The sequence below is a fragment of the Brevibacillus sp. IT-7CA2 genome, assembly GCF_949767855.1.
Classification (GTDB): Bacteria; Bacillota; Bacilli; order Brevibacillales; family Brevibacillaceae; genus Brevibacillus.
In genome coordinates, this window is the sequence record NZ_CATKQT010000003.1 from 115,344 (window position 1) to 162,263 (window position 46,920).

Consider the following 46,920-nt stretch of genomic DNA (forward strand, 5'->3'; position numbering starts at 1 on the left):
AACTGTACTTTCGACTGTAGTGTCGGCTCAGTCTCATAAGCAAACTTGTCTGAGTACAGCCCCACCCCTTGTCCAGCTTCGGCCTCGGACAAGCCGACGACCGCGAACAAATCGCCGGCAGCTACTTGTTCAACCGAGTGTGATTTCCTACCATTAAACAGTAAGATTTGTGTAATCTTCTCTTCGTATCGAAGTCCACCGCTTTCATAGCTAAGCAGCTCCCGTACCTTCAGCTTGCCGCTTAGCGCTTTGACGAACGTTAGCCTCAACCCGTTTGCTGCGTGTCGAATTTTATAAATGCGCCCCCCGAACGGAGCCGTCTCGTCATAAGACGCAGACGTCAACAAGGACAGTTGATTCAGGAACTCTACCACGCCATCATCCTGTAGTGCCGAGCCGTAGGTACAAGGGAAAAGATGCCCTTCTCGTATCATTTCCTGCAAGGCATCCAGCCAGAATTCTTGATCGTCCCTTTCCTCTAAAAATGCTTCCAGCAGTGAGTCGTTCCGCTCTGTCATCATTTCTCGTAGCGCTCCACTGACAATACCGTTGGCGAAGTTGTCTCTGATGCAACAAACATCCCTGGTCAACTGACTACGTATCTCGTCTTCCGTCCTGCTGGCATCCGCGCCTATTCGATCTGTTTTATTGATGAAGAAAAATGTCGGTATCCGATGTTTGCGCAACAACTGCCAGACTGTCTCGGTATGACCCTGAACCCCTTCTACCGCACTGACAATCACGATAGCGTAATCCATTACCCCGATCGCCCGCTCCATCTCGGAAGAAAAATCGACGTGTCCAGGCGTGTCGATCAAATAATAAACGTCGCCCTTATGGTGCATAACCGCCTGATCGGCGAACACGGTAATGCCTCTTTTCCTCTCGATATCGTGGCTGTCCAAAAAGGCATCTTGATGATCCACCCGGCCCCGCGACCGGATACTGTTCGTATGGTATAGCAACTGTTCGGCGAAAGTAGTCTTGCCCGCATCGACATGGGCAAACAAGCCGATCGTTAGACGCTTCATGTTATCCCTCTTCCATAGCTACTCGACTGCAATTTCTTTTTTCATTAAAACATAAAAATTGAGAAGAAGAATAGGCTTGCCAGGTTGAACCATGCGTGCGTTCACCTCTGTTTGATTGAATGTCAAGTTAACGTCAAGCTGTTGTTGTTTTTCGAAAAGTGCCTGTAAATTCATTCCTCATCCCTCCAAAATGCTATATCTGCAATCATTTTTGCTGGTCGTCGTTCGTGCTTCTGATCGATCATTTTGCCGCAGTTCATTGCACGACGGACAGAAATCGAATCCACCGATCATTCTTCCGCTTTCGTTCTTCGCGCTAGTACATCAAACGATTCATCATCGCCGTATTGGTTGTAACGTTTGGGGGTGGTCAATTATGTCGGATCCTAGGTGCAACAGATGCGAAAATGAGTGGGCACAATGTTTAACGAATTGCTCACTGTCAGGTGGGTCCAAGGAGTGCTATGACATGTGCAATGATGTCTGGTCGACCGTATGTGGCTATATTTGTAATCCTGAACCGCCTGATCACGATGATAACCATCCCTGAAGTTTAGGACCGGATGAGCTATTCCGGTCCTTTCTCATTACCCAATTTGTTAAACTACTGACTTTTCAAGACCTTATAAACTATTGCCAATACATCACGACTGGTGTCCTTCCTATCGTTGTTTATTTTCGCCCATTTTTGACACTTGCGAACACTCGTCCAGTCGAAAGGTAAATTTTGTTAATACCTTATCTTAGATCGTTATAAAGGAGGAAATACCCCATGAAAAAAAAGAAGTCTAATTCTAAGAAATTCAAGAAAGTAAAAGGTCAATTGGTGCGATATCAACCAGATGAATCATATGGGCAATATCAATCACGTGCTAGACGTTGTTTCCCCTGTTGCTGGGAGGATGGCTGCGGTTATTGTTGCCCCCCTCCCATATATGTGTGACCATCCTCTAAATAGGCGATCCTTGTTAAAACAAAATGCCCAAGTATAGTCTCAACATTAATATTGGACTTCATGGACACTCCTTAATTAATCAAGGAGTGTCTTTTTATTTTCCTATTAATCAAAACAAGTGTTGTGTTAACTAACTTCGGAGCATATTCCCGAAGCATGGTCCATGGTAAAATATCTCAAATGGTAGACTAAATGATTATGAGTGGGAATACTCTATTAAGCTGTTCACAAAGGAAGTAAAAAAGATTGTAGTTGATGGTTCTTTATTCCATTGTGTTATTGACCAAACACCTAGCCGCGATAGCATTAAATTCACAATCTATCCAGCAGGAACCAAAACAGCATATGTTTTAATCTCATTTTCCTGGTCTGTAAATTGGAAAACCAACCTTTGTAAGCCGAGTGCGTGTGCCAGCCTAATAAAATTTGCCCAGCAAAATGGTGGGATTTCACAAAAGAGAAGAACGTAATTACGCTAGAAAATGGAGATTTCCTCGTGGAAAAATTAGGCTTAGATGCATAATATTCAAAAGCGTTTTCCTCTCTAATCTGATGCTACTCTTTCTACAATTACCGATGTGTTAAATCAGGTGCTATTGATACCCTTTCTTTTCGTTTTGCCCATCGTAATAATGGATAATAATACTCTCATTACACCCTCCGTACTCTCTATAAATACTATTAAAATTTCTTGGTTATTCTGAATTTTGAATAACGCTTTCTTGTAAATTGCCGTATCAATTAGCACATTTTCATTTCCTAAAGGCTCGTATCAGTTGCCAAGCTTCCCCCAATTGCATGTTCTATACCATGCAGAGAGAAGCGAGGTGATTAATATGACTGACGTAGTAGTGATCCTATTCAGACGAATCAGAGTGAATGGCGTACGGAGGCGAATTATTCGCGACGTTAGCATCATTGGAAGTGCCGCACCATGCAACCAATTTTTAATGATTGGTAGACGTGTGGGTCCAGCTGCACGTTGTCTTTTGAATAACGGGTTCCAACGTGTGTTATCAAGGGATAATGTTTTGGTGTTTATCCGAGTAAGATAAATGAGTCCGTATGAAAACGTTGGATTATCAAGGACTTCCATTCGTTTGTCAGAAAAAGGACCCACCCTGTTAGAATCAGGGTAGGTCCTTTTATAGTTAAGAGTTGCTTTTACTTGTCGCGCTCTCCCTACTTGGGTCTCTGTGTAGCTACACTCATTTGCATCCCATGTCAAACGGTCATGTTTTTACTTCAGAGCTTCGTCAAACACAGACTCTATTTGATCAACCTCTTTCGACACCGCGAATAAAACAAACTGCCCTTTCGTCTTCAAAACATGCTTTTCGATGAGAAAATACTCCTCTGGGCGATAGTCTTTCAATTTGATTGACTGTGCCTCGATCCGTTGTTGTATGTTCACTTTTACATTTTCGGTATCGCTCGCATCTTTGACTTTGATAACAGCCAGTTCATCCGCTTTCACATTGGAGGAAGCCGTGTATAGGATGAAATCCTCCACTTTTCCTGCCTCGATCTGATACAACTTTTGCAGTTTCTCCAGATCCCCTTGCTTCATATCCTGAAAACTTACCGTTTGTTGAATTCTTTCTCCCACTTCTGCAGCCGAAAGTTCTTCGGAAGTCACGCCGTCATTGGAGCATCCGGCCAACGTTCCCATTCCGATAGCAAACATAAGCAGTACAGACAAAAATCGCTTCATTACATTCACTCCATGATGTTCAGAATAGAGGTGTCTTCAAAAAACGTTTTGACATTATAAAGGAATAGCATGTCGTGAAACTGCCGATCTTGTATGAGCTTTGTTACGGATCCCTCATAATATCGAAGGTCAACGACATCAATCTCTGCGAAGTGTTCGGCTAAAAAGGGAATCAGGCTATTGGCGTACGAATCTTTCACTACCAGCAGCTTCTTCCTGTCCGGATGGTCGGTTGTGATTCGGACCAGTGCATGGTTGCCGTTCAGGAATACCGCATACTTATCCTTTTTGGCCAAATTGTCCATCTGGTACATGGAATCCGCGGTACGGCCTTCGTCCACGTACTCCACCTTCTTTTTGCTTTCCTCTTTTGGCAGATAAAGATTGATACGATCAGGCTGCAGATGACGGAAGCCGCTCTTCGAATAGAGCGATCCGTAGAATGAATCCGTCACCTGCCGGATGTTGAACGCAGCTTCGTCTTTTGGAACAATCCCCATCTGCTTGCACAACACCCGGTATGCATAATAAGCGCCTTTGCTCGTCCAATGATGATCCGTTTTATAAAAAATGGCATCTTTGCGTCCTGCATACAGCGCGGGATAGACATCAACGAAGCGAATATCAGGTGGAAGCGATTGCCGAACTCGATTCAGAGCAGCATGTTCATCGCCAATTGGTGCGTAGGCGGGCAGTTTATCCCGAAGCAACGCTGCTGGGGTCGGTACCAGCATGAAGTACTTGCGAAGGTCGGGCGTTGTCTGGTGAATCGAATGAATGGCCTGAACTCTGTCTTTCACCTCTGCGTCCAGCGGCGTTGAGAAATATTGAATCAGGTACCCATCCTTGCCTAGATAAACACCGTTGCTGTCCTTTTTGCCCATAACACGATCCGCATCCGTTTTTAGCCCGATCCAAACGTCCCGGTAAGTAAATTGATCGGTGATATAGGTCTCGTAATCAGAAGTGAATTTCCCCGCCAACAGTGATCGCATTGAAAAAGGTGGTCTCCTCTCGAGCACCCTGTTTTCCGATTCCGAGAATGCCTGATCAGGTGTCAGTATGTTCAATACGGCCACCATGAGGATAAACAGCAAAAACAACAAGCCCGTCACGGTTCGCGTCCGTTTGTCATATCCGGTCAAACCGCTCCCTCCCCTCAAAACCGAAAATATAAGAATGGATTGTAATCCTCAAAGACCAAATAAGCGGACGACAAAACCAAACTGATGATAGAAAATGCCATAGCAGCGATCATGCCTACCGAATTCCATCGCGCTTTCATCTGCTCCAATACTTTCCGGGGCAGCGGTGTCGAGCACAAGGCCAACAGAACGAGCAATCCCCCATACGTCGTCAGGTCGTAGAGCGCCTGGCGATCCACCCATTCGTGTGCCCCGAAACCAAACATCGCACGGATGAATATCCACGCGGAAGGCAAATGTTCGAATTCAAAAAGAACCCACCCGACAACGACAATCAGCAGCGTGTAGAGATGTCCTGCCCAGTTCGGCCAATGCTTCAGCCATTTCAGCAAAAACAGCTTCTCAAACGCAACGAAACAGCCGAAATACAAGCCCCATACGATAAAGTTCCAGCTCGCCCCATGCCATAGACCAGTTAAGAACCATACGATCAAGAGGTTACGGAACTGCTTGACCAAGCCCATCCGGTTGCCGCCGAGCGGAATATAGACATACTCCCGGAACCAGGAACCGAGGGAAATATGCCATCTGCGCCAAAATTCTGTAACGCTTCGTGAAATATACGGATGCTTGAAGTTTTCTGGGAATTCGAAACCGAACATTTTGCCGAGTCCGCGTGCCATATCCGAATACCCGCTGAAATCGAAATAAATTTGAAACGTAAACGCCAGGATGCCGAGCCACGCGGAAAGGACAGTCAAGTCCTCCATCGGCGTCGACTTCACGTTGGTCCATAGCAGTCCGATATTGTTGGCTAGCAGCACTTTTTTGGCCAATCCCCGGATGAACCATTCCGCTCCTTCTCCGAATCGCTCCAGCGTCACTTTACGAAAGACCAGTTGCTCCGCGATATCTCCATATTTGACGATCGGACCTGCAACCAGTTGGGGAAACATCGTGACATAAGTGCCGAAAGCGACGAAATTTCGTTGTGCTGGCACTTTTCCTAGGTATACATCCACTACATAGGACATCGTTTGGAACGTATAAAAGGAAATACCGACGGGTAGTGGCAGATCAGCCACCTGTATATGCAGACCGAATAGATCATTCACATTCGAAACGACAAACCCAGCATATTTGAAGAAACCGAGAATCGCCAGACTGCCACAGATGGAACCGAACAACACTGCTCTGGCGATCGGCTTGCGGTGACTGTACTTGTCGATCACAAGCCCGTTGATATAATCAAATACCGTTGAAAAAATCATGATGATGATATATACGGGTTCGCCCCATGCATAAAAGATGAGGCTCGCTGCGAACAGAACAGCATTTCTCAGCTTCTTGGGCGACACATAATAAACGAGCAGCACGGCGGGCAAAAATTGAAACAGGAAAATCAGACTGCTGAATACCAACGTTCGTTTCCTCCCGCGCCGTTATTTTGCGCTCATCTTACGCGCCAGCTCATCTTTTACGTAATCGAGCAGGATCGGATAAAATTTGGCCTGGAAATGAATGCCGTCCGCATCGTACATGTCAGGATGATCGGTCACAATGGACGACACATCGATGTATCCGACTTGTACCTTACTTGCCAGCTCCTTCAGTCCCTTATTGTAGTCGTCGATATTTTGATAGCGGGGCTCCGCTTTTTCTGCCTTTTCCGTAACCGGGGTAACGGATAATATCGTGACGGACGCCTCTGGAAGCCTTTCTTTGATGCGATCGATCAATTGGGCGTAGTACGACAACGAATATTCCTTGGGATGATCGGTCGGCCATAAAATGTCGTCCGAACCCAGTTGGATAAAAATATGCTCGGGCTTTCGCTTGACTAATTCATCCACATCTTCTAGCGCGAATTCAGCCGTTTTCCCTGCACCTGCGAGCACGTTCTCCTCTTTCAACACATCATGGTAAGACAATCCCTCCGTAATCGAATCTCCGAGAAAAACACTTGTTTGATACTGTGATGCATATGAGGTTTGCTGCGGAGTGGAGAGGTCCCGGGCCTGCCTAGTAATCTCGGAAGCGGTTGGTTGTCCATTGGTGCCACATGCCGCAACCGATAAGGCGACCATTGCGAACAGTGTAATACCCATCATTTTCCTTTGCACTTTCATCTTTCCCCTTTCTTCTTGAGCAAGGTAAAGAGTAATCGTCGGAGATCAAGATCAGATGCAGATCGTGTGCAGATTGGGTAGAAATGCAATAAAAAAAGTGCAGAACCGAGGTTCTACACTTTCTTTTTCTTCAATTCAAAATAGAACAAGACGCCTTCCTCCGTATTCATTGCCCCATAGAACGCCCCATGAAGTTCTAGTATCTGCTTGGAGATCGCCAAGCCCAATCCGGTTCCTCCGGTCGAACGGTTGCGGGAATGCTCGACGCGGTAGAAACGATCCCATATCTTCTCCAACTGCTCGGCCGGAATATGGACGCCTTTGTTTTCGATGCAAATCTTGACGGTATCCTCCCCTTCAACCGTCGAGATGACAATATCCTCTTGTTCCGGCGTGTAGCGTATGGCGTTTGTCAGGAAATTTACGATCACCTGCTCGATTCTATGCTGATTGGCGATGACTTCGACTGGGGCTAACCGGTTGTGCAACTGCAACTGCTTGTCGGCGAGGTCCGGTGCGAACTTTACGCAGATTTGCTCCAGTAGCACATCAATCCGGAACGAAGCTATCTGCATTCTATACGTACCGGATTCATATTTTGCCAATTCCAGCATATCCGCAACCAGCAGGTTCATCTTCTTCACTTCATCTTCCATCGCAGCAAAATAGTAGTCCCGCTTCGGACTGTCCGCCTTATCCTTCAAAATGTAAAGGCAGCTTTCCATGACGCTGAGCGGAGTTTTCAGCTCATGCGACACGCCAGCTATAAATTCTTTGCGCGTTTGCTCCAGCCGCTTTTCTTTCTCAATATCCTGCTCCAGCCGGACAATATGGGCATGGACCATATCCGAAAGCCGATTAATATTCCGCGAGAGGCTGCCGATCTCATCCTCTGTCTTGATCGGAATTTTTTCAGAGAAGTCCAGCTTGGCCATTTTTTGCGTCATGTCGTCCATGCGGAGCAAAGGAGCTGCTATACTGCGGGAATAATAAAAGGAGGCGAGCAGAACGAGCAGCAAGGTACCCGCAATGATGTAGCCGTAATAACTTCTCATGACCGCCGCAGCTTCGTTTACGGGCTGCAGCGATGTCATGGCGAACAGATAGGCGGGTTTCCCTGTTTGATCGGTCACGCGCTCAACAAATATTTTGTAATCGATATTGTTCTCTTTGTAGTCCGTTATGGTGCTTGTTTTCTCCACATCATCTCCGTATAGAAGATCCGCTTGAAAAGCTTTCACCCGTTCAAGAAATAAGCGGTTCGTGTAGCGGGATACATCCGCGCCTTGCGGTGTCCGGACCTGTGTGATGGTTCCGTTGACCAGAACGCTGGGATAACGCTCATGGTATTCGGTGGGACTCTTGAATCGCGGGACGACCTCATACTCTTTTTTGACGAGTTGCTGATTCTCCAGTCGATTTTCCTCTCTGAGATTGGAGACACTCCTCCCGATCCGTTGCGGAAACCATTGATTATCGATCAGGATCCCTTCCATGGCAATCTGTTGCCCCGCTTTAACAAAGGTATCGATGAAGGGGTTATCGGTGCTTACATCCTCCACATCCATTACCGTGTACAGCGGAACGACAATCGACTTGCCAGAAAGAGCAGGGGTGTCGTCCGAGTGCTCTAGACGGACCTCCATCTCGAAATCGTCCGTGTATTTCAAATGGCCTCTATCATCCAATCGAGCAAACCAGGCATTCGTCTTTTGATAAAACTCCTGTTCCTTCCTGACTTCATCCTGGGAAGCCCCGGCATGAGTCAACTCGTTTTGCTGATATGATTGAAGGGCTTCCTTCACCTTTTCTACCTTTTGATGCACATAATACTGCTCAAAAAATACGGTTTGTCCGATAAAAATGCTCGCGATCACAAACAGGCATAATCCCGTTGTGAGCAGAAACAGCTTGCGTACAATGCTTGTTCTCATGGCCGGTCCTCGAATTTATAACCGGAACGAACAACAGTGACGATATGCTTCGCATGCTCTCCCAGCTTGGAACGTAAATTCCGAACATGGCTGCTGAGCGTACGATCCTCGCCGATAAAGTCGTAACCCCAAATTTTTGTAATGAGCTGTTCTCTGGTGAGAATGATGCCTTTGTTTTTCATCAAGTAGGCCAAAATTTCGAATTCCGTGTGTGTCAGGCTATAATTCTTTCCCTCAATCGAAACGGTTCGGGACGGCAAGTGAATCGTAATCCCGCCGCCGGACAACATATCCCCCGGTTCATGCAGTTGCCGGTTTTCCAGCAACCGTTTGGAGCGTGCCAGCAGGATGGGAGGACTGCACGGTTTCACCACATAATCGTCCGCCCCGAGCTCGAATCCAAGCAACGTATCATCCTCATCCGAACGAGCTGTTAACATCAGTATCGGGACGTTGGAAACTTTGCGAATGCGTCTGCATACTGACCACCCGTCCAATTCTGGCAGCATAACGTCCAGAATGATCAAATGCACTTCATGCTCCTGAAATAACGTCAGCGCCTGACTCCCGTCGCCCGCTTCCAGCACTTCGTATCCTTCGTCCATCAAGTATTCCTTCATAATCTCTCGCAAAACCTGCTGGTCTTCCACAATCAGTATCGTTTTCGTCATGCTAATGACCTCTCGCCCTCTATCTCTCCGAAGATATTTTTTAGAATATTATCATGACTTTGGGGGTCGTCACAATATGGGCAGTATTGCCGAAGGTTGTAGAGGACGCCATTTTCTAATCAGGCAAGTTTACAGACCGTGTGCAATCTCATATGGCTGCACTCACCATTTATCGTGTTAACAGATGAAGACCTTTCCTGCCGGATTGATGATAATCGGATCGCCGGACCCATCACAGCGGGGCGTTATCCATGAATTAGGAAAAGCACTCGGTTAACTTGACCGACTGCCTCCTTTGTTTTTTCAATTAGTTGACGATGAAAAAAATGGAGTGCAAAGAGATGAAGAACATGAATTTAGTAGCGCTTTGTGATTAATATGCTTGATGTAATGTCGTTAAATCCGTGGGGAACCAAATCGGGAATCTGGGTGCCCTCTTGATAAGCATTACCACTAAAACTCAAACTTCTTCCAGTAAAGTCTGCATGTTCGAATATCGTTATATCATAGCCAACCCCGTTCGGGAATTACTCCCTAGAGCTATCGCCCTTGCTGGGCGCACAACAAAAGCCAAATCTTGTCATCTAACAAGATTTGGCTCGTTTCTACTTAATCTACTATCTACATATTTTCCTGCCCACCGAGTTGGACAATCATCCTCATCGCTTATTTTTCAACTTTGTAATAGCGATCCCCGGTCTTCGGATTGAAGTATACACGACGCTTTTCCTGTGTTACCGGATCGATCGTCACTTCATTCGTCGACTCAAATCCGGGCGGGACGATTTCTCCGTGGTCTGCGTGCAGTCGCTTGTCCTTGATTTTGGAAATGATTAGCAAGGTGATGAAAAGCAAGATCTGAAAAACAATGTAATAAAGGATATAAATCATTCATTACACCTTTTCAACGACAACTGCTGTACCGTATGCGACAACTTCTCCCATATTCCCCATATTTCCAGAGTCATACCGACACATTACCACAGCGTTAGCTCCCATGGCAGTTGCGTTTTTAATCATGCGGTCAAGCGCCTGTTTACGCGCGTCTTCTAGGAGCACCGTGTATTCCTTGATTTCTCCGCCAACTACTGAACGAAGACCTGCCATGATGTCTCCCCCAATTCCGCGTGCTCGAACGATCAAACCGAATGTTGTTCCTTTTACATCAACGACACGATATCCTGGAATGTTTTCTGTTGTTACGACGATCATTTGCTTCTCCTACTTTCTGCTTTTATTTTTGAAGATCACATGTAGCACGATGTCAGCACTAAAATGACTAATGATCGCAGCTTCTAAACCATATCGCCAATATAGGAAGCCAAACAAGATGCCCAAGATACCGTTTAGCAACAACGTCCATACAGTAACCACGTTACCTTTTCCGTACGTCATGTAATTAGTTGGGAGATGGGATACAGCGAAAACAATGGCGGCGACACAGATGCCCAGCCAATAGGAGATTCCCATCCATCCAATCTTCTGTGCCAAAAATACGACAACAGTCATAACCCCTAGACGCATGAGCACTTCTTCGCAAATCCCTCCGTAAAAAGACGAGAGAAAGCCGTAGAACCGTGATGAAATCGGTTCTTTACCCATTATTGTGGTCATGTGTTGTTGAAAGAAATAACGGTCCACCCATTTTACCAAAAGACCTAGCGCGATACCTGAACCAATAGATACAGCCCAAAACGACCAGATGGAATAAGGCAGCTCCGCTCCGGACACCCAGTGATCGAGAATCCAGAGTCGAAGACCAGTGGAAGGTATGAGCCATAAGCCTATCGCAGTCGCCAGAGCCAGAAATACACAACTCTGAATGATCATAATCGCAACCATGACGGAAATAGGCGGGACTTTTTTATTAGGGTAGATGGCGGCTTGCAGTTGCATATGTTGGCGAATCGTGTTGGATTGAATAGGTATAGCGCATAGCGCGCACAGTACACTAACCAACCAGATCAGCCAAAAATGTTCCATTTCTACGCCTCCTCTTTAGATTTCTGACCGTTCTAAAAAGTACCAGCCCATGAAGAAAAACACGATGTTGAGTGTAAAGACACCTGCGAGCCCCGGTAAACCTGTGATGAATGCTTGCGACAGAGTTGAGTTTTCTTGAATAATCATCATCGCCGCATTTGACAATCCACCTGGAGATACCATATCCAAAAATTTACCGAGAAATTGTGGAACCGTGAAGATCAGGATATTGAATACCAGCGAGGCTCCACCCGCACCAACAGCATTGTTAAAAAAGCTGGAGGCGCACAGCGTTGTTGTGACGACAAGGAATAGATTCGGTATGTACATCAACGTACCTATCCATACATGCGTCCAATCTAGTTTTCCGAAAAGGATCTCTGTATAGTAGGCGGTTATCCCCATCCCGATCAGCATGCTTGCAATTGTCAAAGTGTAATAGGTAATGGCTTTGGCGAGATAGTATTTGGCTCGACTGATGGGCTTGACGAATACCATGGATGCTACCCCAGAGGCTTTCTCTCCGGCAATGGATCCCATGACGATAAGGATTAGCACAAACGTGCCGAGTGAACTAAATTTGCTAATCGCCGTCGAGAGTACTTCCGGAGCAGACGGGGTTGGAATTTTGATGACTGCCCCTTCCGGCAGCCCAGTGGAATTGGCCAAAATATCAGGGAGCATTTTCATCGTAATCGGCTGTGTAATCATTAAAGCAATAAACACAATCGGGACAATGAGAATCTTGTAGGTTTTGACCAATTCATTAAATTCTTTTCTGATCATTGGGTGGGAAGTCATCAGTTATTCACAACCTTTAGGAAAATATCTTCGAGGGTCGATGCGGACAAGCGATAATACGCGAGTGTCCCGCCAGATTCTAGAAGAATATGAGGCAGGAGTGCCTTGGCCTTTTCCATGTCATCGGTAAGAACTTTGTAAATCTCGCCGTCTAGGTTCCATTCCCTGATCCAGGTTAGCCCATTCAATACATCGGTTAAATCGATGTCCTGTTGATCAAGCTTGAACTCAATCAGTGGCTCCACATGGTTTGCTCGAAGCTGATCCAAACTGGACGCAAGCACCACCGTACCGTCCTTGATGATGACGATATGGTCGGCGATTCTTTCGATGTCATCCAAAATGTGGGTCGACATGAAGACAGTCATATGTTGCTTCAACTTTTCGATTAGCAATAAGACGTCATATCTGCCCATGGGGTCGAGCGCGGAAACGGGCTCGTCCAAGACGAGTAACTTAGGGTTGTGGATGAGCGCCTGGGCAATACCCAGACGCTGTTTCATCCCTCCGCTGTAACCGCTAATTGGGCGGTTCCTCGCCTCATTGATACCGCATAACTCCAAGAGTTCATCTGTCCGCTGCGCAATTGTGCGCTTGTCCAATCCATAAAGTCTACCCACCCAATGCATCCACTCTGTCGCTGTCATGTAGTTGTAAAAGGCTGGGATTTGTGGACAATACCCTACTTCACTTGTGACTTTATTGCGGTCGGTCACGACGTCGTAGCCTACTACTCTCACTTTTCCTCCGGTCGGTGCAGCCAATCCGGTTAGGATGCGGATGGTCGTCGTTTTCCCGGCACCATTCCCCCCAAGAAAACCGACACAACCGATGCCATCGACGGAAAAGGTTACGTTCTTTAACGCTTTATGGTCTTTATATTCCTTTGTGAGGCCTTCACATTCAATAACTCGCAAAGAATGTCAACCCTTTCCTCGGTTCTCTTGAGCTAGTCTTTTCTGCCTACAAAGAAATAGACGATCGGACCCAAGGTGTTTATAAAGATAATGCCGAGAGCCCACGGCCATTTTTTTCCACCTGCAACTCGGTACGCTTCGCGTCGAGCCAAATCAATTAAAGCAATAACTGCTAGTATCAATTGAATAGCAATGATAGGCGCAAGAAGCTGAATGTCGAATGGCATGGATAAAACCTCCAATTTTTATAGTTATTTTAAAGTTTATCATTATTTTGATAATTTTCCCACCCGCCGCCATGAAATGAGGTGACGGATGGGCTTTCATTTTTTTATTGTAAAGCTTGTTCAGGTAATTTGAGTTGGCCGCTTCTGATAAAGTAATCAAGGACTTTACCAAAAACTTCTTCGTCGATTTCCGCGCATTCAATGTCGTTTTGGCGCAGCAAACGAGTCGTTTTATTGCCTACATAGACTACACTTCCTCTGCTAGTGTGGCCGTCTGTGAACAGATTGCCGAGTGGAGCGGCTGAATTGGCCTCATTGCCTTTTTCTTTCGCATCTTCTTGCACCGCTTCAATCCACTCATCCATGGTGACTCGTTCCAATTCAAATCCCCTGTCTTCAATCGCTGAAATCAGGTCTTCGTAATCGGTTGAGTTCGGGTTGAGCAAGTGGAAGTTTTCGCTCAAGCTCTGCTCGGTCATGGAGAGATGAACGATTCCCTTACTTGCAAAATCAACTGGCATCATGTCCAGATCGCCGCTCATGTCAGGAGCTTTGCCCAAATCGATAATCCCGGCTGCAATTCTCCACATCAGGTCGTCCTTCTGGCATGCTCCTGTTTCGCTGTCCCCAGTCATCCGTCCACAACGGTATATCGCCGCTGGAATGCCGCGTTCGCGCGCGAGATTGACGAGATGTTCAGCTACCCACTTGCTCTGTGTATAACCGGAAGTGAGGACGCGACTGTTCTCTGGCATGTCCTCTTCGCGGAAGGCCATGGATTCTTCCGTTTCTTCGGATGCAAACGTGAATATCGTTGAGACGAAATGCACAGGCTTGGTCTTTTTGGCTACAGCAAGGCGGAGGATTTCCTCAGTCCCTTTTACGTTTGCTTTCTTTAGAGCTGCGTACGGATAGACAAAGTTAACGAGAGCACCGTTGTGGTAGAGCACATCCACTTTTTCAGCCAGCTCGGAGAACTGATCTTCGGACAGATTCAGTCGTGGCTTTGCCAAATCACCGATGACAGGGATGATCCGATGCGCCTGCTCCTCATTCCATAACTCGTATAGTTCTAATGTTTGGCGCAGTCTTGCCATTCCTTCCTCTTCGTCAGAAGCTCGAACGAGGCAGTAAATGTCAGCGTCTGTCATCTGTAGCAGGTCACGCAACAAGAAAGCACCAAGGAAACCAGTGGCTCCTGTCAATAATGCCGCTTGGAGCTGACTTGGATCACCCACATACGGATGTTCAGCCTGAATCGCAGGATCGAGTACGACTTCATCCTTGAGTTCCTTTGCGTCGATGTCATGGGAAACAGCAGAAAGACCGTGTTTGAGAATTTCCTCGATGGTCTTGGCCATACCCGCAATGGTCGGGGTCTCGAACAGGATTCGCAGCGGCACCTCAAGCTGTAGCTCTTCGCGAACCTTGAAGATAAGCTGGGTAGCGAGCAATGAGTGACCGCCAATCTCGAAGAAGTTGTCGTGTACTCCGATTTTGTCCATTTCCAGTACGGAAGCCCAGTGCGTATGCAACATAATCTCGACTGGCGTTTGCGGTGCTACGTATTCGACGCCTGATTCCGAGCGGTCGTATTCCGGCTTCGGTAGCGCTTTGCGATCCAGTTTACCGTTAGGCGTCTTCGGTAAGCTCTCCAGGATCATAAAGTGTTGCGGGATCATATAGGCTGGAAGCTTGTCAGTCAGGAAGTGGTTCAGGTCATTAGACGTACTTGTGTGATTCTCTTCGAACACGATGTACGCTACCAGACGTTTGTCTCCTTCTCTGTCTTCACGAGCGACCAGCACGACTTCCTTGACATCAGGGTGGCGTCTCAGGACAGATTCGATTTCGCCCAACTCGATGCGGTAGCCGCGGATTTTGACCTGGAAATCAACACGCCCCATAAACTGAAGATTCCCATCTGGCAAGTAGCGTACGAGATCCCCAGTCCGGTACATTTTCTCCCCTGGCTCACGGAACGGATTTTGCACAAAGCGTTCCATGGTCAGATCGGGGCGGTGGAGATAGCCACGTGCTAAGCCTGATCCACTGAGGTACAATTCTCCCGGCACCCCTACCGGAACTGGTTTGCGATGGCTATCCAATACAAATACTTGCGTATTGAACTGCGGTCGTCCGATCAGTGGTTCGCTGATGGCTCCTTTTTTCACGATGGAGTGTGTTGAGTAAACGGTGTCCTCTGTCGGTCCGTAGAGATTAAAGACTTTTTCTACGTTTTCAAAGGTATACAATTCCTGAGCCAGCTTGTTAGAAAGTGGCTCACCGCATAGGTTCATGACGCGTACCGACGCTGGAATACCATTCATACGCACAAGCTCCATCGCTGCTGACGGTACGGTATTGATCAATGTCACCTGATTAGCTGCTGGCAAGGCTGGCAATTGTAATGCATTTTCCGCCATGATCACTTTGCCACCCATGGTCAGTGTTGCGAACATTTCGTAGACAGACAAGTCAAAGCAGATTGACGTAGAGAACAGTACGCCGCTCATCTCCTCTGGTGTGAATGTGTCGTGTGCCCACGATAGGAAGTAGATGACACTGCGATGTTCGAGTGCTACACCTTTTGGATTACCTGTAGAACCTGACGTGTAGATGACATAGATCAAATTGTCGGAAGTCCCAAGCTTGGTCGGGTTCTCCTCGCTTTCGTCGGCAATTGCTTCCCAATCCCTATCTAGGCAGATCACTTTGGCGTGGTGCTCAGGTAGAATTGGCAGCAGATTTTCTTGCGTTAATAGGACGGGAACCTGTGAGTGTTCGATGATGTAGGCAATGCGGTCTGCCGGATAGCTTGGGTCGATTGGCACATAGGCGCCGCCAGCTTTCATAATGGCCAAAAGTCCAATAATCATCTCGGTTGTCCGCTGTGCGCAGACACCGACGAGCACTTCGGGTCCTACTCCTTGCTTGCGTAAATAATGAGCCAGCTGGTTCGCTTGTCTGTTCAACTCACTGTAGGTAATCGTTTGATCTCCTACGATGAGAGCGATGTTGTCCGGGGCTTTCACCACCATGTCCTCAATCATTTCATAAACGCATTTTTCTTTCGAGTACGGCGCTTCTGTTCGATTCCATTCGGTAATGAGTCGTTGCTCCTCTTCCTCACGCATGAGCGGCAGCAAGGTGATTGACTGATCCGCGTTGGCAACGATTTCTTCCAGAAGCTTGTGGAAATGATCAACCATTCGAACGATCGTACTGTGATCAAACAACGCCTTGTTGTACTCCAAGGTAGCGATGAGACCGTCTGATGTCTCCAACATGGTCACCGTCAAATCGAACTTCGAGGTGACGGCTTCCGCGCCGACGTCAAAGCTGCTTATCTGAATATCATCAACAGGATCTACCTGCATCGGGATGTTTTGCAGAATAAACATCACCTGGAACAGCGGCGAGTAGCTCATGCTACGCTCCAGCTGCAGTTCATCTAACAATTTTTCAAACGGAACATCTTGGTGGGCATAAGCCCCCAGCGCTGTTTCACGTACGCGTGCAAGCAATTCGCGGAAACTTGGTTGACCTGACATATCTGTGCGTAAAACGAGTGTATTGATGAAGTAACCGATCAACTGCTCCGTCTCTTGCTTGTTACGTCCCGCAATCGGAGTCCCGACGAGAATATCTTCTTGATTCGTATAGCGGTACAACAGAGTTTGGAAGGCTGCAACCAATGTCATGAAGAGTGTAGTCGTTTCTTTTCCGCTCAGATTACGCAATTCTTCCAATAGGTCCGCTCCAAACTGAATGGAGAGCTTTTCTCCTTCGTATGTCTGTACAGGTGGCCGCGGGCGATCTGTTGGCAGTTGCAGTAATGGTTCGCTGCCCTTGAGTTTTTCTCTCCAGTACTCGAGCTGTCCATCAAGAACCTCTCCACTTAACCATTCACGCTGCCAGACGGCAAAATCTGCATATTGGATCGGCAATTCCGTAAATGGCGATGCAACTCCTTGACCAAACGCTTTGTAATTGGTCATTAATTCGCTCATCAAAATTCCCATCGACCAACCGTCTGCAGCAATGTGGTGCATCACGAACAGGAACACAAAGTCTTTTTCGTCGAGCTGAACCAGATTGGCACGGAGCAACGGACCTTTGGTCAGGTCGAATGGCTCGAGTGTGGCCTGCTCGGCAAGGCGTTTGACTTTTGCTTCCCGTTCAGCAGGGTCCATAGCCTGCAGATCGGTATGGCTCATGACCCAATCGTCCTGAGGGTGAATCACTTGAACAGGTCGCCCGTCACGAACCTCAAAACGAGTACGCAAGCTCTCGTGACGCTGTATGATGGCTTTCATGCTTTCTTCCCACGCGAATATGTTGAGGTCCCCTTGGATACGTAGGAAGGATGGAATATTGTTGACTGAGCTTCCTTGCGTGAACTGCTCCAGGAACCACAAACGCTGCTGGGTAAATGACAATGGGAGCGGCTCTTTGCGAGATACTTTCACAATCGGTGGAGCCAGCTTGATGGATGTTTGCTTGGTGAGCATAACCAGCTGTTCACTAAGCCCTTCGACTGTCGGGTATTCAAACAACGTACGAATTTGCAACTCCACCCCAAAGATTTCCCGCAGGCGAGAAACTGTCTGCGTTGCGAGCAGGGAGTGTCCACCTAATTCGAAAAAGTTGTCATGTACGCCCACTTTCTCTATGGAGAGGATTTCAGTAAAGACGTTGGCGACCATTTCTTCCACTGGGGTACGTGGAGCGACATATACGGCTGTAAGCTGGCCCCAATCTGGCGTAGGTAATGCTTTGCGGTCAATTTTTCCGTTGACCGTAAGTCGAATTTCCGGAAGCCACATGAAATGCGTCGGGATCATGTACTCGGGAAGTTTCTCTTTGAGCCAGAGCTTGATTTCGTCAATGGACGTCTCCTGCTCTAAAGCATTGGTCAGATACGCTACCAATCGTTTGTCACCAGGCCTAGCTTCTCGCGCAATAACAACTGCTTCTTTGATTGCTTCATGTTGTCTCAATGCCTCTGCAATTTCGCCTAACTCGATACGGAACCCACGGATTTTTACCTGATCGTCGACACGACTGATGTAGTCCACGTTGCCATCTGGCAGATAACGAACGAGGTCGCCTGTTCGATAGAGTCGTTCTCCCGGTTGACCGAATGGATTCGGAATAAAACGCTCTGCTGTAAGCTCTGGACGATTCCAATAACCACGCGAAAGACTCTCGCCACCAATGTACAGCTCTCCCGGAACACCGATAGGGACTGGCTGAAGATTTCGATCTAACACGTACAGCTTGGTATTCGGGAATGGACGACCAATAGTCAGGGCATCATCAGCATCCGTTAAAAGAGCGATGACCGTACCAACTGTTGCTTCCGTCGGTCCGTAGCAGTTATAAAATTTTCGTCCTTTTGCATAGTGCGCAACCAGTTCACGGCTGCATGCGTCTCCTCCGACCTCAAGGCAGACCAGATCCGGGTACTCTTCAACAGGTAGTGACGCGAGTACCGAAGATGCCATCGATACCTTGGTAATGCGACGTTCACGAAGGGTGCGAACGAGGTCTGGGCCTGGTAACAGAGACTCACGATCTTCGATGACTAACGTTCCTCCAGAGAGCAGAGCCTGTAAAATCTCAGAAATGGAAACGTCGAAGCCAAATGACGTAAATTGCAGGACACGGCTGGACTCGTTTATTTCGAAGTAATTCATGTAAGCCTGCACCATATTCATCACACTGCGATGCTCAACTGCTACCCCTTTTGGCAACCCAGTGGTACCGGATGTGTAGATGACATAGGCGAGATTGGTTGCTACGACACCGCTTTGTGCGTTTTCTACGGACATCTTCTCGTAGAGCAGTTCTTCATCCAGGCAGATGACGTGCGCTTTCGTTTTTGTGAATGGCTCAGCAAGTCTCGCTTGTGTCAGCACGACAGCTGCTTGTGAATCTTCCAGCATGAAGGCCATTCTTTCTTCGGGATGAGCTGGATCAACCGGCACATAGGCTGCCCCCGCTTTTAACACACCAAGAATGCCAATGATCATTTCCATGGAGCGCTCCACGCAGATGGCAACAGTCGTATCAGGCTGCACGCCTTGAGCGAGTAGCAGATTCGCCAACTGGTTGGCTCTTTGGTTCAGCGCCGCATACGTCAAGGCTTGTTGTTTATACTCAAGTGCAATGTTTTCAGGAGTTTTCGCGACTTGTTGTTCAAATGCCTTATGGATGCAAAGATCGCGTGGATACTCCTTCTCCGTGCGATTCCAATCGATGAGTACCTGCTCGCGCTCGATATCGTCTATCAACGTCACGTCACTCAGAAGCATCTCCGGAGACTTGCTCATAGTGACCATGAGTTGGGTAATTTGGCTCAAGACCCGGTCGATCATCGCGTCATCAAAACGGTTTTGTTCATACTTGAGTTTGATGGCCACTTGCTTGCCTGGTGCTGCCACCAACGTAAGTGGATAATTCGTTTGTTCGACAGCTGCTACGTCGTGAATTTCCAAAGAAACACTGGGCAAAGCTGAATTGGACTCGTCTGTTTCTTGCTCTGCTGCTTGTACAGCCGGATAGTTCTCAAATACGAGTATTGATTCAAACAGTGCAGATCCACGCGGCAGTTCGCTCCATCCTTGGATGTCGAACAGCGGAGTGTATTCATATTGGCGTATCTCTAGCTGTCTGTGCTGCAAGTCTCTCAGCCACTCTAGCATGGTCGCGTTCGTCTGCAAGGATATCCGTACAGGTAAGGTATTGATGAAGGAGCCTACGATCGTCTCAACATTGGAGAGGTCTGCCGGACGACCTGAACCTGTCGCCCCAAAAATGACTTCCTCTTCCCCGCTGTAGCTTCCCAGAATCCAGCCCCACGCCGCTTGTACCAGGGTATTGAGTGTTAACTGGTGTTCGCGTACGAATTTTTGCAAATGCTCGCTTGTTTCTTCTGATAGGAGGATGCTCTTCTCTTCGTATTGCTTCGGCCCCGCGGTGACTACTGCTTTGCTCATTCCCAAGCTGGTTGGTTCGTGGAAGCCTTTTAGTTGGTTTACCCAGAAGCGCTTCGCTTCCTGCATATCCTGACGTTTCAACCAAGCAATGTACTGGGAAAACGGCTGAGGATGTCCAAGCTTAACATCTTGGCCTTCGCTAATCGCGGCATAATAAGCAAACAGTTCATTCAGTACCAATGGAACGCTCCAACCATCAAGGAGAACGTGATGGAAGCTCCAAACGAAACGATACCTTTCCTCTCCTGTTCGGAAGACAACCCATCGTGACAAAGGTACATGTGTAATATCGAAGCTTCGTCTACGGTCTTCCTCCAGAAAAGTGGTAAACATCTCATCCTGTACATCCGAATGCAGATGGCGCCAATCTTCCTGACGAAGAGAAACTCTAACTTCTTTGCGGACAATTTGGTGTGCTTGATTCAAACCTTCCCAGATGAAGTGAGTTCTTAGAATGGAATGGCGGTCCATCACTTTTTGCCATGCTTGCTCGAATACCGGTACATTCAGGTTCTTGAAATCAATCGCAAATTGGACGACGTAATCCCCGCTGTCGCTTGCATACAGGGAGTGGAACAGCATCCCCTGTTGGAGCGGAGAAAGTGTATAGATATCCTCGATGTATCGGTCAGAACCGATATGTTTGTCGATGCTCTTCTGATCCAATTCAGCCAGAGGAAAATCGGATGGGGAGTAACCGCCAGCTTCCTCAGTTGCACAATGGGCAATAATCTCACGAAGCGCATCCATGAAGTCCTTCGCGACTGCTGTAATCGTGCTCTCTAGATGAATCTTCTCACTGTATCGCCAAGTCATATGCAGTTGTTCCCCTGCAACGACACCATTTACGTCGATCAGGTGGTGTCGCCCAGCCTCTTGGCTCAGGTTGGAACCGCTGGACTCAGGTGCCCCGCCAAATAAGGAATCGCCATCGACAATTTGATCGATTTTGCCCATGTAGTTGAACAGCACTTGTGATTGAATGCGGGAAATTTCATCGACAATATTCTGATCTCCATGGAGGTAACGAAGAACGCCATAACCAAGCCCTTTGTTTGGGATCGCACGCAGTTCTTCTTTGGTCGTCAAAAGTGCTTTTCCTACGGAGAATGTTTCGTCCCATTGAAGGTGCACCGGATACATGCTGGTGAACCAACCGATGGTACGGGACAGATCGATTCTCTCGGACAATTCTTCACGGCCATGCCCTTCTACGTTTACGAAGACAGATCGATTACCCGTCCATCGAGTAAGTGACTTCGCCAAAGCGGTTAGCAGGACGTCGTTGATCTGGGTGCGGTATGCCTGCGGTACGTTTTGCAGGAGTGCTTTGGTTTCTTCGTTAGTCAATGTAGCGCTGACGGACTTTGTCGTTGCTTCTGTATTTTCCCCAGCCTCTGTCACGTCCACAGGTAGTTGTGCTGAATCGACAGAGGATTTGCTCATCCAGTATCTTTTTTCGTTTTCCAAAGCATCTGAATTCGCGTAGCGCTCCAGTTCATCCGCCCATTCTTTGTAGGATGTCGTTTTCGCTGGTAGTTTCACCTCTTGCCCTGCGGCAATTTGTTGGTAGGCGTTTTGCAAGTCCTCGAGAATGATGCGCCACGATACCCCGTCTATGACTAAGTGATGGGCGACGATCAACAGACGATTGGGCTGGTCTTGACCCAAATCGAAATAAATGGACTGAACCACATACCCTTCAAACAAATTCAGACTTGCCTGCGTCTCATCTGCAATCTTTTCGATGGCCTTGAATTGCTCATCTGGTGTAAGGTGGGACAGATTTTCAATCCGGAATGGAATCGTATCACTTGGCGCATCCATCTCTTGCTTCCAGCCGAACTCTGTCTGTGTATAGCGCATGCGTAAAGCATCGTGCTGATAGAGTAAGTGCCCTACCGCCTGTTTCAGTGCTTCCTGATCAATGCCTGCCTGGATGGAGAGCAGCACGGATTGATTCCAGTGATGTCTGTTCTTTAACGGAAGCTGGAAGAACCACTTCTGAATCGGCAAGAGTGGCAATTCGCCGATAATCGGTCCTTGTTCAGCAAGGATCGCTTCTTTTTCCTCTACGACCTCTGCTAATTCAGCGATGGTTTGGTACTCGAATAATTGCTTCGGAGTGAGCCTTAGACCTGATTGATTGGCACGTGACACAATCTGGATACTGAGAATCGAATCACCACCAAGCTCGAAGAAATTATCGTGTATACCTATTTGGTCAATCCCGAGCACTTCTTTCCATATCGCGGCAAGCTGTTGCTCCTTCTCCGTAGTTGGTGAGACAAATTTTCCTTCCAACTCAGGACGATTGAAATCAGGTGCAGGCAAATTTTTACGATCTACCTTTCCGTTTGGTGTGAGCGGCAGATATGCTAACGGGATGAAAAACGCAGGTACCATGTAATCAGGCAGTACTTCCTTTAGTGCTTTGCGGATGTCACTTGTGGCAATCTCCGTGTCCGCTTCTAAAACCAGGTAGGAAGCAAGACGCTTCGTCCCTTGATGATCCGTGCAGACAGTGACCACTGCTTCTTTTACCGCAGGGTGACCGAGAATGGCTGTTTCTACTTCCCCCAGTTCGACGCGGAATCCACGAATACTCGTCTGATCATCTGCACGACCAATGAACTCAATGTTGCTGTCCGTCAGGTAACGCACCAAATCCCCTGTACGGTAGAGACGTGCTCCTTCTCTTTCACTAAAAGGATGGGTGACAAAGCGTTCTTGTGTCAGTTCGGGACGGTTCAGGTAGCCGCGCGCCAAGGAACTTCCACCAATATATAGCTCACCAGTGACTCCTACGGGAACAGGCTGCATACGCGCATCGAGAATATAGACTTGCACGTTGTCAATAGGACGTCCAATGGATGGTGCAAAGCTTTGTCCTGTCCCTATCGGAACGATACCTGCTGTTGCAACGACTGCGTTTTCGGTTGGACCGTATTGGTTCACCAGGGTAAACGGCAGATTCGCACTTGGATAGTGATGGAGCTTGTCTCCTCCTGTCAGCATGTAACGAAGCTTGGTATGGCTTGGCCAATCCAGAGCCAGCAAGCTCTCTGTTAAAGGCGTCGGCAAAAAGCTGATGGTGATCTCAGAATGAATGAGCCAATCACGAAGTTTTTCCGGTACGAGACGGATTTCCTCTTCTGGCAAATAAATTGTGGCTCCTTTTGCTAAATAAGGCCAAATTTCCCATACAGATGCGTCAAATGCCGTCCCGGAGATCTGCGATGCTCGATCTGCGGACGTGACATTATATACTCGTTGATGCCAAGAAATTAGATTGAGAAGCGCGGTGTGCTCGATCTCAACCCCTTTTGGCGTACCTGTCGAACCAGATGTATAGATGACGTAAGCAAGCTGGTTCGTCGTAGTCAAGTTCATTGGAGTCGTCATATTTTCTTGGGAGATCGACTCCCAGTCTGCGTCTAGGCAAATCAATTGGCTCGTACCCGCAGGGAGTTTTTCTGCGAGTCTTGCTTGTGTAAGTACAATCGACATACCTGCATCCTGCATCATGAAGGCGAGACGATCCTTGGGATACGCTGGGTCCATTGGTACGTAGGCACCGCCAGCTTTCATGATTGCCAGTTGACCGATCAGCATCTCGATAGAGCGCTCAACGCAGATCCCAACCAGATTTTCCTGACCGATTCCCTGTTTCTGCAGATAATGCGCCAGTTGATTCGCTTTGGCATTCAATTCCGCATAGGTAATGGATTGGTCGCGTGTGAGAACAGCCGGCTGGTTGGGCATTTCATGAGCGAGCTGATCCACCAGTTCATGTACGCAATGATCCTTGGAGTAGGCAACTACGGTGTTGTTCCATTCAGATACTACCTGCTGCTGTTCCGTCTCCCCCATCAGTTGTAGAGCGGTGATGTCTTGATTTGCGTTGGCAGCAACGGCTTTGAGCAGCTGTGTAAAGTGTTCGATCATTCGTTCTACTGTGTTCTGATTAAATAGTGATGTGTTGTACTCGAATGTAGCGGACAGACCGTCTACCGTCTCTGCCATCGTTAAGGTGAGATCAAACTTGGTTGTCTCTACCTGTTGATTCCCTTTTGGTGGCAAAATGCGAATCCCTTCAAGTGCTTCTACCTGAACCGGAATATTTTGCAGAACGAACATCACTTGAAACAATGGTGAATAGCTGAGACTGCGCTCTAATTGCAGCTCGTCTACGAGCTTTTCAAAGGGTAGATCTTGATGGGAATAGGCTCCCAAGGCTGTTTCTCGCACACGGCTAAGTACCTCTCTAAAGCTAGGGTCGCCTGACAAATCTGTTCGCATCGCCAATGTGTTGATGAAAAATCCAATTAATGCTTCTGTCTCTTGGTGACTGCGTCCTGCTACAGGTGTACCGACGAGGATATCGTCCTGTCCTGTATATCGATACAGAAATACTTGGAATGCGGCGAGCAACGTCATAAACAACGTCGTACCTTCACGTTTACTCAAAGAAAGCAGATTCGTCATCAATTCTTTGTCATACATCAGTGTGATGCTGTTTCCTTCATAGGACTGAACAGCAGGACGGGGACGATCTGTCGGCAAGGCGAGAAGCGGTTCTGCTCCACCCAGCTTTGCACGCCAGTAGGACAGTTGTTTTTCCAAAACGTCTCCTGTAAGCCATTCGCGCTGCCATGCCGCATAATCTGCGTATTGTATAGGCAGATTGGTTAGTTGCGGTACTTTTGATTTGCTAAATGCCTGATAGCAGGTAAATAATTCACTGAGTAAAACACCCGCTGACCAACCATCGGCGATGATATGGTGTACGTTCAGCAGGAAGATGAAATCCTGCTCTCCTGTTTGAATAATCGTCGCACGCATGAGAGGTCCTGTGACGAGGTCAAACGGCTTGTTCGCATCTTCTTTGGTCAAGCGTTGTCCTTCGTCGTCTCGTCTATCTTCTGGCAGCTCTCGTATATCCATTCTACTCAGTTTCCAATCAATCTCTGGATGAATCACCTGAACGGCTTCCCCGTTGATGTCGGAGAACGTTGTACGCAAGCTCTCGTGACGGCAAATAATCATCTGCAAGCTTTGCTCCAGCGCTTCAATGTTAAGCTCTCCTTGCAAGCGAACGGCAGTTGGGATGTTGTAAAGCGCACTGTTTGGCATCAAGCGGTCAAAGAACCATAAGCGCTGCTGTGCAAACGAAAGCGGTAAATGTCGATCACGTGAAACTGGTACGAGCGGAATGCTGGAAAGTCCAGAATTGTCCTCGTTCATGGATACAATCAATTCACTGAGTCTGTTGACTGTTGAATATTCGAATAAGGCACGGAGCGGTAAATCTACGCTAAACGCTTCTTTTAAGCGGGAGATGGTTTGCGTAGCCATAAGAGAATGGCCTCCAAGCTCAAAGAAATCGTCGTAGCTACCGACTCGTTCTACCGAGAGAACCTGCGACCAGATGTTGGCTACCAGTTCCTCTGTAGGAGTACGGGGGGCAACGTAATTACGCTGCGCGGAAAGCTGTCCCCAATCTGGTACTGGTAGTGCTCGTCGATCTACTTTTCCATTAACCGTGAGCGGAATAGTCTCTAGCCATACAAAGCCTGCTGGTATCATGTATTCAGGCAACGATTCTTTCAGGAACAGAGCGAGCTCCTCGGCGGTTGGCTTGTCTCCCGTTGCTACCAGATATGCGGCCAAGCGTTTGCCTCCCGCTTTTTCTTCACGAACCATGACCACAACTTCTTGGACGGCAGGATGCTGTCTGAGCGAATTTTCAATTTCTCCCAATTCAATGCGGTGACCGCGTATTTTGACTTGGTCATCCATACGTCCAAGGAATTCGAGGTTGCCGTCTTGCAGATAGCGAACAAGGTCGCCCGTCCGATAGAGTAGTTCTCCTTCTTTACCGAACGGATGAGTGATAAAGCGCTCTTCTGTTTGTTCAGTCCGATTCCAGTAGCCGCGCGCCAAACCTTTTCCTCCGATATACAGTTCACCTGGTACACCGATAGGCACGGGCTGCCTATTTGCATCCAGAACGTACATCGTCGCGTTGGCAATTGGCCGACCGATAGGCGGATTACTCATTCCAGCCTCACAACGCATCATAGTGGAGCAGACAGTTGCTTCCGTTGGACCGTAGCAGTTGAAGAACTGGCGATTCGCCGCATAGCGTGCCACAAGTTCACGGCTCGGAGCTTCTCCGCCTACAATCAAGGTGCAAAGATCAGGCAGGTCAGCTTCAGGCAGTGCTGCTAGTACGGAAGAAACCATGGATACGGTGGTAATGCGTTGTTCTTGCAAAACTTGGATCAGCTCAGGGCCCGGCAAAAGGGACTCTCGATCCTCGATAACTAGCGTCGCACCAGCGAGTAAGGCCATAACCATCTCGGATACCGATACGTCGAAGCTAAATGAGGTAAATTGCAGAACACGACTGGTTGGCTGAATATCAAAAGCATGGATCAAGGCATGAGCCATGTTTATCACACTGTGGTGCTCTACCATTACCCCTTTTGGCTGTCCTGTTGAACCAGATGTATAGATTACGTAGGCAAGGTTATGTTCTGTGACCTTGCAAACAACGTTGGCGATAGGTTCATTCGTTAAAGGATTGCCGTCTAAACAAATGACATTCGCCTGTGTTGCTGGCAAGATGTCCATGAGAGACTGCTGGGTTAGCAACACATTTGTTTGTGAATCCTCGACCATATAGGCGATGCGCTCTTGCGGGTAAGCCGGGTCTATCGGTACGTAGGCAGCTCCCGATTTTAAAACGCCGAGTATACCGATGATCATCTCAGGGGAGCGATGCACGCATATGCCGACGAGTGTATCCGGTTTGACCCCTTTACTTACGAGCTGATGTGCCAGTTGGTTTGCTCGCTCGTTTAGTTCCTTGTAGGTTAGCTCCACGTTTTTATAGGTAATGGCAATCGCATCTGGTGATTTCTCCACTTGTTGTTCAAACGCCTGATGAACGCACAGGCCGCTCGGATATTCCTCCGCCGTCTGATTCCACTGAACGAGAACCTGTTCACGTTCGTTTTCGCTGATCATCGAAAGGTCGGCAATCCGTTGCTTGGCGTTTTTGGCGATAGAGATCAGTAGTGAATGAAGCTGATCAAGAACTCGCTCAATAGATGAAAGCTCAAACTGACTTTCATCAAATTTGACTTTGATGTCGATTGTTTTGCCTGACGCGGCAACCAAGGTAAATGGATAATTGGTTTGCTCCTCGGAATGTACATCCACTATCGAAAGCTCACTCTCTCCACTACCGCCGCTAGAATTACCGACAGGAGTATTTTCAAAGACGAGAATGCTCTCAAACAGGGATTGTCCACGCGGCAAGTCGCTCCAGCCTTGGATTTCCACCAGTGGGGTATATTCGTACTGGCGGAAGTCGGCTTGCTGTTGTTGCAGAGATTTGAGCCAATTGATAACGCTCTCCTCTGCTTTTACCTGCACCCGGACAGGGAGTGTATTAATAAACAGACCAATCATCGTCTCGACTCCAGGCAAATCGGCAGGACGTCCGGATACAGTGGCACCGAAAATAATGTCGTCCTGTCCACTGTAGCGATTCAACAGCAGTGCCCATGCGCCTTGCACAATCGTGTTGACCGTCAGGCGATGTTGACGAGCCAATGTCTGTAATGATTTGGAGATTGGCTCGGAAACGGTCAGATCTAGCTCCCGATAATTTTTCTGATCAAGGTACGGGTTTTTATAAGCTCGACCGAATGAAAGTGGCGTGGTTTCCGTAAAGCCTTGTAGATACGTGCGCCAAAACGCCTCCGCTTGCTTCAAGTCCTGCTTTTTCAGCCAGACGATGTAGTCACGGTAAGATTTAACCGGAGGAAGTTGCACTGGCTGCCCTTTGCAGAGCATGTTGTACGCCGCAAACACTTCCCCGAAGACTAACGGCATACTCCATCCGTCTATGAGCACGTGGTGCAAAGTCCACGAAAATTGAAAGGTATTACTACTCAAACGGAACAGATTTAATCTCATCAACGGCGCTTCTTCGATATTGAAACCACGTTTGCGATCATCTTTGGTAAAGGTATGAAGAAACGCTTCTTGTTCGGAAGAGGAAAGATGAATAATGTCATGTTCCACCAGGGAAACCTTCAGCTCTTTCAAGACAACCTGGACGTATTCTTTTACTTTCCCGCCAATAAACCTGGTGCGAAAAATAGCGTGTCTGTCTACGAGGCATTGCCATGCCTGTTCGAATAACGGAATGTTCAAGGGACCTTGCAGCTTCAACCCCATCTGTACGATATAGGCTCCGGACTCTGGTTCCAGCAAGCTGTGGAAAATGAGGCCTTGCTGCAAAGGAGTAACGGGATAATACGTTTCAATGTTATTCATCTTCTCCTGCCCACTCCCATAAAAAATTTGCCATAGAGGCGCCGTGTTTGACGCCTCTATGCAGTTTGTATTCATTACTTGTCTTGGATGAGATCAAGTAAGTCGGCAATCTCTTCATCATCCCAACCGAATTCGGACAGATCACTTGTAGTTGGTGTTGCCGCCGTCTCCGTCTGACCTAGCTCGATCAATTGTCGTAGTGCGTTTACATAGTAATCCGCCAAATCTTTGACAGTTTCTTTGAGATAAATCTCTTCACTGAAGGCGATCGTTACAATCAATTGTCCCCCAACGACAGAGCTACCGAAATCTAGCAGGTGCTGACGTTCTGAGTTGCGGTTGAAGTTGTCGCCTCTCGCTTCGTTTGCAAAGCCAAACAGGGATTCTGTGTCATCTACTGACTGATCAAGCTGACCGAGGTAGTTGAAGCTAATCTCTGCTTTTGGCAAGGAGTGGAACGTTTCATTCATTTCCTCGTTCAGGTAACGGAGAACTCCATAGCCGATTCCCTTGTTCGGAATGCTACGCAGCTGTTCTTTGGTCGTTTGTAGCGCTTCTTTGAAAGAGGTCGTTCCACTCGTATCCAAGAGGATGGTATACATGCTCGTGAACCACCCCAAGGTACGGGACAGATCGACATCGTCGAAGAGCTCTTCTCGCCCGTGTCCTTCCAAATGGACGAGGGAGGTTTGATTCCCAGTCCAGACGAAGATCGCTTCTGCCAATGCAGTGAGCAAGACGTCATTGATCTGTGTTTGGTAGATCGAAGGCAATACCTGTAAGAGTACTTTGGTTTCTTCCTGCGTAAGGGCAACAGAAACCATCTTAGCAGTAAGCTCTCGGTTCTTTCCGTTCTCATAATCTTTTGGCAGAGCGTTTACTTCAGTATCGAGGGTGCTTAGCCAATAATCCGCTTCCTCTCGCAGGCTGTCCGATTGAGCGTACTCCGTCAATTTTTCAGCCCAATACTTGTAGGAGCTGGTTTTTGGCGGCAGTTGCACCTGCTTGCCTTGTAGCAGTTGGGTGCTGGCCTTATTCAAGTCTTCCGTGATGATGCGCCAAGACACACCATCGACTGCCAAGTGGTGAATGACAATTAGCAAGCGGCCTTCCTGTTCACTGCCCAAATCGAAGTAGACGGCACGGAGCAACGGACCTTCCGAGAGATGCAAGCTTGCCTGAGCTTCCTCAGAAATTTCCTCGATTCGCTTTACTTGCTGTTCATACGGCAAATGACCCAATTCCTCTACGGTAAATGGAATAATATCTGTCCAATCCTCGTTGATTTGCTTCCATTTTCCATCCTGATGGTAGAAGCGGAGGCGGAGGGCATCATGGTGTCCGAGCAAGTGATAGAAAGCTTGTCTCAAAATTTCTGGATCGATCGGTTTGACAGTTAAAAGTACAGATTGGTTCCAGTGGTTGCGAGCTGCCAATTTTTGCTCGAAGAACCAGCGCTGAATCGGCAGGAGTGGCACTTCCCCTGTGACGATGCCTTGCTCGGCGAAAATGTTAACCGACTCCCCGATCGCATGAGTCAACTCGGCAATCGACTGATTTTCGAACAAGAGCTTTGGTGACAAGCGAATTCCAGATTGGGCTGCGCGAGCCACGATCTGAATACTTAGAATCGAATCACCACCGAGTTCGAAGAAGTTATCGTGAATTCCGACTTGCTCTACTCCTAGAACCTTTTTCCATATTTCGGCCAATACTCTCTCGACAAACGTCTCTGGAGCAACGAATTCTCCGTTCCTCACCATGTACTCCGGTATAGGTAATGCACGACGATCTACTTTGCCATTTGGAGTGAGTGGCAGAGCATCCATGATTACGAATGCGGCTGGTACCATGTACTCCGGCAGTAATTCTTTGAGGTAGCTGTCGAAGTTGCCAGCTTGATCCTCTACACCCTCTTCTAACACGACATACGCGGCCAGTCGTTTCACACCTGGCATGTCTTCACGGGCAAGGACTATCGTTTCTTTGACAGAAGGATGAGTGTACAGGGCGGTTTCAATCTCGCCCAGCTCGACGCGGAAACCACGGATACTCACCTGATCGTCGGCACGACCGATAAACTCGATGTTGCCGTCCGGCAGGTAGCGGACAAGGTCTCCTGTGCGGTACATTTTTGCTCCTCGAATGTGAGCGAACGGATTTTCTACAAAGCGTTCTTGTGTCAGATCAGGACGTTTTAGATACCCGCGACCCAAGCTGTTCCCTGCGATGTATAGTTCGCCTGCAACACCGATAGGCACAGGTTGCAGCTTTGCATCAAGAACGTATACTTGCACGTTGTCGATTGGGCGTCCGATTGTTGGTGCAGCTATCTGACCAGCTTGTACAGGAACGATGCCGGCTGTAGCTACGACGGCATTTTCCGTTGGCCCATACTGATTTACCAATGTAAATGGCAGATGAGCCGATGGATAGTGATGCAGTTTGTCACCGCCAGTCAGCATGTAGCGCAAATCTGAATCGGTCGTCCATTCAACAGACATCAAGCTCTCTGCTAATGGCGTTGGCAGGAAGCTGATCGTGATTCCTGAGTCGACGAGCCAATCACGCAGTTTTTCCGGTACGAGACGAATCTCTTCTTGTGGCAGATACAGGGTGGCTCCTGCCGTCAGATACGGCCAGATTTCCCAGACAGCGGCGTCAAAGGCTGTTCCGGCGATTTGTGATGCTTTATCTTCTGGCGTGACGTTGTAAGCGTGCTGGTGCCAATAGATGAGATTCAATAGAGCGCGTTGCTCGATTTCCACTCCTTTTGGTGTTCCGGTAGAGCCGGAGGTGTAAATGACATAGGCGAGATTGTTCGTTGTCGTCGTGATTTCGGGTGATTCCGTGCTCTCATTGGCAATCAAATCCCAATCGATATCGAGACAAATAAACGCTGCATCCCCAGTTGGCAATGCTTCAAGCAAGCGTTCTTGGGTCAATACGATCGGCATGTTCGTGTCATTCATCATGAAGGCAAGGCGCTCTTTTGGATAAGATGGGTCCATCGGAACAAACGCGCCGCCTGCTTTCAGAATCCCTAATTGGCCGATCAGCATCTCGACGGAGCGTTCGACGCAAATGCCGACGAGAGTCTCTGTCGTAACCCCCTGTTGTTGCAAGTGGTTCGCTAGTTGATTCGCTTTTGAATCCAGCTCTGCGTAGGTGAGCGAGCCTTCCTTGGAGACGACTGCCAGTTGATTCGGCATTTTCCTTGTCATTTCGGCGAATAGCTCGTGCACTGTCGTCTCATACGTGTAATTTGCAGCTGTGTTGTTCCACGCGAGTAGAAGCTTTTCACGTTCATCCGGACGAAGCAGTGGTAACGCCATGATCGATCGATCAGGTTGGGCGACTATTCCATCCAGTAAATGATGGAAATGGTTCACCATCCGCTCCATCGTTGTTTGGTCGAACAAATCTGTATTGTAATCAAAAGTAGCGATCAGGCCGTTTGTCGTTTCTGCCATAGTCAAGCTGATGTCGTATTTGGACATCACTTCTTGGCTCTTGCTTTCAAACGGAGCAATCCGAATGCCCTCAAGTTCATGCGTCTGCATTTGGAAGTTTTGCAGAGCAAACATGACTTGGTAGAGCGGCGAATAGCTTAGGCTACGTTCCAACTCCAGCTCATCTATTAACTTTTCAAAGGGCAGGTCTTGATGGGTATATGCTTCGAGTGCAGACTCGCGCACTCTTGCAAGTAGTTCACGGAAGGTTGGAGCGCCAGACATATCGGTTCTCATCGCCAGCGTGTTGATGAAGAAGCCAATTAATGACTCCGTTTCTTGTCTATTGCGTCCAGCAACCGGACTTCCTACGATAATGTCGTCTTGACCGCTGTAGCGATGAAGCAGGATTTGGAATGCAGCGAGCAAGGTCATAAAGAGCGTGGCGCCTTCTTGTCGGCTGAGCGTGTGTAATTTTTCCACAAGCTCCGTTGGGAAACTCGTCGTGTATAAGGCTCCATTATATGTCTGTACAGGTGGACGCGGACGATCTGTCGGTAAGGCCAATAGCGGCTCACTGCCACCGAGTTTCGCTTTCCAGTATGCGAGTTGTTGCTCCAGCGCCTCTCCTTGTAGCCACTTACGCTGCCAAGCTGCAAAGTCTGCATATTGTAATGGCATGTCGGTGAGTTGCGGCGTTTCTTCCTTGCGAAGCGCTTCGTAAATCGTAACCAGCTCTCGTATGAAAATGTTCATCGACCAGCCGTCGGATACGATATGGTGCATGTTAAGCAGGAAGACGAAATTCTCTTCGCCGATCTGGATGATCGTGGCCCGCAGTAACGGTCCTGTACGTAGGTCAAATGGCTTGGTTGCCTCTTCTCTCTCCAGGCGATGTACCTTGGCTTCGCGCTCCTCTTCTGGTAGATCACGCAAATCAATCTTGCCCAGGCTCCACGCGATTTCTGGGTGAATGACTTGTATCGCTTCCCCGTTGATGTCAGTGAAGGTTGTTCGCAAGCTCTCATGTCGCTCGATGATCATCTGCAGACTGCGTTCCCATGCATGGATGTTGAGGTGTCCTTGCATCCGCATGGCAGACGGGATGTTGTACAAGGCGCTGTTCGGCATTAAACGATCCAAGAACCACAAGCGTTGCTGTGCAAATGAGAGCGGTAGAGGCTGGTCGCGAGAAACCGATGAGAGTGGAATGCTGGCCACTTTCGATTTGGCTTCCAGTAGACCGGTTACCTTTTCGCTCATTTGTGCCACGCTAGGATTTTCGAACAAGGCACGGAGTGGTACTTCCACACCAAATGTTTCTTTCAGCCGGGAAACGGTTTGGGTAGCCAAGAGCGAATGTCCACCCAGATGAAAGAAGTCATCGTGGACTCCAATTCCCTCAACAGAAAGAACCTGCGACCAAATATGGGCAACGATTTCCTCTGTCGGTGTACGCGGTGCCACATATTCCTTCTCTGACTCCCCTTGTCCCCAATCCGGTGCTGGAAGGGCGCGGCGATTTACTTTCCCATTGACCGTTAGTGGAATCTCTGCCATCCATACATAACCTGCTGGAACCATGTATTCCGGTAGGGTCTCTTTCAAGTAGTGGATAAGCTCTGCGTCTCCCGGTTGTTGTTCGTTTGCTGCAACGAGATAAGCTGCCAAACGCTTGTCTCCTTCTCGCTCCTCACGCGCGATAACGACGACATTTTGAACGGTTGGATGCTGTCTGAGTCTATTCTCGATTTCGCCCAGCTCGATTCGATAACCGCGAATTTTGACTTGGTCGTCGATTCGTCCGAGGAATTCGAGCTGTCCGTCTTCCGTATAGCGAACTAGGTCACCAGTCCGGTAGAGGCGTTCTCCTTCCTTGCCGAACGGATGATTGATAAAGCGTTCTTTCGTAAGCTCAGGACGATTCCAGTACCCTCTGGCTATTCCTTTTCCGCCGATGTACAGCTCGCCTGGTACGCCTATGGCCACAGGTTGCCGGTATGCATCCAGTACATACACTTCCACATTGGCGATGGGTCGGCCGATTGATGGATTTTGACCGTTATTTTCACAACGTATGAGCGTAGCAGTGACGGTTGTTTCTGTTGGTCCGTAGCAGTTAAAGAACTGGCGATCCTTGGCGTGACGGGCGACAAGCTCACGGCTTAAAGCTTCCCCGCCGACAATCAGGGTCTTCAGGTCTGGCAAATCCGCTTGTGGCAAGGCAGATGCTACGGAGGCAGCCATTGTCACGATCGTAATGCGTTGTTCCTGCAGGACTTGGATCAACTCCGGACCAGGTAAAAGTAATTCGCGATCCTCAATGACTAGCGTGGCACCAGCGAGCAGGGTCATAGCGATCTCGGAGACAGAAACATCAAAGCTAAATGATGTGAATTGCAAAACCCGGCTGGTCGCATCGATTTGGAACGAATGGATCAGGGCATGTGTCAAATTGATCACGGAGTGGTGCTCGACCATCACCCCTTTGGGCAATCCGGTTGATCCAGAAGTATAGATTACGTAAGCGAGATGATGTTCATTGACGCTGCTATCCACGTTTGTGGTAGGCTCATCTGCCAGTTCATCGCTATCGAGGCAAATAACCTGTTCAGCAAGGACTGGAAGCATGTCTTTCAGCGATACTTGCGTCAACAAAATGTTCGCTTGCGAATCTTCGATCATGTAGGCGATGCGATCTTGCGGATGCGCCGGATCAATAGGCACATAAGCAGCCCCTGCTTTCATCACACCGAGGAAAGCGATGATCATCTCGAAAGAGCGCTCGACGCAAATGCCTACTAGCTTATCCGGTTGCACACCCCATGCAATCAGCCTGTGTGCCAGCTGATTTGCACGTTTGTTTAGCTCAGCATAGGTCAACTCGATCTTCTTGTAGACGAGTGCAATAGCATCAGGTGTCTTTTCCACTTGTTTCTCGAATGCCTGATGGATGCAAAGCTGGGTCGGATAATCCACGCTCGTGTCATTCCATTCGACTAATACCTGCTGGAGCACGCTTTCACTGATCATCGACACCTCTGCGAGGCACTGTTCAGGTTTTGCCATCATGGATTCGAGCAGGTACGACATCTGGTGCAGTATACGTTCGATATTTTCAGACGCGAATCGGTTTTGGTCGTATTTGATCTTAAGGATGAACTCTTTACCCGGACCGCAGACGACGGTGATTGGATAATTCGTTTGTTCCATCGTTTCTACGTCGGATAATTGCAGCTGATAATGCTCATCTTTTACCGATTCACCAATCGGGTAGTTCTCAAAAATGAAGATGCTCTCGAACAGGGCAGCATTACGCGCCATTTCACTCCAGCCTTGGATGTCAACCAACGGCGTATACTCAAACTGGCGAAGCTCCACTTGATGTTCTTGAATCTCGCGTAGCCATTCCCGCACCGATTTGTTCGCATCGATCAAAACACGAATCGGCAGGGTGTTGATGAATAGTCCTACCATGCCCTCTACGGTAGGCAGATCAGCCGGACGACCGGAAACTGTTGCACCGAAGACGACATCATCCGTTGCGCTGTATCGGCTCAGGATGAGAGCCCATGCCCCTTGGACAAGCGTATTCAATGTCAACTGATGTGTACGGACAAAGGCTTGCAAACGTGAAGTCATGTCCGCCGATAAGCGAGTTTCTTTCTCTTCGTACACTTTCGGCATATTTTCCCGGCCGCCAGAGTAGCTACTCATCGCTAATGGTGTAGACTCGTGGAAGCCTTTAAGCTGTTCGCGCCAAAAATGTTCGGCAGCTTTCAAGTCTTGGCGCTGTACCCAATCGATGTACGCAGAGAATGGTTGGACGAAGCTGTACGAAACCTCTCTATCTTCTGCTATGGACACATAAGCACTAAACCAGTCTTTTAGTACAATGGGTACGCTCCAACCATCAAGCAATACATGATGGAAGCTCCAAGTGAAGCGATAAACTCCCTCACGTAAGTGGAACAACGTCCAACGCATGAGTGGTGGAGAAGCAATCTCGAAATTTCGTCTTCGATCAGCTTCTAGATACTGATCCAGTTCCGTTTTTTGCTGCTCCGTCGTCAAATGACAAAGGTCGATTTTCTCTACAGATGCTTTTACTTGTTTGCGTACAATCTGATGAGCTTCTGAACCTTCCCAAACAAAGTAGGTACGTAGAATCGGATGACGATCCACTACCTTTTGCCACGCCTGTTCAAACGCATCGACGTGCAAGCCCTCCATCGTCATGGCAAAGTGAACAATATAGTCTCCCCCCTCTTGCTCGTACAGGGAGTGGAACAGCATGCCACCTTGCAATGGACTGAGTGGATAGACGTTTTCGATCAGGCGATCCTGTCCCAGATGCTTGTCGATAGCACGTTGATCCATTCGCGCTAGTGGGAAGTCAGATGGCGTATAGCCGCCTGCTTCTTCGGATTGGCAGTGCGCAATGATCTCACGCAAAGTTTCCAGATAGTTGAAAGCAAGCTCTTGGATCGTGCTTTCTTCGTGAATGTTTTCGCTATATATCCATGTGACATGGAGTTGTTCTCCGGTTATGACACTGTTTACATCAATCAGGTGCTGACGTATTGTGTCTTTCCCCAGATTGGAGCCTCTTGATTCTTGCGCCATGCCAAATCTCGATTCGGCTTGAACGATTTGATCAAACTGTCCGAGGTAGTTGAAGCTGATTTCTGGCTTCGGCTTTTCATCGAGGAGTTTTTTCAACTCCTCATCCTGACTGAGGTATCGGAATATGCCGTAGCCGACACCTTTCTTTGGAATGCGACGAAGCTGTTCCTTGACCGCTTTCAAAGCGTCACCCCACGGTTTCGAAGGGTCAATCGAAAGCTGTACCGGGTACATGCTCGTAAACCAGCCAACCGTGCGGGATAAGTCTGCTCCTTCGATAATTTCCTCGCGTCCGTGCCCTTCCAGATGAACGGAGACTAGCTTTTCACCTGTCCAACGATTCATTGCTTTGATTAAAGCGGTAAGCAATACATCATTGATTTGCAGACGGTAAGGCGAAAGCGTATCCTGCAACAACGCGCGAGTTTCTTCAATAGATAGCGCAATACTGACTTGTTTGGAGGTTGCATCTGTGTTTTGGCTTGGATCGAAGGCACGGTCAATTGGAAGTGGACTCACTTCATCACTTTGGCCCAGCCAGAACGCTTTTTCCGGCTTGATCGCTTCGGAATTCGCATAGGATTGCAATTGCTCTGCCCATGACTTGAATGAAGTCGTCTTCGCTGGGAATTGCAGGTCCTGATCGTTTACAAGTTGCCCGTAAGCAGTTTGCAGATCCTCTAGCAAAATGCGCCAGGATACACCGTCTATCACCAGATGGTGGGCAACAATCAGCAGACGACCAGGTAGGTCCGCACCAAGATGGAAGTAAACGACTTGGAAAACGGGGCCCTCACTTACATGTAGACTTGATTGCACCTCGTTTGCGATTTGCTCCAGACGATCGGCTTGTTCTTCTTCTCGAACAGCGGACAGGTCCACACTACGGAATGGAATGGTCTTAGGAAGTCCTTCCACATGTTGGGTCCAGCCGTGCTCCGTATGGTTATAACGCATACGTAATGCGTCATGATGAGTGAGCAGACTCTCGATGACACGCTCTAGAACAGTCAGGTCGACGGGTTGTTGAACCGTCAAAAGCAAGGATTGGTTCCAATGATGGATTGACGGTTGTTCAGTCGTGAAGAACCACGATTGAATTGGCGTTAGCGGCACCACTCCCGTCAAGGTACCTTGTTCTGCTTGGATTTTTACTGTTTGTTTGCCGTCAGTCGCTGTCACGACATTTGCCAGTTCCGCGATGGTTTGATTTCTCAAGAGCTGTTTCGGCGTCAAACGAATTCCAGCCTGATTGGCTCGAGAAACAATTTGGATACTCAAGATGGAGTCTCCACCCAACTCGAAAAAGTTGTCATAAATACCAACGTTGTCAATTCTTAGAACATTTTTCCATATATCTGCAAGCGTAGCCTCTATAGCAGTTGTCGGAGCTGCAAAACTGCCTTCTTTTTCAGTGTGTAATAAATCAGGTACAGGCAATGCTTGTCGATCTACCTTCCCGTTTGGTGTCAGCGGCAGGTTACCCATGATGACAAATGAAGCAGGCACCATATACTCAGGCAGCTTTTCCTTTAGGTAGCTACGGAAGTCACTTGCTTGAATTTCTTGTTTTTCTCCAAATACGACGTAGGCAGCGAGTCGTTTTACGCCCGGAATATCCTCACGTACGAGGACGATGGTTTCTTTTACCGCTGGATGAGTGTACAGAGCCGTTTCAATTTCACCCAGTTCGACCCGGAATCCACGAATGCTCACCTGATCGTCTGCACGACCAATGAAATCTATGGTTCCATCTGGCAGGTAACGAACCAGGTCTCCAGTTCGGTACATGCGCGCTCCTGGTTTTTGCGAGTATGGATTGGCTACGAACCTCTCTTTGGTTAGATCAGGGCGCTTCAGATAGCCACGTGCCAAGCTGTCTCCTGCGATATAGAGCTCTCCGGCTACACCAATCGGCACAGGTTGCAGCTTTTCATCAAGGACGTATACCTGAACATTATCTATTGGTCGTCCGATTGATGGTGCGAATACATGAGTAGCTTCTGTTGGAACGGCACCTGCTGTGGCGACAACCGCGTTTTCGGTTGGACCGTATTGGTTCACAAGAGTAAACGGCATTGTTGCTGGTGGGTAATCGTGTAGCTTGTCGCCTCCTGTGAGCATATAGCGCAGCTTCGTATTGATAGGCCATTCCAAGGTAAGCAGCCTTTCCGCCAATGGCGTTGGCAAAAAGCTAATCGTGATACCCGATGCAACAAGCCAATCTCTGAGTTCCTCAGGTACAAGACGAATTTCTTCGGATGGGAGATAAAGCGTTGCTCCCTTTGTTAGGTACGGCCAGATTTCCCAAACAGATGCATCAAAGGCGGTACCGGCGATTTGTGAAGCTCGATCATTTGAATCTACGCTGTACGACCGTTGGTGCCAGAAAATGAGATTTAACAAGGCGGCATGCTCGATCTCTACCCCTTTTGGCGTTCCAGTAGAGCCAGACGTATAGATGACATATGCCAGATTCTCTGTTGTCATTGCCGTGTTTGGTGCCTCGCTGCTCTCATCCGAAATGATATTCCAATCACGATCCAAGCAGATGAATGATGCAGGTCCTTCCGGCAATCGCCCTAACAGTCGTTCTTGGGTTAATACAACTGGCGTATTGGCATCTTTCATCATGAAAGCAAGACGCTCTTGTGGATACGCCGTGTCCATTGGGACATAAGCACCGCCAGCTTTGAGTATTCCCAGTTGACCGATGAGCATATCAATGGAACGTTCTACGCAGATGCCGACAAGGGTTTCGGAGGATACTCCCTGTTTTTGCAGGTAGTTCGCTACCTGATTCGCTTTGGCATCTAGTTCTGCATAGGTGATCTGCCCTTCTTCGGAAACAACTGCTAATTGATTTGGCAACTCCTGTGCAATCCGTGCAACCCTTTCATGCACGCATGTTTCACGTTCAAAAGGTACATTTGTATCATTCCATTGAAGGAGAAGCTGCTCCTTTTCCATATCGCTCAGGAGAGGCATGGCTGTGACCGGTTGCATCGGATTTACCGAAATCGCCTCAAGCAGGTTGGAGAAATGGTTCCCCATGCGCTCGATCGTTGCTGGATCAAAAAGATCGGTGTTGTACTCGAATGTTGCGATAAGTCCATCAGCTGCTTCTACGGTGGTCAAGGTGATGTCAAACTTAGCGCTTACGCCCTCCTGACCTTTGTGGAAAGGCTCGATACGAATCTGGGACAATTCTTGTACTTCCATCGGGATGTTTTGCAGTACGAACATCACTTGGAACAACGGTGAGTAGCTTAGGCTTCTTTCCAGCTGCAGTTCATCTACCAGTTTTTCAAATGGCAGGTCTTGATGCGCATAAGCTTCCAGTGCGGTCTCTCGCACTTTTGCTAGTAAGTCTCGGAAGGTTGGTTCCCCAGACATATCCGTGCGCATTACCAAGGTGTTAATGAAGAAACCAATAAGTGACTCCATTTCCTGTCTATTACGTCCTGCGACCGGACTTCCGACGAGGATGTCTTTTTGACCACTGTAGCGATAGAGCAGGGTCTGAAAGGCAGCTAGCAAGGTCATGAATAAGGTTGATCCCTCTTCACGACTGAGCGCTTTTAGATCGGCCAGCAGTTTTTCAGGGAGCCTAATCGTATGCATCGCCCCTTTATGGCTCTGAACCGCAGGGCGTGGACGATCTGTCGGCAATATCAGAAGTGGTTCTGCATCGCCTAATTGTTTTTTCCAGTACGCCAATTGTTGCTCCAGTACCTCTCCTTGCAACCAATTTCGTTGCCATGTGGCATAGTCTGCATATTGCAGCGGCATTTCGGTATGCTGTGGTGTTTCTCCAGCAGATAACGCTTCGTAGATGGAGACTAACTCACCCATGAATACACTCATGGACCAGCCATCCGCAATGATGTGATGTAAATTGAGCAAAAATACATACGCTTGTTCATCCATGCAAATCAGTTTTGCGCGCAATAACGGCCCTTGATTCAGATGAAACGATTGTTCTGCATCTTCTATGGCGAGACGCAATGCTTCCACTTCTCGCTCCTCTTCGTTCCAGTCTCGTAAGTCGATTCGTCCCAGGTTCCACTCGATCTCCGGATGAATGACTTGAACTGCTTCTCCATTGATATCGGAGAAAGTTGTACGCAAGCTCTCATGACGTTGGATGATCAGCTTAAGACTGCGTTCCCACGCCTCGACGTCTAGCTCACCATGCAGACGAACAGCAGATGGGATGTTGTATACAGAACTGTCTGGCAACAGCTTGTCCAAAAACCACAGACGTTGTTGTGCAAACGAGAGCGGCAAGCCTTCGTCACGCGATACAGGCTCGAGTGGGATGTCAGTGAGACCAGCTTCCCCTTGTAACAATGCCGTAATTTTTTCGCTGATCGTAGCCGTTGTCGGATAATCAAACAACGTACGAAGCGGCATGTCTACGCCAAAAGCTTGACGCATACGGGAAATCGCTTGGGTAGCTAAGAGGGAATGTCCCCCTCGTTCAAAGAAATCGTCGTGAATCCCGACTTGCTCAACGGAAAGCACCTGTGTCCAAATGTTCGCCACTATTTCTTCTGTTGGCGTGCGAGGTGCGACATACTCTTGTTGTGTGGTCAAAAGTCCCCAATCCGGTGTAGGCAGTGCCCGGTGGTCTACTTTTCCGTTGACCGTAAGCGGAATAGCCTCCATCCAGACTATGCCTGCTGGAATCATGTAATCTGGCAATGTCTCTTTCAGATAGAGCACGAGCTCCTCTGTAACCGGCTTCTCTTCACCCATTGCAATCAGATAAGCAGCCAAACGATTTTCTCGTACGGTAATGACAGCTTCCCGAATCGCAGCGTGCTTTCTCAATGCGTTTTCGATTTCGCCTAATTCGATACGGAAGCCGCGAATTTTCACTTGATTATCGATACGTCCGAGGAATTCGAGGTTACCGTCTTGTAGATAGCGCACCTGATCACCTGTGCGATAAAGACGTTCGCCTTCTGCTCCAAACGAATGAATGATAAAGCGTTCTGCTGTAAGCTCTGGACGATTCCAGTAACCGCGTGCCAAGCCTTTTCCACCAATGTACAGCTCACCCGGTACGCCTATAGGGACAGGCTTCAGATTGGCATCTAATACGTAGATGGTCGCATTGGCGATGGGGCGGCCAATTGGCGTGTTCGTCAGATTCGTATCCATCAGCATGAACGTGGTGCCGACGGTTGCCTCCGTTGGTCCGTAGCAATTGAAAAATTGACGATGATTTGCATAGCGAGTGATGAGCTCATAGCTTGGTGCTTCGCCACCGATCACTAATGTTTTCAGATCAGGTAGGTCGGCGTCAGGTAATGCCGCAAGTACAGCGGGCACCGTCATCACAGTCGTGATTTGTTTTTCTTGCAAGACAGAGATGAGTTCAGGACCTGGCAAGAGCATTTCCCGATCCTCAATGACTAGGGTCGCACCCGAAATCAAAGCCATGACGATCTCAGCGACTGATACGTCGAAGCTGAACGAACATAACTGTAAGACGCGGCTAGATGGCTGGACTTGGAACAAATCGATCAGGTAATAAGCCATATTCACCGCACTATGGTGTTCGACCATAACACCTTTCGGCAAGCCAGTGGAACCAGATGTGTAAATGACATAAGCAAGATTTTGTTCTGTAATCCCACTCATCACATCGTGAACAGGTTCATTCTCCATAGCATTACTATCAAGGCAAATTATCTGAGCCTTTGTTGTAAGCAAATGGTTTGCCAGAGATTGCTGGGTCAACACGATGTTTGCCTGCGAATCCTCGATCATGTAGGCAATACGCTCTAGCGGATGTGCAGGGTCGATTGGAACATAGGCGGCACCTGCTTTCATCACACCGAGAATCCCAACGATCATCTCAGGAGAGCGCTCGATGCAAATACCGACGAGCGTATCTGGTTTCACGCCTTGGGCAAGGAGATGATGCGCCAATTGGTTCGCTCGCTGGTTCAGTTCTGCATACGTCAATTCCATCTCTTTGTACATGAGTCCGATGGCATCTGGAGTCTTTTTTACTTGGTGTTCAAATGCTTGATGAATGCAAAGCCCGGTTGGATAATCCACCTTCGTTTCGTTCCACTCGACCAAAACCTGCTCTTGTTCGCTTTCGCTAATCATGCACACATCAGCCAGAGGTTGATCAGGATTTGCTGTCATCGATTGGAGCAGAAGAGTCATTTGCTCTAGGACACGTTCGATCCGTACATGATCGAATCGGTTTTGATCAAAAACGATTTTGAGGACAAATTCTTTACCAGGGCCACATACTACGGTAAGTGGATAGTTTGTTTGCTCCGCAGAGTCTACATCAGAAATCTGAATACTGCTGTCCGCTTCTTTCACAGACTCGTCGATCGGGTAGTTCTCAAAGATAAAAATACTTTCGAACAGAGAGGTGTTGCGCTCGAATTCGCTCCAACTCTGGATGTCAACCAGCGGCGTGTACTCATATTGGCGAATCTCCAATTGCATTTCTTGCAATTCGCGCAGCCATACCCGAACGGTTTTGCTTGGATCGATTGTGATTCGAACCGGGAGCGTATTGATGAACAGACCCACCATATTTTCTACGCCATGCAAATCGGCTGGACGTCCTGAACCAGTTGCCCCGAATACGACATCTGTTTCACCACTGTAAGCTCCGAGGATCATGCCCCACGCACTTTGTATGAATGTATTTAGCGTTACCTGATGCTGACGAGCAAATGATTGCAGATGTTCGGTAAACTCGGGCGAAAATCGGATAAAGCGCTCGTCGTAGGTTTTCGGTTCTCCAATGGATTGGAGAGCTTGTCCGAGATTGATTTGTGTCGGCCCGTATATCCCTTTTAAATGGTTGCGCCAAAAGCGTTCCGCAGCTTGCAAGTCTTGACGCTGAATCCACGCAACATACTGGGAAAAAGGCTGTACAGCCCCAAGCTGAACGTCTCTTCCATCAGCCAGCGCTAGATAAGCGGCAAACCAGTCTTTTAGGACGAGCGGCAAACTCCAACCGTCCAGTAATACGTGGTGGAAGCTCCAGATAAAGCGATACGCTTCGTTGCTAATCCTGAACAAAGTCAAACGCATGAGAGGTGGTTCTGTAATCGAGAAGTTCCGCTTGCGATCCTCTTCCAAAAATGCGTCTAGCGCTGCTTTCTGCCTATCAGTCGGTAAATGTCGCAGATCTCTTTCATCAACTGTCACCTGTACGTGTTTGCGGACAATTTGATGCGGATTGACTACCCCATCCCAGATAAAGGAGGTACGCAGGATAGAATGGCGATCGATGACTTTTTGCCATGCTTGTTGGAGTGCATCGACGTGCAAATGATGGATCGTCATGGAGAATTGAACCACATAGTCTCCGCCCTCTTGTTCGTACAGGGAATGGAAAAGCATTCCTTCCTGCAACGGCGTCAGTGGATATATGTTCTCGATGGAGTGATCTCTACCCACATACGTGTCGATTGTACGCTGATCCAGACGAGATAACGGGAAGTCAGAAGGAGTATAGCCCCCTGCTTCTTCGGAGCGGCAATGAGCCATAATCTCACGCAACGCGTCCATATAATCACGAGCAACTGCTTCCACCGTACTTTTCTCGTGGATGTTTTCGTTGTAGAACCAAGTGACATGCAGTTGTTCTCCAGAAATGACGCTGTTTACATCGATTAAATGCCCGCGAATGGAATCAGGTGCAAGATTCGAGCCTCTCGATTCAGCAGCCATGCCAAATTTTGCGTTAGACGAAACTACCTGATCAAACTGGCCGAGGTAGTTGAAGCTGATCTCTGGCTTCATTCGAGACTTCAACTGCTCTTTCAGCTCGTCATCCTGACTTAAGTAGTGCAGGATACCATAGCCAACTCCATTTTGCGGAATGGCTCGAAGCTGTTCTTTGACCGCTTTCAGCAGTTCGCTCCACGGTTTCGTCTGGTCAAGCGTCAGCTGTACAGGATACATACTCGTAAACCAGCCAACGGTGCGGGATATATCTGCTCCTTCCAAAATATCCTCGCGTCCATGCCCCTCGAGATGGAAAGTTAACGTCTGTTTCCCTGTCCAACGGTGCATCGCTTTTGTTAAGGCAGCGAGTAATACATCGTTTATTTTCAAACGGTAAGGAGAAAGTGTTTCCTGCAACAGGGCACGGGTTTCTCCTGCTTGTAACGAGAATGTTACTTGTTTGGTTGTCGCTTCGGTGTTCTGACTCGGCTCATATAAGTGATCAATCGGGATCAGACTCGCCTCATGATCTTGTTTGAGCCAGTACTCTTTTTCTTGCAGGATGGCGTCTGAATTGGCATACGCGACTAATTGCTCAGCCCACATCTTGAACGAAGTCGTCTTTGCTGGAAGTTGTACGTCTTGACCGTTCGCTATTTGATCATAGGTATGTTGCAGGTCCTCCAGCAAAATACGCCACGATACACCGTCAACAACCAGGTGGTGAATGACGAGCAACAGTCGGCCAGCTTGCTCTTCGCCCATGTTGAAGTACACAGCCTTTACGACGGGACCTTCCGTGATATTTAGGCTCGCTTGTACTTCTTGTGAGATTTCCTCCAGCCTGGACTCCTGTTCCTGTTTAGGGAGATTAGAAAGATCCACACTACGGAATGGAACATTCTCTTCAAGACCTTCCATCATTTGTGTCCACATGCCGTCATGGTGTGAAAAACGCATACGCAACGCATCATGATGGGCCAGTAGGCTTTCGATCGTCTGCTCCAGTACAACAAGGTCAACTGGTTGCTGAACAGTCAGAAGTAACGACTGATTCCAGTGGTGCAGCGACGGTTGATTGGAGTCAAAGAACCAATTTTGGATTGGAGTGAGCGGTACATTTCCAGTAACAGCGCCCTGCTCATTTTTCCATTTGATATCCGTTTCTTGGCTCAAATCAGTAACAACGCGTAGCAATTCTGCAATGGTTTGATTTTCGAAAAGTTGCTTGGTTGTGAAGCGAATTCCGGAATGATTGGCTCTCGCGACGATCTGGATACTCAGAATGGAGTCGCCGCCCAATTCGAAAAAGTTGTCATAGATGCCGATGTTTGCAACACCCAGCACACTTTTCCAGATTTCCGCCAATTTTATTTCCATTTCTGTTGAAGGTGCTACATAACCGCTATCCGCCTCATTTCGGGAATAGTCAGGGATTGGTAGCGCCCGGCGATCCACTTTTCCGTTTGGTGTCAGCGGGAAGCTGTCCAACTTCATGAAGGCGGATGGGATCATGTACTCTGGCAACTTATCCTTGAGATAGGATCGCATCTCGATGTGAGTAACCTCTTTTTCTTCTGCAAAAACGAGGTAGGCGGCTAGGCGCTTGTCTCCAGGAGTTTCCTCTCTCACCATGAGTACTGTTTCTTTTACAGCCGGGTGGCTCTGCAACACCGTCTCGATTTCGCCTAGTTCAATGCGGAAGCCGCGGATTTTTACCTGATTGTCGATACGCCCGATAAACTCAATCGTGCCAACAGGTAGATAACGAACCAAGTCACCAGTACGGTACAGGCGCGAACCTCCTTGTGGGTCAAACGGATTCTCCACAAAACGCTCTGCGGTTAATTCCGGATTGTTCAAATAGCCAAGAGCTAGGCCATCTCCGCCTATATATAATTCGCCTGCTGCCCCCAAAGGGACAGGTTGTTGATGTTTGTCCAATACGTACACCGTGGTATTGCTAATCGGTCGACCGATCGGGAAGGAGTTAACACCTTCTGGAAGCTCCGTGACGGGATTGCAGCATGTAAACGTCGTGTTTTCCGTCGGCCCATAGCCGTTAATCACCGTGATACCACCAAGTGAAAGTACCTTACGTACATGGGCTGCGGAGACAACATCCCCTCCAACAAGTAGTTGGCGAACGCCGTTCAAGTACTCCACCTTGTGGTCAACCATGACCGTGAACAGACCAGCCGTCAGCCAAAGTGTCGTCACCTTGTGATTCTGAATCGTCTCCCCCAGTTCATCGAGG

At 48.2% G+C, this 46,920-nt stretch carries 16 protein-coding genes (1 of these 16 cut by a window edge); all 16 read right to left on the bottom strand.

The window, feature by feature from the left end:
- Nucleotides 1-1,031 carry the 5' portion of a GTP-binding protein gene (locus tag ACM6JA_RS02440; RefSeq protein ID WP_414851022.1) on the bottom strand. Its footprint begins 925 nt before the window's first position, so only the first 1,031 of its 1,956 coding nucleotides appear in the window; the start codon lies at nucleotides 1,029-1,031; the stop codon falls past the left edge of the window.
- 18 nt (nucleotides 1,032-1,049) lie between these two features.
- The gene (locus ACM6JA_RS02445) at nucleotides 1,050-1,205 is read right to left on the bottom strand and encodes a hypothetical protein (protein WP_414851023.1); all 156 of its coding nucleotides are present in this window, start codon (nucleotides 1,203-1,205) and stop codon (nucleotides 1,050-1,052) included.
- Nucleotides 1,206-3,226: 2,021 nt separating this feature from the next.
- Nucleotides 3,227-3,700 carry a DUF4358 domain-containing protein gene (locus ACM6JA_RS02450; RefSeq protein WP_414851024.1) on the bottom strand — a complete coding sequence of 158 codons (474 nt, stop codon included), beginning with the start codon at nucleotides 3,698-3,700 and terminating at the stop codon, nucleotides 3,227-3,229.
- A gap of 5 nt (nucleotides 3,701-3,705) precedes the next feature.
- The gene (locus ACM6JA_RS02455) at nucleotides 3,706-4,845 is read right to left on the bottom strand and encodes a DHHW family protein (protein ID WP_414851025.1); all 1,140 of its coding nucleotides are present in this window, start codon (nucleotides 4,843-4,845) and stop codon (nucleotides 3,706-3,708) included.
- Nucleotides 4,846-4,859: 14 nt separating this feature from the next.
- Nucleotides 4,860-6,266, bottom strand: a complete 1,407-nt coding sequence (locus ACM6JA_RS02460; protein WP_414851026.1) for an MBOAT family O-acyltransferase — start codon at nucleotides 6,264-6,266, stop codon at nucleotides 4,860-4,862.
- Nucleotides 6,267-6,287: 21 nt separating this feature from the next.
- Complete coding sequence (locus ACM6JA_RS02465; protein ID WP_414851027.1) at nucleotides 6,288-6,974, bottom strand: GDSL-type esterase/lipase family protein; 687 nt, start codon at nucleotides 6,972-6,974, stop codon at nucleotides 6,288-6,290.
- A gap of 113 nt (nucleotides 6,975-7,087) precedes the next feature.
- A complete protein-coding gene (locus ACM6JA_RS02470) occupies nucleotides 7,088-8,908 on the bottom strand; it encodes an ATP-binding protein (protein WP_414851028.1) in 1,821 nt (606 codons plus the stop codon).
- Nucleotides 8,905-9,579, bottom strand: a complete 675-nt coding sequence (locus tag ACM6JA_RS02475; RefSeq protein WP_414851029.1) for a response regulator transcription factor — start codon at nucleotides 9,577-9,579, stop codon at nucleotides 8,905-8,907. Before ACM6JA_RS02475 ends, ACM6JA_RS02470 begins: the two co-directional genes overlap by 4 nt.
- Nucleotides 9,580-10,245: 666 nt before the next feature.
- Complete coding sequence (locus ACM6JA_RS02480; RefSeq protein WP_007729139.1) at nucleotides 10,246-10,470, bottom strand: hypothetical protein; 225 nt, start codon at nucleotides 10,468-10,470, stop codon at nucleotides 10,246-10,248.
- A gap of 3 nt (nucleotides 10,471-10,473) precedes the next feature.
- A complete protein-coding gene (locus ACM6JA_RS02485; protein ID WP_414851030.1) occupies nucleotides 10,474-10,791 on the bottom strand; it encodes a heavy metal-binding domain-containing protein in 318 nt (105 codons plus the stop codon).
- 9 nt (nucleotides 10,792-10,800) lie between these two features.
- Nucleotides 10,801-11,562, bottom strand: a complete 762-nt coding sequence (locus ACM6JA_RS02490) for a type II CAAX prenyl endopeptidase Rce1 family protein (RefSeq protein ID WP_414851031.1) — start codon at nucleotides 11,560-11,562, stop codon at nucleotides 10,801-10,803.
- Between the two features lie 15 nt (nucleotides 11,563-11,577).
- The gene (locus ACM6JA_RS02495; protein WP_414851033.1) at nucleotides 11,578-12,363 is read right to left on the bottom strand and encodes an ABC transporter permease; all 786 of its coding nucleotides are present in this window, start codon (nucleotides 12,361-12,363) and stop codon (nucleotides 11,578-11,580) included.
- On the bottom strand, nucleotides 12,363-13,280 hold the full coding sequence (locus tag ACM6JA_RS02500; protein WP_414851034.1) for an ABC transporter ATP-binding protein: 918 nt from the start codon (nucleotides 13,278-13,280) through the stop codon (nucleotides 12,363-12,365). Before ACM6JA_RS02500 ends, ACM6JA_RS02495 begins: the two co-directional genes overlap by 1 nt.
- Before the next feature lie 32 nt (nucleotides 13,281-13,312).
- On the bottom strand, nucleotides 13,313-13,507 hold the full coding sequence (locus ACM6JA_RS02505) for a PLD nuclease N-terminal domain-containing protein (RefSeq protein ID WP_007729128.1): 195 nt from the start codon (nucleotides 13,505-13,507) through the stop codon (nucleotides 13,313-13,315).
- 104 nt (nucleotides 13,508-13,611) lie between these two features.
- Nucleotides 13,612-28,866: a linear gramicidin non-ribosomal peptide synthetase LgrD gene (lgrD, locus tag ACM6JA_RS02510; protein ID WP_414851035.1), complete on the bottom strand. Its 15,255-nt coding sequence runs from the start codon at nucleotides 28,864-28,866 to the stop codon at nucleotides 13,612-13,614.
- Nucleotides 28,867-28,940: 74 nt separating this feature from the next.
- Nucleotides 28,941-46,920 (bottom strand): linear gramicidin non-ribosomal peptide synthetase LgrC (gene lgrC / locus ACM6JA_RS02515; protein WP_414851036.1); only part of this gene is annotated, 17,980 nt, incomplete at its 5' end.

Coding starts and splice junctions, on each gene's coding strand:
- ACM6JA_RS02470 (WP_414851028.1), bottom strand. CDS start 8,908: ATGAGAACAAGCATTGTACGCAAGCTGTTTCTGCTCACAACGGGATTA.
- ACM6JA_RS02445 (WP_414851023.1), bottom strand. CDS start 1,205: ATGAATTTACAGGCACTTTTCGAAAAACAACAACAGCTTGACGTTAAC.
- ACM6JA_RS02475 (WP_414851029.1), bottom strand. CDS start 9,579: ATGACGAAAACGATACTGATTGTGGAAGACCAGCAGGTTTTGCGAGAG.
- ACM6JA_RS02465 (WP_414851027.1), bottom strand. CDS start 6,974: ATGAAAGTGCAAAGGAAAATGATGGGTATTACACTGTTCGCAATGGTC.
- ACM6JA_RS02450 (WP_414851024.1), bottom strand. CDS start 3,700: ATGAAGCGATTTTTGTCTGTACTGCTTATGTTTGCTATCGGAATGGGA.
- ACM6JA_RS02485 (WP_414851030.1), bottom strand. CDS start 10,791: ATGATCGTCGTAACAACAGAAAACATTCCAGGATATCGTGTCGTTGAT.
- ACM6JA_RS02495 (WP_414851033.1), bottom strand. CDS start 12,363: ATGACTTCCCACCCAATGATCAGAAAAGAATTTAATGAATTGGTCAAA.
- ACM6JA_RS02490 (WP_414851031.1), bottom strand. CDS start 11,562: ATGGAACATTTTTGGCTGATCTGGTTGGTTAGTGTACTGTGCGCGCTA.
- ACM6JA_RS02505 (WP_007729128.1), bottom strand. CDS start 13,507: ATGCCATTCGACATTCAGCTTCTTGCGCCTATCATTGCTATTCAATTG.
- ACM6JA_RS02480 (WP_007729139.1), bottom strand. CDS start 10,470: ATGATTTATATCCTTTATTACATTGTTTTTCAGATCTTGCTTTTCATC.
- lgrD (WP_414851035.1), bottom strand. CDS start 28,866: ATGAATAACATTGAAACGTATTATCCCGTTACTCCTTTGCAGCAAGGC.